Here is a 57,671-nt window from a genome sequence, read left to right on the forward strand (position 1 = left end):
GTCCAGGGCCTCGTACGGATACGGGTGCCCGTGCCGCACGGCGGCGGTCGCCGCCCACAACTCGGCCTCCCGCAGCAGGTGTTCGCTGCGCCGGTTGCCCTGCTTGGTGGCGAGCTGACTGGTCAGGGTGCCACGGTGGAACTCCAGGTACAGCTCGCCGGACCACACCGGCGCGCCGCCGTTCGCCTCGTACTCGGCGTGCGCGCGGGCGAAGAACGTGGCGGGTCCCTCCACGGCGACCCGGGCCGAGCCCTCCAGGTCGGCCAGCCGGGCGGCGCGGGCCAGCATCTCGCGGGTGGGGCCGCCGCCGCCGTCGCCGTAGCCGAAGGGGATCAGTGAGCGGTCGGCGGCGCCCTTGTCCTGGAAGTTGCGCTCGCTGTGGGCGACGTCGGCGCCGGACAACTCCCCGTTGTAGCTGTCGACGGGCGGGAAGTGGCAGAAGATGCGGGTGCCGTCGATGCCCTCCCACCAGAAGGTGTGGTGCGGGAACTTGTTGGTGGTGTTCCAGGACATCTTCTGGGTGAGGAACCAGCGCACCCCGGCCAGCTTCATCAGCTGCGGCAGGGCCGCGTTGTAGCCGAAGGTGTCCGGGAGCCACATCTCCTCAGTCTCGACGCCGAACTCGTCCAGGTAGAACCGCTTGCCGTGGACGAACTGGCGGACCAGCGACTCGCCGCCGGTGAGATTGGTGTCGGGCTCCACCCACAGACTCCCCGTGGGCAGGAACTGGCCGGTCCTCGCCTTCTCCTGGGCGCGGGCGTAGACCTCGGGACGGTGCTCCTTGAGCCAGGCGAGCTGCTGGGCCTGGGACATCACGAACCGGAACTCGGGGTGGTCGTCCATGAGTTGGGTGACGTTGGAGACGGTGCGGGCCACCTTGCGCACCGTCTCGCGCAGCGGCCACAGCCAGGCCGTGTCGATGTGCGCGTGGCCGACCGCGGAGATCCGGTGCGCGCCGGCACTCGCCGGCGCGGCCAGTGCCGGAGCCAGCACCTCGCGCGCCGCCTCGGCGGTGCCGCCGACGTCCTGCAGGTCGACGGCGTCCAGGGCGCGGTCGACCGTCCGCAGGATCTGCCAGCGGCGGGTGGAGTCCACCGGCAGTTCGAGCATCAGCTGCCCCAGTACGTCCAGGTCCTGGACGAGTTCGTGGACCGTCCGGTCGACGACCGCCAGGTCCAACCGCCGCAGCCGGTAGAGAGGTTCGCCCGGGTCGGCGTTCGCCTCCCGCAACCAGGGCGCCCGCCCGCCGACCGCGGTGGGACCGAAGGTGACGTGGCCGGGGGCGACGTGCATGACGACCGGGTTGGCGGCGGCCTCGACGTACCGGACGAACTCCTCGCCGCCGACGGCCGATTCGGTGACCGGCAGCCAGGTGTTGAGCGGGTTGAGCGCCTTCACCGCGGTGCCGTCGGCCCGGTAGACCAGGCCCTCGGCGGAGAAGCCGGGGGAGTGGGTCGAGAAACCCAGGTCGAGCACGGCCTCGACGGGCAGCCCGGCCCAGTCGTCCGGGATCACGCCGCCGACCCGGAACCAGCTCGTGGACCAGGCGGGGCCCCACCGGTCGCCGACCTGCGCCGGACGGTAGGGAGCCGTCAGGCCGTCACTGACCGGCGCGGGCTCGCCGGGGACGTCCCAGACCTCGACCCGAAGCGGGATCGACCGGGCGTGGACGGCGGGCCGTATGCGTTCGTTCAGCACTCGGGTGAGCCGCTGCTCGGTGACGTCACGGTCGTTGTGCATGGACTGTCTTCTCCAGCGGGGCCTAGACGGGCGGGGGTGGCATGCGGGTGAGGGCGATCAGCCCTTGACCGCGCCGCCGAGGGCGAAGCCGCCGCCCAGCCTGCGGGCCAGCAGCAGGTAGAGCATGACGACGGGGAGGGAGTACAGGATGGAGAAGGCGGACAGTTGCCCGTACTGCGTCTGGTCGTGGGCGCTGAGGAAGGTGAACACGCTGACGGACGCGGGGAGTTTCTCCGGGGACAGCAGCAGGATGAACGGGACGAAGAAGTTCCCCCACATGCCGATGAAGGTGAAGATGGTGACCACGACGACGCCGGGCCGCATCAGCGGCAGGACGACCCGCCACAGCACCTGCGGGGTGTTGGCGCCGTCGATCCGGGCGGCCTCCTCCAGCACGAGGGGCACGCCGTCCATGAAGTTCTTCATCAGCCAGATCCCGAACGGCAGCGCGGAAGCGGCCAGGAACAGCGTCGTGCCGGGCACCGAGTCGATGAGGTTCACCTGCACGAACATGCTGTAGACCGGGATCATCACGGCGGTGATGGGCAGACCGGTGGAGAACAGGATCGTGTACAGGAACGGCCGGCGCAGACGGGAGCGGTACCGGGACAACGGATAGGCGGCCAGGAAGGACGCCGTCACCGTCGTCAGGGTCGCGAATCCGCACAGCAGCAGGCTGTTGAGCAGGGGCCGGAAGGTGGTGTCGGCGTTGAGCACCGCGTCGAAGTTGCCGAGGGTGAGCGACGACGGCCAGTCCAGCCGGAAGCTGTTGGTGTCCGAGACCGAGGCGAGCAGCATCCACAGCAGCGGCAGGACGTACGTCACCGACACCGCCAACAGGACGGCGTTGACCGCGATGCGGCCGGTGAGGGAGCGCCGTCGGCGTGAGGCCCGCGGGGCCGCGACGGCGGTCCGCCGACCGGACGCGGCACGTGAGGGCGTGAGAACGGTCATCAGTCGCCCTCCAGTTTGAGCAGCCGGATGTAGACGAGGGAGAACAGGGCACCGACCACCAACAGCACCAGGGCGATGGCGGTGCCATAGCCGATGAGGCTGTTCTGGAAGGCCTGTTGGTACATGAAGATGGGCAGGGTCTCGCTCTTGTTGCCGGGCCCGCCGCGGGTCATGGTGTAGATGAGGCCGAAGACGGAGAGCGTCTGCAGCGTGATCAGCATCAGGTTGGTCAGGATCGACGGCCGGATGACCGGCAGGACCACCCGCCACAGCCGCTGCCAGGGGCTCGCGCCGTCCATTTCGGCCGCCTCCACGAGCTCCTGGGGAACGTCGTTGAGGGCGGCGGAGAAGACCATCATCGAAAAGGCCGTGCCGCGCCAGACGTTGGCCAGGCAGACGGCCAGGATCGGCATCGTGTAGAGCCAGTTCTGCTGCGGCAGGTGCAGGGCGGCGAGAATCGAGTTGAGCGAGCCCTGGTTGTAGAAGAACGCGTACATCAGGTAGCCGGCGACCACCTCGGGCAGGACCCACGCGGCGATGACGACACCGTTGGTGAGCGCCCGTACCCGCTTGTCCGCCCGTTCCATCAGGACGGCCAGCGCGAGCCCCAGGGTGTTCTGGCCGATGACGGCGGAGCCCACCACGAACACCAGGGTCAGCCAGACCGCGTTGAGGAAGTCGGAGTCACCGAAGGCCCGAGTGAAGTTGTCCAGGCCCACCAGGTGTGTGCCGGTGGCGCCGGTGAGCTGCATGTCGGTGAAGGCGTAGTACACGCAGTACGCGATGGGGCCCGCCAGGAAGACTGCCAGCAGGACCACGGACGGGAGCATCGGCAGGCCGCGCAGCAGGGAGCGGACGGCAGCGGGGGGCGCCCCGCCGGGCCGGTGGTGGTCACCGGCCTTGCGGGGCGCTGACGTCAGTGCGGTCACGAGGCGCCCTTGACCGTCTTGTCGTCGCCGACGGCGGCCTTCACATCGCTGTCGAAGCCGGCCGCTGCCTTGTCGGGCGACGCCTGGCCGGTGGTCACGGACTCCATGGCCTTCTGGATCGCGGTCGAGACCTGGTTGTAGGCCGGCAGTCCGGGCCGGAAGTGGGTGTAGCGCACCAAGTCCGTGAAGAACTTGTTGGTCGGAACGGAGTTGACGTACGTCGGGTCGCTCGAGGCGTCCGTACGGACGGCGATGCTGGCGTTCTGGGCGTTCCACTGCGCGTGGTTGGCCTTCGTCTCCAGCGTGGTGAGGAACTTGAACGCCAGATCCGGGTTCTTGGCCTTCGCCGGGACCGACCAGGCCCAGCCGCCGGACATGCTGGTCTTGCCGGGTGCCTGGCCGTTCTGGGTGGGCATCGCGGCGGTGCCTATCACCGTCTGCCAGTCACTCCACGGCTTGGCGCTGCTCGCACCCCAGTTGTTGGGCATCCAGGAGCCGTCGATGTCGATCGCGAGCTTGCCCTCGGGGATCAGCTCGGTGCCGACGGCGGTGCCGAAGTTGGCGCCGAGTGCCTGGTCCACCGGAGGGCCGAGTTTGTCGCCGTACACCGTGTGGACGAAGGACAGCGCGTCCTTGAAGGCCTTGCTGCCCACCACCCACTTCTTCTGGCTCGCGTCGTACAGCGACTTGTCGCCCGCCGGGGTGCCGTACAGCAGCATCTCGAAGCCCTGCATCGAGGACGCCTCGCCGCCGGCCGTGCCGGTGTAGAGGTTCATCGGGATGGCGTCGGGCAGCTTGGCCTTGAGCTTCCTGGCGGTGCCGAGGATGTCGTCCCAGGTCTTCGGCTGCCAGGGCACGGAGATCCCGGCCTTGGCGAACAGCTGCTTGTTGTACCAGATCCCGCGGGTGTCGGTGCCGTCCGGGACGCCGTACGTCTTGCCGTCCGAGGCACCGCGCGCCGCGACCTTGGCGGCGGAGGCGAACTGCGACCAGTCGCTCCAGCCGGCGAGGTAGGAGTCGAGGGGCTTGAGGTAGCCGCTCGCGATGTCGGAGTTGATCAGCGCGGTGTCCTCGTAGACGAGGTCGGGGGCGGTCGCGGGGGACCGCATCATGAGCTGGACCTTGGTGTAGTAGTCGTTCTCGGAGGCGGTGACCGGGACGAGGGTCACCTTGGTGCCGGGGTTGGCCTTGGTGAACTGCTTCACCATCGAGGCGAGGTGGTTGGCCTGGAGCTTGTTCTTGCTGTCCAGGTTCTGCCAGTAGACGACCTTGATCGATTTTGCGGTGCTCTCGGCGGAGCCGGAACCGCAGCCCGAGGCGGTCAGAGCAGTGGCGGTGGTGAGGACTGCGGCAACGATGAGTCTCGAACGCACGGTGGTTCCTCCGGAACGCGAAACCTGAGGGGAAAACCTTGGGAAAGCCGCGACTGAGGCGTGGGCTGCGGGCAGTTCGAACGAGGGGTCCGCTTGGTTCCACCCCGCGCGACCTGGCTCGGTGTGCCCGGCCTGGTGGCGTCAGCTAAATCCAATTGATTGATTAAGTCAACGCATCAGCCGTGTAAACTTTCGCCATGAATCGCCGTTCTTCGCATACAGGGCATAGGTCATGAGGCAGCGCAAAGGGTGCATCTCGACTCGCGTCGATGCCCGTCGTGGAGGAACGAAAAGCGTGAGGAGCGGCAGGTGACGATGCTCGGCGGCACGAATCTGCCCCGGGTCGGGGGGTACAACCAGGCCGTCGTCCTGGACGCGATCCGGACCCGAGGGCCGGTGAGCCGTGTCGAACTGGCCGAGCTGACCGGCCTGACCAATCAGACCGTCTCGAACGTCGTCCGTAAGCTGCTCGACGCCGGCCTGGTCACGGAGACCGGCCACGCCCCTTCCAGCGGAGGCAAACGCCGCACTCTGCTGGCTGCCCGTCCCGAGGGGGCCTACGCGCTCGGTGTCCATCTCGACCCCGACGCGGCCGTCATCGTCCTGGTCGACCTGGCAGGTGAGGCGATCACCACCCGTCGCATCAGGCTCACCGTCCCCAGCGAGCCGACCGACGTCGTGCGACGGGTGGCCCGTGCGGCTCTCCGGCTCGTCGACCGGTCCTCCGTGGACCCCGCCCGACTGCTCGGTCTGGGCATCGCCGCTCCCGGACCGATCGACAGCTCCACCGGTACGGTGATCTCCCCGCCGAACCTACCCGGCTGGGACCGCGTCCGGCTGATCGAGATGTTCGCCGAGGCCACCGGCATGCCCGTGGCCCTGGACAACGACGCCACCGCCGCCGCCATCGGCGAACGCTGGATCGGCGGCGAGGCCAGGGCGGGCAGCTTCCTGTTCCTCTACCTGGGCACCGGCATCGGCGCCGGCATCGTCCTCAACAACACCGTCCTGCACGGCGATTCGGGCAACGCGGGGGAGTTCGGCCACATGGCCGTCGAACCGGGGGACCGCGTCTGCCACTGCGGCGGCACCGGCTGCCTCGGCCCCTACTGCAGCCCGGCCGCGATCATCGACGACCTGGTACGCCGCCACGGACAGGCCGCCGCCGACCGTATCGGCTTGGCCGTGGACCCCCAAACCCTGCACGGCGACTGGAAGTTGCTCCGCCGGGCCGCCCGCACGGGTGATGCGGCGGCCTGTGACGTCGTACGCCACGCCGCCCGCCGCATCGGACAGGCTGCCCGGGGCGCCGTCAGCGTGCTCGATGTCAGCCGCGTCGTCCTCGGAGGCGAGGGGCTGCGCGGCATCGAGCACATCGTGCGAGAGGAGATCGACACGGCCGTCAACAGCACCTCCGTCGCCCGCGCCATCCGCCCCATCGCTGTCGAGCAGAGCGTGATGGGCGACACCGTCGGCGCGGTCGGTGCCGCGTCCCTCGTGCTGCACGGCAACTACACGCCCGGCTGGCGCATGCTCACCGAGTCCTCCGGCTGACCGCGGAAGGGGTGTCGGGAACTCACCTCCGGTAACCGCGGAGCTTTCGTCGACCTCCAAGCGTTCCCGTCACGGTCACACCTCCCGGTGGTCGATGCCGAGCAGGCTCGCGGCGGCGCGGAAGTCGGCGGTGTGGTGGCCGACCGCGAGGGACCAGTGGTGGCCTACGCCCGTGGCGCTCCACGCGTCGACCCACTCGCCCGGGTCACGGCCGAAGTCGACGCGGCTGGTGGTGTTGCCGATCTCCAGCAGCGGTCCCGGTACGACCGTGCCCTCGGACGTGATGAAGGAGAGGCTGCCGTCGGCGTCCTGGCCGAGGCCGAGGAGGGTGACGGGCCCGTGCTGGACGTCGAACTCCACGCTGACGCCCCAGCCGCGCTTGCCGTGGTAGACACCCAGCCCCCGCAGCAGCGGGTCACGGGCGCTGACGGCGAGGTGGGCTGGTCCGTCATGGCCCATCTCCACGACACCGTCCTCGAAGTCGAGGGCCTGGATCTCGGTGAAGGAGCCCCCGGCGCCGATGCTCTGGGTGGCCAACTGGGCGACGCTGGTGCGCAGTTCGTACTCACCGGCCGCGGGCACGCCCCGGGCGGTGAGCAGCGAGGCCCCGAGGATCAGGCCGGCGCCGAGCCGCTCGTGCAGTTCGCCGTCGAGGCCGCGGTGGTAGTACGCGAGCGTGTCGAGGCCGAAGTCCTCGACGAGCCGATCCAGTGCGACCGACACGGTCGCCCCCCACGCGAAGTCCTCGTCCGCCACACTGTCGTCGACGGCGAAGACCCGACGGGCCAGAGCCATGCGCTCACGGCTCTCCTCCTCGGTCACCTTCTCCACGCGATGCCGCAGGTCGTCGAACTCCAGCACCTCGACATGGGAGCCGAACGTCGCCGGAAGCAGCGTCAGGTCCGTCGACACGTCGAGCATGCCGGGATACAGATGCCCCATCAGACCGTGCCGGCCGTGCCGGAGCGCGGCGCGGACGTGCGCGGCCCGGATCCACTGCTCGATGCGCCGCCAGGCCGACTCCTGCCGCAGCCAGCCCGACACCGACCGGAAGGGGATGCCGGCGCGGCGGAAGACGTTGCCGACCTCGGGCACGGGGCACTGTCCGCAGTAGGCCAGCCAGGCGCCCGTGTCGAAGGAGGCGTGGTCCATCCGTTCGGACGGCTGGAGATCGATGACCAGGACGGGGGTGTGCGAGCGCCGGGCGATCGGCAGCACCATCGACGAGGTCAGGTAGGTCGTCAGAAACAGCACGATCAGGTCGCAGTCCGCCCGGCGGAGCTCCTCGGCGGCGACCGCCCCTTCCTCGGCGTCGGAGATGAAGCCGACGTCGGTCACCTCCGCGTCCAGTCGCCGCAACCGCTCGGTGACGTACTGGGCCGACTCCCTCAACTGCGGCAGCAGCCCCGGGAACTGGGGCCAGTAGGTGCCGAGCCCGCCGGCGACCAGTCCGATCCTGGTACGGCGGCGGGGTACCGGGGGGAGCAGATCGCGCAGGGCGGCGGCGCGGTCTGCGGCCAGGGTGGTGGGTTCGGTCGTTGCCATGGGCGGTGCTCCTTCGGAGGTCCGGTTCGGATTCAGGCCCGGGTCGCTCCCAGATCCGCCGGGGCGGCAGCGGCATCAGGGGAACGCCGGATGAGGACACGGACGACGTAGACCCCGGCGACACCCGACGCCGCCATGCAGAGGGTGATCGACCACAGCAGCAGGGACACGCTGTACTCCATCAGGGCGGGCGTCACGAACGCGACGCCCGCGAAGACCCCTCGCGACAGGGCGTAGGTCAGGCCCTGGGTGGTGCCGCGGGTGTCCGGGGGCAGCGTGAGCTGCGACCACACCTTGTAACTGGCCTCCCCCGCGAAGGGGTTGGAGATCTGGTAGAGCACGAAGAAGACGAGCATGCCGACGAGGGCGCCCGCCGTGAGGGAGGCGATGCAGAAGGCGACGACCTGCACGACCGTGAACACGTAGAACAGCCGGTCGCGCCACGGGGTGTCGGCGAGCCGGACGAAGACGAAGGTCAGCACCAGCGCGATCGGGAGGAAGGCCAGGTTGATCCCGGTGGCCAGGCTCTGCGAGGCACCGCTGACCGTGACCAGCAGATAGGTGCCGAACTGGCCGAAGGTGTTGGCGCCGATGCCCCAGGTGACGTAGTAGAGGAAGGTCGCGGCCATCGGCAGCAACGCGGCACGGTTCCACACGTTCCTGAGCGCGGTTCCGCGCGGGGCGTCCAGCGCGGCCGCCTCGGCCTCCACCGCATCGTCGGGCGGCTCGTCGGCCAGCTCCAGACGGGCGCGGAGCTGCCAGGTGAACAGCGCGGCGACGGCCAGATGGCCGGTGATGATCCGCGCCCCGGTCATGCCCGCGTCCGACAGGACGTAGCCGAGGAAGATGACGACGACGATGCCCAGCACCCACATGACCTGGGTGAAGGACACGAGCCGGGCCCGGCCGTCGGCGGGCGCGGCGTCCGAGACCACGGCCAGGGACGTCGGCAGGTCGGCGCCTGCCGCCAGCCCCGCCACGAGCACGCCGACCAGGAGCACGATGTCGTTGGGCGCCAGGGTGATGACGACCGCGCCCAACGCGAAGCAGAGGATGTCCAGGTTGTAGACACGGCGGCGCCCGAACATGTCGGCGAGCCGTCCGCCGACGAGGGAGCCGACGGCGATGCAGCCGGTGACGATCGCACTGATCGCGCCGGCCATCCACACGCCCATGTCGTAGTGGTCCCGGTAGATGGCCAGGTTGACAGCGATGCTGACGATGAGAGCGGCGTCCAGGTACGAGGCCATGCCCGACAGGGCCGCGACCTTCCACAGGCGCTTGGGGATGGGCTGTTCCGGGTGATCCGGGGCAGTCGAAGTTCGGGCCATGATGCGACTCCGTCGTCGTCCGGGGATTGGCCTTGGTGATCTTCGATCGACGAGACCCGGCGGAGGAACACGCGGAAGGAGCTGCGGAGGGGGACGTCGCGGCTCCGGGCCGGGTAGGTCGCAGTGACTATAGGATCCAAAAAACGTTACAACAAGCCCCCGCGCCCACTTCCGCGGAGAGAAGGCGCGGATCCTTCGTGGAGTCTCGTATCTGGTGAGGACGCCGCAGGTCCCCTACGGTGGAAGCGATGTAAAACGTTTTCAGATCCGCGAGGTTGCCCGGGCCGCACTCGGAAGGACCGCATTCGTGATCTCTCCTGAACTGCGACAGCTGTTCGACGACCCGCCCCGGGGCTTCGGCCCCACTCCGCTGTGGTGGTGGTCGGGCGCGAAGGTCACCAGGGAGCGCCTCGCATGGCAGCTGCGCAGGTTCGCGGACGGCGGCGTCCACAACCTGGTGGTGATCAACCTGGCCCCCGCCGGGCCGACCTTCGGCGCCCGGACCGACGATCCGGTGTGGTTCGGCGAGGAATGGTGGGCCCGTTTCACCGACGCCTGCCGGATCGCCGGGGAACTCGGCACCCGCCTGTGGTTCTACGACCAGATCGGGTTCTCCGGCGCCAACGTCCAGGGCGGTGTCACCCGCCGGCACCCGCGGGCCGCCGGCCGGGCCCTGCGCTCCCGCACGACGACCGTCTCCGGGGGCACGCTCGGGCTGCGGGGCGCCGAAACCCCGGTCGCCGTCTACGACCTGACGGGGCGTCGTCTGCCCATGGACCTGGACGCCGGTTTTGGCACCGCCCGGGTCGAGGCCGGGGACGGGACAGAGGTGCGGTTGGTCGCCGCCGTCCCCTCGGCGTTCGACTATCTGGACCCGCACGCCGTGGGTCTGCTGCTTGACGCCGTGCACCACGAGTTCGACCGGCGGGTCCCGGAGTACCTGGGCAACGTCGTCGCGGGGAGCTTCCAGGACGAGCTGCCCGGCACCAACTCCTGGAGCCACCGTTTCCCCGAGGAGTTCCGCGCCCGGCGCGGCTACGACCTGCTCGACCATCTGCCGGCCCTGTTCACGGCCACCCCGGCGGAGAAGGCCCGGGCCGACCACCGCGCGGTCCGCGCCGACTACTACGCGGTCCGCGCCGAACTCACCGAAGAGGCCCTGTTCAGGCCGCTCGCCGCCTGGCACGAAGAACGCGGCATGCTCATCGGAGCCGACCAGAGCAACCCCGCGCGAGCGGGCTTCCCGGCCCAGTCCACGCAGATCTACACGGACTACTTCCGCACCCATCGCTGGTACGGAGCCGCCGGCAGCGACCACCACGGCGACGCCAAGGTCCACTCCTCCATGGCCCACCTCCACGGCCACGAGCGCGTGTGGATCGAGGCTTTCCACTCCTCCGGCTGGGGCGGCACCCTGGAGGACACCTACGACTGGCTCCTGCCGTTCCTGCGCAGTGGCGCCAACCTGTACAACCCGCACGCCAGTTACTTCGGCACCGCGGGCGGCTGGTTCGAGTGGGCGCCGCCGTCCACCGACTGGCGCCAGCCCTACTGGCAGCAGTACCCGGCGTTCTCCCGGGCCGTGGCCCGGATCTGCTCGATCATGTCCTGGGGCACCTACAGCGCCGACGTCGCGGTCCTGCACCCCACCGCGACCATGCAGTCACTCATCCCGCTGGACGCGCCCGTCCAGCACTTCGGCGACGGCCGCCTCGGCGGGGCTCACACCGACGTCGACGAGACCCAGCGCCACTACCTGGACCTGTGCGGCACGAACAACTGGCTCCGACCCCGGATCGGCGAACTGGACCGGCGGGGCATCTCCTTCGACGTCATCGACGACGCCTCGGTGCTGGGCGCCAAAGCCGCGGACGGCGCCCTGCGCGTCAGGGACCAGGCGTACACCGCGGTCCTGCTGCCCTCGGCGAGCGTCCTGGAGGAGGAGACGGCACGCCGGCTGACCCGGCTGCTCGATGCCGGCGGCCGGGTGGTGGTCGTGGGCCGGCCGCCCGCGACGGCCGCCGGGGCGGACGGTGACGACGCCGTCGTCGTGGCACTGCTGGACCATCCACGACTGGAGCGGGCGAGTGACGCCGCGGCGGGCGCGGCCGCGGTGGCCGACGCCGCAGGTCACGCGACGGGCGACGTACCGCTGCTCGTCAGGAGGCGGGGCGACGCTGCGGTAGCCCTGGTGACGGGGGCCTTCCCGGACGCCCGCACGGACCCGCCGAACGGCCGCCACGAGGTCGACCCCGCACGCTACGCCCGCAGTACGGCCGTCACCGTGCGTGCCGCCGTCGCGGAGGCCGAGGTCTGGAATCCGGCGACCGGCGCCCGAAGTCCGGCACACGTCACCCTCGCCGACGGCCTCTCGACCATCGAGGTGCCGCTGGAAGGCGCCCCCGCCGCTCTCGTCGTATGGCGCGAAGGCACACCGACCGCCCGGACCACGGCACCGCACCCCGAGCCGACGGAGACGATCGACGTCTCGGGCGGTTGGGAGGGCCGACTGGTCCCCACCATGGACAACACCTGGGGCGACCTGGCGCTGCCCGCGGGCACGTCCGTCGACGAGCCGCAGATCTGGACCATGCGGTGGACCGAGACCGACGCGCCCGACGCGCACGGGGAGCAGTCGCGGGCAACGTACGGCAACCGGGTGTGCGTCCTGCCTCCGGTGCCCCGCGCCCAGGCCCCCGACCCGTTGGACGGCGCCGGTGTCGAGCGGATCCTGGCGGGGGCGGCTCCCCTGGTGCCCCCGGACGGCGGCTGGCGCGTCTCGCTGTACTCGTCGAGCCGGGGGATGCCGGATCAGGACGGTCTGCTCGGCAACAAGGGGATGGTGGCCGAGGAGTTCGTACGTGTGCCCGTGCCCGGGAGCGGAACCGTCGCCCGGATCCGGGCGATCGTCGCGACGGACCACCGGGGCCCCGCCGATCTGCACGTCGGCGCGGCGGCGGCCAAGCGGGTCTGGTGGAACGGCGAGCGGCTGGACACCTCGACGGGCTTTCTCGCCTCCGCCCTGGTGGAGGTCACGCGGTCCCACAACGTGCTCGAGTACGAACTGGGGGACGCCGAGGACCGGCCGCTGCTGATCTCGGGTGCCGCCGGCACCCCGCTGGGCAGCTACTTCTGCCTCTCCGGCCCGGACGGGTTCACCGCGCGTCCGCAGTTCATGTGTCTCCCCGACGACGTACGACCGGACGGCGGAGTGACCTACCGGGGTCGGCTGCGCCTTCCCTCGGGCGGCGCGGCGGTGCTGGTCGTGGGCGCCGCGGTGGGCGTCACCGTGCTGCTCGACGGATCGGTCGTGGCGCGGCAGGAGAAGGTGGAGTACTACGAGTCCGACTGGGGCGCGGTACCGATGTTCTTCCGTCACCGACTGACCCTCGGGGCGGGCGAGCACGTCCTCGATGTGGTGGCCGACAGCGTCCACGCACGAGAAGCGGTCTTCGTCGACTGCGTGGCCGACGCGGGGTCCATCGCGACCGCTCTGGTCAGCGGCGCCGGGTGGGAGGCCCGGACGGGGGAGTGGCGCGGACGTACGGTCGAACACGAGGGCCGGTGGGGCGAGTTGCAGCACTGTTATGCCGCGGTACGGCCGCACCCGCTGCCGGACACCGAGTGGCTCACCGGCGCACCGGACCTCGGCACCGCCGTACTGCCGCTGCGGTCCACCGACGACGTCCGCGAGAGGGCGCAGCGTTTCCGGTTCACCGTGCCCGCGGGCACCCTGTCGATGGATCTGCCGCTGGAGCTACCCGCCCGGGTACGGGTCGGGGACGGCGCCGAGAAGACCCTCGACGGCCGGGCGCTGTCACTGGATCAGCCCCTGTCGGCGCCCACGGAGATTGACGTTGTCACCGTCCCCACGGCGGTGCTGCGGGGCGGCTCCGCCTGGCGCGGCCCGGTGCGGGTGCGTACCGTGCCGGCGCCCCTGCCGCTGGGGGACTGGCGCACGCTGGGGCTGGGCGGTTGGAGCGGCGGTGTGACGTACGCGCGGACCCTGGAGGTACCGGCCGGGCCGGACCCGGTGCTGGACCTAGGGCGGGTGCGCGGCAGCGTCTCGGTCCTTGTCGACGGCGAACCCGTGGGTGAGGCGTTCTGCGCGCCGTACCGCTTCGAATTCCGCGGTGCCGCCGGGCGTACCGTCCGCGTCGAGGTGACCGTCCACAACACCCTGGCCCCGTATTTCGCCGAAGCCACGCCGACTGCCTGGGCCTTCGAGTCCCAGCTCGGGTCGGGACTGCTCGGGCCCGTGACGCTCCGGATCCCCGGGCCCGCCTGACAGGGACCGGGCTCAGGTGTCGGAAGGCGGCCGGGTCGAATCCCGGAGGACGAGGTCGGGCGCGAACACCCGTGTCCCGTGGGCGTGTTCCGCCCGGGCCTCCACCTCGTCGAGCAGCATCTCGACGGCCGCCCTGCCGAGTTCCTCGACCGGCTGCCGCACCGTCGTCAGGGTCGTCCCCACGAAGCTTGCGATGTCCAGGTCGCCGTAACCGACCACCTGCACCTCCTCGGGTATCCGCACGCCCCGCTCACCCAGTCCACGGCACAGCCCCGCGGCGAGGAAGTCGTTGGTGCAGAAGACCCCGTCGGGCAGCTCGTCCAGGCGGCGCGCGATCTCCCTGCCGTACGCCACCGTCATCTCCTCGGCGACGACCTGGCCCAGCCTCGCCGCACGCCGACTGCGCACGGCCTGCCGGGCACCTTGGTACCGGTCGGCGCACTGCCGGATCCCGCGCTCTCCGTTCACCACGAGGACGTCACGCGCACCGCGGTCCAGGAGATGCGATACGGCGATCCGGCCGCCGGCGATGTCGTCGACGGAGACGGAGCAGCCGTCCTGGGCCGGCATCGCACGGTCCGCCAGCACCAGCGGGATGCCCCGCTCACGCAGCCGCGTCAGCCGGGTCGGATCGGCGCTGAGCGGAACCACCACGGCCCCGACGGCCCGCTGCTCGATCAGCATCGTGAAGTAGCCCTGCTCCCGCTCGGGCGCGTCCCCGCTGTCGCAGAGCACGAGGCTGTAGCCGTGCTCGTACGCCGCGTCCGCGGCCCCTCGTGCGATGCGCGAGTAGAACGAGTTGGCCACGTCGGGCAGCACCAGACCGATGGAGGAGGAGTGCCCGGTCCGCAGGCCGGCGGCGCCCGGGTGGGGGACGTAGTCGAGCGCGGCGACCACGTCCCGGACCCGCTCGGCGGTGCGGGCGTTGACGCGCTCGGGCCGGTTGAGGACGTTCGACACCGTGGACACCGAGACCCCCGCGGCGGCGGCGACGTCCTGGATACGGGCGGGGCGAAGCGGAACGGCGTCCACCCCCCTCGCTGCGGCAGCCGTGCGACCAGGCACGACGCGGTCCTCATGGGCGGCGTCAGTCTACCCCGACCATCAGTAAATCGTTTTTCGGGAGGTGATGGTCGCCGAGGGGCGCCACGGATCAGGCCTTCGCTCGGTCACGTGTCATGAGCCGCTTCAGGAGGGGCCACGCCAGCAGCAACGCGATCACCGCGTACACGGTCACCGCGAAGGGCGTGTCGACCAGTCCCGAGACGCTGCCGTCGCTGATCTGCAGGGCCCGCCGCAGCTGTTGTTCGGCGTTCGGGCCGAGGATGACGCCGATGACGGCGGGCAGGATCGGCAGGCCGTAGCGCCGCATTCCGAAGCCGATCAGGCCGATGATCAGGAGGATCACCAGGTCGACCACCTCGCCGCCGACCGCGTACGCGCCGACCGCCGCGAAGAACATGATCCCGGCATACAGGTACGGCCGGGGGATGCGCAGCAGCTTGGCCCACACCGGAGCCAGCGGCAGGTTGAGCGCGAGCAACAGCACCATGCCCACGAAGAGCGACGCGATCAGTCCCCACACCAGATCCGGTTCGCGTTCGAAGAGGAGAGGGCCCGGCTGGATGCCGTACTGCTGGAAGGCGGCCAGCATGACCGCCGCGACCGCCGTGGTGGGCAGGCCGAGGGTCAGCATGGACACCAGCGTCCCCGCGGCCGAGGCCGACGCCGCCGACTCCGGTCCGGCGACGCCCTCGATCGCGCCCTTGCGGCCCCAGTCGTCCGGGTGCTTCGACAGGCGTTTCTCGGTGACGTACGACAGGAAGGTGGGGATCTCGGCGCCGCCCGCCGGAATCGCGCCGAACGGGAAGCCGATGAACGGGCCGCGCAGCCACGACTTCCAGGTCCGCCGCACATCGTCCCGGCCGAGCCACGGGCGGCCCACCGGGATCGGCTCGGACGGCAGGCGCCGTAGATGGGCGGCGACCCACAGGGCCTCGCCGATCGCGAAGAGGCCGACCGCGACGATCACCACGTCGATGCCGTCGGCGAGTTGGAGGGAACCGAAGGTCAGGCGTTGCTGGCCGGTCATCTGGTCCAGGCCCACCAGACCCAGCGTGAGACCGATGAGCAGGGACGCGAGCCCGCGGATGCGCGACGACCCCAGCACGGAGGTCACGGCGATGAACGCCAGCACCATGATGGCGAAGTAGTCCGGAGCGCCGATGTCCACCGCCAGGTCGGCGACCGTCGGGGCGAGCGCGACCAGCAGGAGCGTGCCGATCAGACCGCCCGCGAAGTGGCCGATGGCGGCGGCCGCGAGCGCCTGCGCGCCACGCCCCGACTTGGCCATCGGGTTGCCCTCCATGGCCGCGACCACGGCGGCACTCTCACCGGGGGTGTTGAGCAGGATCGAGGTGGTCGAGCCGCCGAACATCGCCCCGTAGTAGATACCGGCGAACATGATGAACGCGCCGGTCGGGTCGAGTCCGTACGTCACGGGCAGCAGGAGCGCGACCGCCATCGCGGGCCCGATGCCGGGCAGCACACCGATGGCGGTGCCCAGCAGCACACCGACGGCGGCCCACAGCAGGTTGATCGGGGTCAGGGCCGTACCGAAGCCGTCCATCAGGGAGTTGAAGGCGTTCATGTCACAGCACTCCCATCAGCGGGCCACCGGGCAGCGGTACTCCGAGCAGGTTGTTGAAGACGGCGTAGGTGGTCAGGGAGAGAACGGCCGCGATGAGCGGGTCCCGGTCGAGGCGGCGGCTGCCGAGCGCGAAGGCGGCTCCCCAGAAGAGCAGGGCGCCCGCGACGGGGAAGCCGACGGGTTCGATGAGGACGGCCGCGCCGAGGAACACGCCGGTGAGCAGCAGCACCGTGCGCCAGTCCGCGGGTTCGGAGAGATCGATGTCCTCGCCCCCCTCGGCCTGGCCCCGGCCGCCGCGCAGTACGTCGACGGCGAGCAGGGCGGCGATGACGAGCAGCCCGACGCCGACGACGACCGGTACCGTCTTCGGCCCGACGGGCCCGCGCTGGGTCACCTCGACGCCCATGGTGAGCGCGTCGGTCAGGACCAGCACGCCCAGCGCCAACAGCAGGACACAGACGCCGAGTTCGGAGTGCTCACGCAACCAGGAGCGGCGTTCAGCCGATTCGCTCCCGGGGATGTCCGTCCGTGTCGTCACAGCCCCAGCTCCTTCAGCACCGAAACCACGCGCTTGTCCTGGGCGCCCAGGAAGTCGCCGAACCTCTCGCCGGTCAGGAACGCGTCGTCCCAGCCGTTCTGCTGAAGGGACTTCTGCCACTCGGGCGAGTCGTGCAACTCCTCCACGAGGCGTACGAGCTTGTCGCGCTCGGCGGTGGAGAGGCCGGGCGGGGCCACGATGCCGCGCCAGTTGGTGAAGTCGACGTCGTAGCCTGACTCCTTGAGCGTGGGCGCGTCCTCGAGCTCGTCGACGCGTTCGGGGCCGGTGACCGCGAGCACCCGCAGCTCGCCCGCCTTGATCTGGTCGAGGTACTCGCCGACGCCGGACACCCCGAACGCGACCTTGTTGCCGAGGATCGAAGCGAGCAACTCGCCACCGCCGTCGAAGGGGATGTAGTTGACGTCCTTCGGCGCGACGCCGCCGGCCTTCGCCATCAGCATCGGCGCGAGATGGTCCGGCCCGCCGGGCGAGGAACCGCCGCCCACCGGGAGCTTGCCGGGATTCGCCCGCCACGCCTCGATCAGCTCGTCGATGCTCCGGTACGGGGAGTTCTTGGCGACCACCACGACGTCCTGCTCCTCGGTGAGCCGGGCGATGGGGGTGGTGTCGTCGAGTGTCCTCGGGGCGTGGTTGGAGCGGGCGGCGCCCACCACACCGAGCCCCATCGACATGGCGAGCTTGCCGTTGCCGTGCTCGCTCACCAGCCGGCTGAGCCCTACGGTGCCGCCGGCGCCGGGCAGGTTGAACACCTCGATGTTGTGCGTGAGTCCGGCGTCCTCGGCGTTCTTCGCGGCCGTCCGGGCCGTGATGTCGTAGCCGCCGCCGGGCGTGTTGGGGACCATGAGGCGCAGGCCCGGGATCTGGGTGCCCGTCGCGGAGTCGCTGCCGGTCGTGAGCAGCGGAGGCCCGACGAGTACGAGCACGGCGGCTCCGAGCAGGGCGAGGGGGGTGCGCAGGCGCACGAGTGCCACCACCTGTCGGTACGTCTCTGCGGAACGGGGGAAGCCCTGTGGGGAGGGTGACGTGCGCCACATGTTGCCCGTGCGTCGAGGTCCTGTCTCTCTTCCGGAACCAACGGAGCTTGTGGTCTTTGCGGTCACCGGCGTCACGTGGGTGTGTACAGCTGCCTGGGCCGGTCTCTTTCCTTGGCTGCAGGTGAGCGCCATGATGGGCGCCCCGGCCCATGAGCCGCAGCCTGTCGCATCGGCACGAGAGATTGAGTCCGTCGTGGTCGCCTCCTTCCGTCGCCAGACCCTCGCGGGGGAGATGCTGGTCCTCCAGCTCGCCATCGTCGTGGTGGTGCTGCTGGCGGTCGCCGCCGTCTCGCTGGCCCAGTCGGAGGCCACGTTCAACCGTGTCGAGGGCCGCCGGGTCGGTGCGCTGGCCGAGCAGCTCGCCGCCACCCCCCTCGTGCGCAGCCAGCTGGTGGGGCCCGAGCCGCAGGAGGCCCTGGCCCCGCTGGTGAACTCCACGCAGACCCAGTCCGGGGTCACCTCCGTGACGGTGGCGGACGCCGACGGCCGGATCGTCAGCTCCACGAACCCCACGGCGATCGGCGGCCGCATGCCGCTGGGCGAGGGCGCCGCCGAGGGCCGGGGCTGGTCCGGATCGCTGACCCTGGACGACAGCCGCGAACTCGTCGCCCAGGTACCGGTACTCGGTGCGACCAGGGAGAACCTCGGGCAGCACCTGGGCACCGTGATGATCGGCGAAGCCGACCCGACGGTGTGGCAGCGCCTCAGCGGAGCGTCCTCCTACCTGCTCGCCTATCTCGGCATCGCCAGCGGCCTCGGCCTGGTCGGCTCCTGGCTGCTGGCCCGGCGCGTCAAACGGCAGACCCTCGGCCTGGAGCCGCGAGAGATCGCCGGCCTCGCCGAGCATCGCGAGGCGATGCTGTATGGACTCGCCGAGGGTGTGATCGCCCTGGATCCGCAGCACCGGCTCACCCTCGTCAACGACATGGGCCGGCGCCTGCTCGACCTGCCCGAGGACTGCGAGGGCCACAGCCTGGCCGACCTCGGCGTCGAGGGACGACTGCGGGACGTCCTGGTGGGTGACCGGGAGGACGCGACCGGCCGGCGCGACGAGGTCGTCGTCCGCCACGGCCGGGTGCTGGTGATGAACCGGATGACCGTCACCAAGGACGGCCGCCCGCTCGGCTCGGTCACCACTCTGCGGGACCGCACCGAACTCGCCCGGCTGGAGCGGGAGATCGGATCCTTCCGCAGCTCCTCCGAACTGCTGCGCGCCCAGGCCCACGAGTTCGCCAACCAGCTGCACACCATCTCCGGACTGATCCAGATCGGCGAACAGGACGAGGTCGTGCGCTACATCCGCGCGTTGAACCAGCGTCGGCAGTCCCTGGACGTGACCCTCAGCCGCCGGGTCCGCGACACCGCCGTCGCCGCCCTCCTCATGGCGAAGTCCTCCCTGGCCGCCGAACGGAAGGTCAGCCTGCGCATCTCGGACAGCACCGCCCTCGACCGGCTGGCCCCGAAGGACGCCGCCGACGTGGCGACCGTGGTGGGAAACCTCGTCGACAACGCCGTGGACGCCGCGACCGTCGCCGCCGCCGTGGGTGAACCCGACGACCGCGAGGCCTGGGTCGAGGTCGAACTGCGGCAGGACGCCTCCAGCGTGGAGATCGTGGTCCGCGACTCCGGGCCGGGCGTGGCACCGGAACTCGCCAGGGAGGTGTTCTCGCACGGCTTCACGACCAAGGCCGCCCAGGAGGGCGAACGCGGCATCGGTCTGGCGCTCACCCGTCTGGTCTGCGAGCGTCACGCGGGTGAGATCACGGTGACCAACACCCCGGACGGGGCCATGTTCACCGCACGCATGACCGTCGACCACCTCACCGACGCGGTGGCGGAAGGAGCGAGGGGATGAACGGGGCGCCCGATGGGTCCGAGACGTCGGACACGTCCGCCACATCGGACACGTCTGTCACGTCAGCTACTCCGGATACGACGTTCACGTCAGCGATGTCCGGCACGTCCGGCATGTCCCCCGGCACGATCGACGTGCTCGTGGTCGACGACGACTTCATGGTGGCCAGGGTCCACCGCACCTTCGTGGAACGCGTCGAGCGGTTCCGGGTCGTGGGCGTCGCCCACACCGGCGAACAGGCCACCCGGGCCATCGACGAACTGCGCCCCGACCTCGTCCTGCTCGACCTGTACCTGCCGGACGTCTTCGGCCTGGACCTGATTCCCCGGCTGCGCGCCGCCGGGCACGACTGCGACGTCATGGTCATCAGCGCCGCACGGGAAGCCGACACGGTCCGCGGCGCCGTCCGCAACGGCGTCGTCGACTACCTCCTCAAGCCGTTCGAGTTCGAGGACCTGCGTGCCAGGCTGGAGCGCTACGCCCAGCAGCGCGGCCGTCTGCTCGCGGCCGTCGTGCGCGGCCAGGCCGACGTGGACAGGGTGCTGGCCGGAGCGATCGGGCCGGCATCCACCGCGGGCGCGCTGCCCAAGGGCATGAGTGTGGAGACCGCCGAGCTGGTCGAACGCGCGCTGCGCGGCACGGAGGGCACCCTGTCCGCCGCCGAGTGCGCGACCTCGGTCGGTGTCTCCCGCGTCAGTGCCCGCCGCTACCTGGAGTACTTCCACACCATCGGCAGCGCCGAGGTGTCCCTGCGCTACGGGGTCACGGGCAGGCCGGAACGCCGCTACCGGTTCCGGGGCCAGCCCGCGCGCCTGCGCCCGGCCCAGCCGTGACCTGCGGACGCTGCTCGGGTGGGCCGGCCATCAGGAACCGGGGCGGCCTGAGTGACATGGGCGACCTCTGGGACGACGACGGCGAACACCTCGCCGTGCCCGGCCTCCGCATGCCACCTGCGCGAGACGCTGTGCCGACCGCTCCCGGGGGCGTAGCGTCCTCCTAGGGGCGAATCACCCCGGTGACGCTGGAGGTGCCTCGTGACCAGCGCGGGTGATCCGGCCGCCGGCAGCGGTGAGCTGGATGCCGAATTCGCGGAGACGGTGCGCCGGACCGGCGCGTCCGTCGGCGCGCTCTACCTGCTCGCCTCGGACGAGCAGTCGTTGCGTCTGGACGCGCTGTGCGGGGCGCCGGCCGAGTTCGCCGCACCGTGGTCGACCGTACCGATGGCCGCTCCGGCACCGGTGGCCGTCGCGGTCCGGGAGGACCGTCTGGTCTGGGTGGGAAGCCAGGAGGAGATGGCCCGCTCCTATCCGCGCACCGCGATGGTGCTGCCCTACCCGTTGGCGTTGGTCGCCGCGCCGGTCACCGGCGCCCGGCGGTGGGGTGTGCTGCTGCTGATGTGGCCGGCCGCCCGCCCCCCGCACATGACCGCACGGGAGCGGGGACACATCGCGTCCAGTTGCGGGCGCCTGGCCCGGCTGCTGGAGGAAGCCGCCGAGCACGGCTGGGCACCGGCCGCCGGCGACGGACCGCGCGTCGTCCCCACCGGATCCGGCCGCCGGTCCGTGAGCCTTGCGACGGCCGCCGCCGACTTCGTGGAGCGCCTGCCCGGCGGAAGCTGCGCCGTGGACCTGGAGGGGCGCTTCACCTACCTCAGCTCCGGTGCCTGCGACCTCCTGGGCGGCGAAGCCGACCGGCTGCTGGGCACCCTGCCGTGGCAGTCCCTGCGCTGGCTCGACGAACCCACCTACGAGGACCGCTACCGTGCCGCGGTGATCAGCCGTGAGCCCGTCTCGTTCACCGCGTGCCGCCCGCCGGACCGGTGGCTGGAGTTCCACCTCTACCCGGACGCCAGCGGCATCAGCGTCCGTATCGTGCCCAGCGGTGCGCGACCCCCGCCCGCACCGGCGTCCCGACGGTCCACGCACGCCGTCGCACCGGCCCGTGCGGGACAGCTCTACCAGCTCACCCACCTGGCCGCCGCACTGACCGAGGTCGTCGGCGTCCAGGACGTCATCGCCCTGGTCGCCGACCAGATCATGCCCGCCTTCGGCGCCCAGGGCCTGGTCCTGTCCACCGCCGAGGCCGGCCGGCTGCGGATCACCGGCTACCGCGGCTACTCCCCGCACACCATCGAGCGTCTCGACGGCCTGGCCCTCGACACCGACGTCACACCGGCCGGTCGCGCCCTGAGCAGCGGCATCCCCGCGTTCTTCGCCGACCCGGAGGAGATGTGCCGTGTCTATCCCGAGGCGTCGCAGGCCAGCGACAAGCAGGCCTGGGCGTTCCTGCCGCTGATCATCTCCGGCCGGCCCGTCGGCTGCTGCGTCCTGTCCTACGACGACCCCCACACGTTCCCGGCCGAGGAACGCGCCGTCCTGACGTCGCTCGCCGGGCTCATCGCCCAGGCCCTCGACCGCGCCCGCCTGTACGACACCAAACACGAGCTCGCCCACGACCTCCAACAGGCACTGCTTCCGCGCACCCTTCCCCAGGTCACCGGGTTGCGAGTCGCTGTCCGGTATCTGCCGGCGACGCGGGGCATGGACATCGGCGGGGACTTCTACGACCTGATCCGGCTCGACGACACCGCCGCCGCGGCCGTCATCGGCGACGTGCAGGGCCACAACGCGGCAGCGGCCGCGTTGATGGGTCAGGTCCGTACCGGTGTCCACGCCCACGCGACCCTCGGCACCGCTCCCGACCAGGTCCTCTGCGGAACCAACCGGCTACTGACCGATCTCGGCCACGACCTGTTCACCAGCTGCCTCTACGCCCACCTCGACTTCGCCCGCCGACGCGTGACCCTGGCCAGCGCCGGCCACCCGCCGCCCCTCCTGCGCCTCCCCGACGGCGACACCCGGCCCGTCGACGTCCCGCCCGGCCCGCTCCTGGGAATCGACCCCGACGCGGTCTTCCCCCTGACCGAGATCCCGCTCACCCCGGGGCTGATGCTCGCCTTCTACACCGACGGCCTCGTCGAGACACCGGGCGTCGACCTCGACGACTCCATCGCCCACCTCGCACAGCATCTCGCCCACGCCGACGACCGGGACCTGGACCTTGTCGTCGACGACCTGCTGAAAAAGGCCAGCGCGACCGGCCAGCGCAGGGACGACATCGCCCTCCTCCTGCTGCACCACGAGCCGGGCCGCTGAGAGCGGAAGCTACTCACGGTGCCGGGTGTCCGGGGCCGTCGACAGGCGGCTGAACATGATCGCCTCGACCGGCCGGCCCAAGGACCCGGACCATGCGAGATCGTCGGTTTCGGGGTACTCAGTGGTCCGGCGGATCGCCTGCTGGAGTGATCGTGGTGGACGGGGCTGATCGACCTGACCAGGGCGTCGGGTCCTGGGGGACGTGCACCGGGGCGCCGGTCAGGAGGACGTTTGCGGATCGCCGTTGTCGTCCTCGGCCGTGTCCCCGGTGTCGGTCTGCTGGAAGGTGTGCGTGATCTGTCGCAGGCGCAGCCGCTCCAGCGTGCCCCGCTGCCGTTGGGCGCGTTCGAGCAGGTTGTCCAGCCGCCCGGGATCGAGCCGTCGGTCGGCGTCGGCCAGTCGGCGCAGCGTGCGCCAGCCGGCGGCCTTCCCCTCCACGCCCAGACGCAGCAGCTCCAGCTCCAGCATGGGGGCGAGTGGTGATCGGCGGACGATCCGGCCGTTGGCCTTGAGCCGCCCCGCCCGCTCGGCCAGATGACCGGCGACGATCTTGTGTCGGCGTACGGGGACATCCAGCCCGCGCATGATCTCCAAAAGGCCCGCCCGGTCCTCGGCGATCTCGTCGGCGATCGGCCGCAGGGCGTCGGCGAGCGCCGGGTCCCGTTCGGACTCGGCCCTGGTCAGCGTCCGCGCCCGGTCCACGCCGAGCGCGGCTCCGGCGAGGTGATCATTGAGGTAGATACCGAGCAGGTCGGTGTCGGTCCGGTTCGGAGTGTCGTCCATCGGGCCTCTCCCTTCGCGATCGGCTGCGCGTCGGTGACGCCTCACGCGCTGCCGAGTACCCCGAGACGCGATGCCGAGTACCCCGAAAGGCCTGGTCACACTCCGTGGCGGTGTTGGCGTCCGCGAGCCAGGACGTTCGGTGTCGCCTAGGCCGGTGAACGTGGCAGCCAAGTGCTGAGCGCGTCGATGAGGCGATCGAGAGCGGGCTGGTCGGAGGAGCGGTCCGTGATGACCGTGCGGCCGTTGAACTGCAGCGCGTACTGGAACCTGTCGGCCGCCCCCATGTCGATCGTGAACGCGGGAACGTCGGCGAGCGCCGGGTCTCCGAGGAGCGTGCGCAGCCTCGCGAACTGGGCCGCGCTGGTGCGGCGCACCACAGGCCTGCCCTTGTCTTCGGCGCTGACCGTGCCGTCGCCGCGGAGGATCACCTCTTGGCGGACACCGGCGAAGCCACCGCTGACCGTCATGGTCACCAGCTTCTGCTCCGGCCCGGTGACGGGCACCGGCGACGGGCGGCTGCCCGAAGCAGAAGCAGAAGCAGAAGCAGAAGCGGAGGTCGAAGCCGTGGCGGAAGCCGACGTCGACGCGGATGCGGAGGCCGTGGGCGAGGTGGCCGTGGGCGAGGCGGCGGATGCCGTCGACGTGCCGCCCGCAGTGCCCGCCGGACCCGCCGCACGCCCGTCGCCTCCGGAGGAACAGCCGACCAGCCCCAGCACACACGCCGCGAACACCACGGCCGCCACCACACCGGTCATACCTGTGCCGCTGCCGCTGCCGCAACGGCTACCGATGTCGCAGCCACCGCGTATGCCTCTGCCGAGCACCCCATCGCCCCCGCCCGTCGATCGCCTCAACTGGACTGTCTGTACCACGAAACCGCGCGTTCAGTCCCCCTGGACGTCAAGACGCGCGGCGTCCACCGTTCGCGGCAGAACCGTCAGTTGCCGATCCTCGCCGCGATGATCGGCGCGAGCCGGTCGGCGATGACCCGGTGGCCCTGGTCGTTGGGGTGGACCGAGTCCGAGAGATCGCCGGAGCCCAGCCAACCGGTGGTGTCGACGAAGGAGACCCGGGAGTCCCCGCCGGCGACGGCGGACTTCACGGCCGCCTCCGTCTGCGGGACGTAGCGTCCGCGGAAGGTCTCCAGCGCGAAGATCCAGGCCTGCGGATACGCGGCACGCACCTTGCGCAGCAGACTGGTGTACGCCGACTGGAACTGGGTGGAACTCACCCCGTGGCCCACGTCGTTGGTGCCGAGGTTGATGACGACCGCGGTGGCCCGATACCGGGAGAAGTCCCAGTCGGGCGTGGCCGCGTTCGGGTTGAGTCGGCCGAACTGCTGCTCCAGCCCCACGCATCCGTCGGCTGTGGCGACCAGACAGGCGCCGCCCTGGGCGATCTGGGTGTGTTCGGTGCCGAGCCGTTCTCCGATCAACCAGCCGTACGCGGTACGGGCGTTGAGTGAGGTCGTCGTCCCCACCGTGATCGAGTCGCCGACGAACTCGACCAGTTGGGTCGGGCCGGTCGGTGCGAACGTCGTGGCGCCGCCGTCGAGGACCAGGCCTTGGAACACCGCGTCTCCATGGTAGGAGCCCGCGACCACCTGGTAGTTGACCTGGAGGGTGTGCCGGCCGGCGGGCAGCGCCGACGGTGTCAGGTTCACCGTGCCCTTGACGTCGTTGTAGAAGGTCAGGGGCCCGTCGTCGATCCGCGCCCAGAGGTCGACCGTGTTCCGTTGCTTGAGCTTCACGGTCCGGCCGGTGAAACCGACGCGGTAGTACGCACCGGCCCAGTACGGGGTGTACGCCGTGCCGGAACTCCTGGTGTCCCAGCGGCCGACGAACTTGATGTTCGGGTCACCGGGCTGTCCCGGAGCGGCCGCCGCGACGGATCCGGCGGCGGTGCCGGTGAGTCTGGCGCTGATCACCGGGGCGAGCCGGCTCGCGAACTTGGTGTGGCCGGCCTCGTTGGGATGGCCGTTGCCGTCCTCGTAGTCGGTGCCGTCGGTGAGCCAGCCCGTGGTGTCGACGTAGGACACCTTGCTGTCACCGGCGCCGGTGCGGGCGCTGACGGCGGCCCTGGTCTCGGTGACGTAGCGCTTCTTGAGGGTCTGCACCGCGAAGAGGTGGGCGTTCGGGTAGGTGGTGCGCAGATCACGCAGGAACGTGGTGTACGCCGACTGGAAGGCGGCCCCGGACACGCCGTGGCCGATGTCGTTGGTGCCGAGGTTGATGACGACCGCGTTCGCCTGGTAGCGGGAGAAGTCCCAGCCCTGGGTGCCCGTGCTGGCGGTCCTGAAGAACTGGGTGCTCAGGCCCGTACAGCCGGACTGGGCGACCAGACAGTAGCCGGAGCGGGCGATCTGGGTGTGCCTGAGCCCCAGGCGTTCGCCGGTCTTCCAGGCGTACGAGTCGAGCGCCAGCCGGTCGGTGAGGGCACCAGCGGTGATGGAGTCGCCGACGAACTCGACCAGCCCGGACGGTGTGTTCGCGGGCGTCGTGCGGGCCCCGGGGTCCAGCACCAGTCCCTGGAAGACCGTGTCGCCTGAGCGGTAGGAGATACGAAGGGTGTGGGTGCCGCCGGACAGCGGGCGGGGCGTGAGGTTCACCGTTCCCCGCACGCCCGCGTAGAAGGTGTCGGGTCCACCGTCGATGGCGGCGTAGAAGTTGACGGCGTCCCGGGCCTTGACCTTCACCGTGGTGCCGGTGAAACCGGCCTGCAGATACGCGCCGGTCCAGCCGGGTACAGCGGCCGTGTCCGAGCCGGTGTCCCAGCGACCGACATAGGCGATGTTGGGGTCGGAGACCGAGCCGTCGCCAAGAGCGGCCTGGGCCGGAGAACCACCCGCCCATGACAGCAGACAGGCGACGAGTACGGCGGTCAGGACGGCCGGTATCACGCGTCTGGCGCGGCGTAAGGGGGCGTCGTGGGGGGTGGTCTGCATGGGGATCCCTTTCGCATGAGGGGTGGGAGCGCTCCCATAGGCAGCCTTTCGAGAGAAGCAACGAAACGGGTGAGCGTCAAGGGATCTCGCGGGGGTGGCTGGACATGGTCCAGCCACCCGTCATGCCGCAAGCTGGCCGTCAGCTGTCAGTTGTCGGCGCCGTCAGTTGCCAGTTGCCTGTCGTCAGGACGACGCGGTCTTCGCGCGACGGCGTACCGCCACGACCAGAAGGCTTCCGAGCGCCGCGGCGGCGGCCGCGGCCCCGGCGATGAACGGGGTGCCGCCGGTGCCCGTGCTGGCCAGGTCGCCGCTGACTGCCTCGTCACCGGTACCGCCGGAACTGCCGGTACCGCCGGTGGAGTTGCCCGTGGAGCCGCCCGCCGAGGCACCGCCCGAGGTGGATCCCGTTGTGCCCGAGCCGCCCGCGGCCTGGCCCTGCGGGTCGTTGCCCTCCCCGCCCGAACCGGAGCCCCCCTCGGTCGCGCCGCCGGTGCCGGTGGCGGCGCCCCCGGAGGAGCCTTCGTCGGGGTCGCCGGGCAGGTCGACGCTGAGGTACGCCGTGTCGTTGGCGGGGTTCTTGTCGTACTCGGGGTGGATGTCGTAGACGGAGGTCGCTTTCACCTCGCCCTTGGTGTCCCGCGCGTCGTCGTCGACCTTCAGCACGAAGGTGTAGCTGAACGACTGGCCGACATCGAGGGTGCCGCCGTCGGACCAGCAGACATACCGGGGCTTGCCGGGTGCCGAGGGGCCGCTCGGGCCGTCGACACCGAACGGCGCGCATTCCTTGGGTACGTCGACGGCCACGGTGCCGGCCGGGATCTTCACCAGGAGAGCCGCGAGGTCGTCGCTCTCCTGGTTCTGGACCCAGCCGGGGCCGTCGTTGCGCAGAGTCGCCCTGACGGTCACCTCGCTGCCGGGGCGCGCCTTCGCCCGGTCGCCGGTGGCGGCCAGGTCGGCCGTGCTGTCCGCGGTCAGGGCCAGACGCCGGTAACTGTCGTCGTATCCCTCGCCCGGGGCCTCGCCGGTGGCGGAGGTGCCGTACTCCACGGACTCCATCAGGGCGTTGGGCAGCGCCTTGAACCGGACGGGCACGGTGACGGAGGCGCCGGGCGCGACGACCGTGTCGAGTTCGCAGAGTGCCTGCCTGACCTTGTTCTCCACGGTCGAGTAGACGCAGCCCGCGACGGGCTCGGGGAAGTCGAGCCCACGGGTCAGCCGGATCCGGAAGGTGACGCCGTCCGCGGCGGTCGTGCCGTTGTTGGTGACGGTGGCCGGCTCGTCGTACACCTCGCCGGGCTTGGGCGAGGTGCTCGGCAGAGTCGAGATCACCAGGGCGGGCCCGCCCTCCGTCGCGTGCGCTGTGGGGGCGGCGACTGCGGGAAGGGCGGCGGCGATCGCGGCGGTGGCGACGACTGCTGCCGAGGGGTGGAGGCGGCGGCGCACGGTGGTTCTCCTCGGTGGGGCGGGAAGGACGGGGCCGGGCGGTTCACCGTCCGGCCACGTCCTGGACACGCGAAAAGCCCCGAGGGTTGTAGTGATCACGCGAGCCGTGCCCCACTGGCCGGTGGCGCCGCTCACCGACCGGCAATCGTGTACGTGGCCGATCGGCAACCACGTACGTCACCGGCTGGCACCCGTGAACGTCACCGGCGGTCACGCGTGAACCTCACCGACCGCCGGCGCTTCGCGGTTCGCCGCGGACCCCGCTCGGTTGCGTGGCCGCGGTCCGCCGGAACGCCCACTCCGTCCCCGGCTCCACCACGAACCGGAAGACCCGCCGGACGGGCGGGGTGCACAGCACGGTCACCACGGTGACGGCCACCGCCGTGACGATGATCTCGCCGAGCGGCCGGTGGACCCAGGCGGGCCCGTACCAGCCCCAGAACTTGGCGCCCTGGGCGACGAAGCCGTGCAGCAGATAGCCGTAGAGGGTGCCCGCGCCCAGGGCGGTGAACCAGGTGCGCCGACCGGGTATCCAGGCGAGGAAGCAGGCGACCAGGAGAAGGGAGCATCCGAAGAGCGCCAGGGCCATCACCGGGCCGTACCAGCCGGGAGCGCCCAGTTCCACGGCGCTGTCGTCGTGGAAGAACCAGCCGGCGGTCATCCGCGGCACCGCCCAGTACGCCATGGCGAGCCCGCCCGCGAACACCGGGATCGCGAGCAGGCGTACCCGTCGGCGGCGGACCATCCGGAAGTGCTCCGGCTTCAGACACAGGCCCAGCACGAAGTACGGCAGGAACTGCAGCGTGCGCTGCAGGGCGAGGTCGTCGCCGATGGGTGCCAGGGTGGCCAGCGCGGCGACGAGGAGGGCGAGGGGCAGCGGCCACCGCACGGTCCGCCACAGGGGAGTGGTCAGGCGCCAGATGAACAGCGCCGCCAGGAACCAGGTCAGATACAGCGGGTCCAGCAGGCTGATCGGGCGGTCGGGCGACTGGTCGGTCCACCGGGTGTAGAGGGTGTACGCGGTCTCGAAGACGACGTACGGCACGACCAGTTGGGTCACCAGCCGCTTGATCCGCTCCGGACTCGCGTCGAAACTCCGGGAGAAGTAGCCGGAGATGATGATGAACGCCGGCATGTGGAAGGCGTACACGAGCATATAGAGGGCGCCGGCGGCTCTGCTGCCGTCCCTCAGCGGTTCCCACGTGTGACCGGCCGCGACCAGCACGATGGTCAGGTACTTGGCGTTGTCGAAGAACGCGTCGCGCTGCTTGACCGGCCCGGCCTCGACCCGGGCGGAAGCCGTCGACCTGTGCTGCGACAGCGGACTTCCCGGAGGGACGGTGCCGGCCTGAGTGACGGTCGTGGTGTCACGGTGAGACATCCCGAGCGCTTGACCGACTCGGGATGTCGTAAACCTCTCCGGGCGAAGGCATGGCACACGTCACAGTCGGGCGGCGTCACCGCTCAGTCGGGCGGCGTCGACGCTCAGCGGTCGGGGATCACGTCCGCTCGGAGTCCGTCCGGCTCGACGAACGCAACGTACCGACCGTCCGCAGCAGCCGGTCGGCCGGATCGCGCAGCGTGGGATGGGCCAGGACCGTGTTCCGCAGGCCCCGAACCGGCCTGCGCCACAGCCGGTGCGCCGCCGCCACCGGGTGGCGCCGGCTCGCGAAACCCTCGCCCACCCGCAGATCGCGGGTCTTGAGCCAGTCCTTGTACTCCTTCTCGCCGCGCCCCATGTCCATGAGCCGCACACCGTGCCGGGCCGCCCCCTCGGCCAGCCTCAGGTGCATGATCAGGCCGGGCGAGTAGTAGCGGAGATCGGGGTCGTACGCGGTGAACCAGGCCGCGAACACCGTGCTCGACGTCGGCCCGAAGTGGGCGGCCACCGGCCGGTCACCGGCGTACAGGACCGACAGCACGCCGGTGAAGTGCTCCTCGCGGACATGGAACAGATGGTTCGTCAGATCGACGATCCATGGCCGTGCGAAGCGGTCCATCCGTCCCGTCCTGCGGTACTGGGCGGACTTCCACCGCATCAGCGTCCGCAGTGCCTCCGGGTCGCGTTCGTCGTACACGAACCGCATCTCGCCCACGTCACGGCCCAGTCGGCGCTCCTTCTTCAACGTCGTCTTGGCCAGCCCGGGGTAGGTGCCCCGCAGCCACGCCGGGTAATCGGCGTCACCGGGTTTCAGGTCGATCACCGGTGACGCGAACGTCCCCGTGACATGCCGGCCGAACGGTTTCTGCTCCTCGACGAGATGGTCGAACTCGAAGATGGACAGCCCACAGGCGCGCAGGAGTTCGTCGGAGTCCCAGGTGACCCCCGGCCGGTGCACCAGTGCCTGGCAGTCGGAGAGGCCCAGCCCGATGGCCCGGCCCACCCCCAGGGCGTTGCGCTCGAACGGCAGGAAGCCCACGGGCTCGCCGCCCTCGCGCAGGACCGCCACCCGGGCCCCGCCCCGATGTCGGCCGACCCCGATCGCGAACTCCGGCGAGAGGAACGGGTTGGCGTACTCCGGTGACTCGTCCATCGCCCGGTGCCAGGCCCCCCGCAGCGAGGCGTCCAGTTCACCGGTTCTGTGGACGGTGATGTCCAGTCTGCTCATGGTCCGCATGCGAGACCGCTCCCCCCGGAAAGCCGAACTGTTCGGCGAGATCAAACGTCGCGAAACAGTACGCACGCTGTCAAGGTGTCTGCCGCAACGGGTGATTCGGGTCTGCTGTGAGCCTTGCCGATCACGCCACACGAGGACAGGGCCGTGGCTACACTCGCGCCCCATGCGCAACAACAGCCCGATCAGGCAGTGGAAGCAGACGTCACCCCTCCTCCCGCGCCACGGCGCCCCGGGAGGAAGAAGAAACGCCCTGCTGCTGCACGGCACCCGGGCCCTGCACGGGGCGTCTCCCGCGAAGGGGGCCGATATTCCGTGAGGGGCCGGCACAAGCAGTCCCGCGACCCGCGCGCACACTGGCTGTTACTGATCCTCGTCCTCCCCGCGATGTTCGCGGCCCTGCTCTTCGAGGGCTGGACGACCCACGAGGTCGACGCCGCGAAGACGCGCTCCCCCTGCACCTCACCCGCACCGGACGCGGTCACCAAGGGAAACGGCCCGGTGATCGGGATCAACCGTGACCGGATCCAGACCGCGTCCATGCCCGCCCGCACCGTCGCCCTCACCTTCGACGGCGGTCCCGACCCGGTGTGGACCCCACGCCTGCTCGACCTGCTGCGCCGCCATCGGGCGCACGCCACCTTCTTCCTCCACGGCGCCCAGGCCGCCCGCCACCCCGATCTGGTCCGGCGCATCCGTGCCGAGGGCCACGAGATCGGCTCGAACACCTACACCGGCGCCGTCCTCGGCGAGGCCTCACCCGCCCGCTTCGCCACCGAACTCGACCTGACCCAGGCCGCCTTGGCGGGCACCGCGAACCTGCACACCACGCTGCTGCGGATGCCGCGCACCACCTCCCCGGACACCCTGTGCGGCCGGGAGTGGCAGGCGGCCCGACAGGCCACCGCACGCGGCTATGTCCTGGTCACCGCCGACAAGGCCGCCCGCAAGCCGGCCCAGGGACTGGTCCGGCAGCTCAGCCAGACCGGGACCGCCTACCGGGAGGCCCGGAAACTCCTCACCGACCGGAGCGTCGACCGCTTCACCACCGTGACCGACGGACTCGACCTCACCCCGTACACCCCGGTGTCGGCCGTCGCCCGCTGGCAGGGCACCGCCCTGATCTGGGGCGCCGGCCTCGGGCGTGCCTTCTCGCACGCCATGACGTGGGTCCTCGGGATCGCGGGCGCGCTGGGCGTCCTGCGTCTGGCCCTGCTCGTCCTCTTCGCCCGCGCCCACGTCCGCCGACTGGAGCGCTTCCGGCCCGGCGCACCCTGGCTGCGGGAGGTGATCGAGCCGGTGACGGTGCTCGTCCCCGCGTACAACGAGGAGGCCGGCATCGCCTCCACGGTGCACTCTCTCCTCGGATCCACCCATCGCGACCTGCAGATCCTCGTGATCGACGACGGCTCGACGGACCGTACGGCCGAGATCGCCGCGGGGATCGACGACCCGCGGGTGGAGGTGATCCGCACGCCCAACGGAGGCAAGGCCGCGGCTCTCAACACCGGTCTGGCGCACTCGCGGCACGACATCGTGGTCATGGTCGACGCCGACACCGTCTTCGAGCCCGACGCCGTGCACCGGCTCGTGCAGCCGCTGGCCCATCCCGCCGTCGGCGCGGTCAGCGGCAACACCAAGGTCGGCAACCGGCGGGGGCTGCTCGCGAAGTGGCAGCACCTGGAGTACTGCTTCGGCTTCAACCTCGACCGGCGAATGTTCGAGGTGCTGGAGTGCATGACGACCGTTCCCGGTGCCATCGGGGCCTTCCGCCGGGACGCGCTCCTGGGCGTCGGAGGGATCAGCGAGGACACCCTCGCCGAGGACACCGACCTCACGATGGCCCTGTGGCGGGCGGGCTGGCGGGTGCTCTACGAGGAGTCCGCCGTCGCCTGGACCGAAGTACCCACCTCACTGGGGCAGTTGTGGCGCCAGCGCTACCGCTGGTGCTACGGAACCATCCAGGCCATGGGTAAGCACCGGGGCGCCGTGCTGGGCGTGGGCACGGCCGGCCGCTTCGGCCGCCGCGGCCTGACCTACCTCGCGCTCTTCCAGGTCGTCCTGCCGCTGCTCGCCCCGGTCATCGACGTCTACGCCCTGTACGGCGTGCTGTTCCTCGACCCGCTGCAGTCGGCCGGGGTCTGGTTCGCCTTCCTCGGCGTCCAACTGGTCTGTGCCGCTTACGCGTTGAGACTGGACGGCGAGCGCAGGCGGACGCTGTGGTCGATGCCGCTCCAGATCTTCGTCTACCGCCAGCTGATGTATCTGGTCGTCATCCAGTCCGTGGTCGCCCTGCTCCTCGGCAGTCGGCTGAAGTGGCAGCGGATGAAGCGTTCCGGCACGGCGGCTGAACAGATCGGCGGCCCCGCGCCGTACAAGAGCGTGCCGACCAGGTGATCCCGACGCTCCGAGGGAGACGAGGTGATCCGACGCTCCGAACGACTGGACAGGCCGATGGACGACTGGACCGACCACTGGGCGGGTGACGACGGCCGCCCGCCCGACGGCACGACCGCGCCCGTGCACGTCAGCACGGGCCGGGTGGTGCCGTACGCGCCCCCGCCCTCGACGCGTACGGCACCGCTGCCCGGCATGCCCTCGCCCGCCCCGCCGGGCCGTACCGGCGGGGCGAGCACCCGCGGGCACCCTGAGCAGGGGAGCAGAGCGCCCAGGGCCCGCCGCTCCGGGCGCCGCCGGGTGGTCCGGGCGGCGGTGGTCCTGCTCTGCGGTCTGCTCGCCGTCTGCGCCGGAACGTACGTGTGGGCCGACACCCGGCTCGACCAGGAGGTGGACCTCGGCACGCTCACCGACCGCGCGGCTCCCGGCAAGGGGACCAACTACCTCGTCGTGGGCTCGGACAGTCGTGAGGGCCTGTCCGAGCAGGACCGCAAGGACCTGAACACCGGCTCCGCGGAGGGCCGCCGCACCGACTCCATGATCCTTCTGCACACCGGCGCGAGCGGCACCACGATGATGAGCCTGCCGCGCGACTCGTGGGTGACCCTTCCGCCGTACGTCGATCCCGGCACCGGCAGAAGCTACCGCGCCGCGCCGAACAAGCTGAACGCGGCGTTCTCGCTGGGCGGGCCCGAGTTGCTCGTCCGGACCGTGGAGCGCAACACCGGACTGCATGTCGACCACTACGCCGAGATCGGTTTCGCGGGGTTCGTCGGGGTGGTGGACGCGGTCGGCGGAGTGGACATGTGTCTCGACCGGCCGATCAAGGACAAGTCCTCGGGGGCGAACCTGCCCCGGGGCTGCCAGACCCTCGACGGCTCCGAGGCGCTGGCGTTCGTCCGGCAGCGCAAGCAGGAGGCGCAGGGCGATCTGGGCCGTACCCAGAACCAGCAGAAGTTCCTGACCGCGCTCGCCGCCAAGGCGACCACCACGGGCACGCTCCTCGACCCGGCCAGGTCGGTCCCGGCCGTCACCGCGGGCCTCGACACGCTCGTCGTGGACAGGGGCACCGACCTGCCGAAACTCATGTCGCTGTTCCAGGCCATGCGGGGCGTCGCCGGCGGCGGTGGGCGCCAACTCAACGTGCCCGTCTCCGATCCCAGCGTCACCACCTCCAAGGGCAGCGCCGTGCAGTGGGACACGGCCCGTGCCCAAAAGCTCTTCGGCGAGTTGAAGCAGGACCTGCCGGTGACCGCCCCGCGCCAGAAGTGACCGTGGGGATGGATCGCCCGCGGTGTCAACGGCTGCTTTCGCAGCGGGAGTTGTCAGGCCAGCAGCCGCTTCTCCTTGGCGACCGCCACCGCTCCGGCCCGGGTCTCCACGCCCAACTTGCCGTAGATCCGGCCGAGATGGGTCTTCACCGTCGCCTCGCTGATGAACAGGGCCCGGGCGATCTCCCGGTTGCCCAGTCCGCGGGCGAGTTGTTCGAGGATCTCCCGCTCGCGCGCGGACAGGGCCGGGCGTGGGCTGCGCAGACGGGTCAGCAGCCGGTCGGCGACGGGGGAGGAGAGCGTGGTGCGGCCGGAGGCGGCGTCGCGGATCGCCGTGAACAGTTCCTCTGGTTGTTCGGCCTTGAGCAGATAGCCGGTGGCGCCCGCCTCGATGGCGCGGGTGACGTCCGCGTCGGTGTCGAACATGGTGAGCACCAGAACCCGCGGACCTGTCGTGCCGTTGTCGGTCAGACGCCGGGTGGCCGTCACGCCGTCCATGCCGCCCTCGAGCTGAAGGTCCATCAGAACGACGTCGGGGCGCAGTCGGGCGGCCATGGCGAGCGCCTCCTCACCGGTGGCCGCCTCACCGACCACGTCGATGCTCTCGGCGCTGGACAGCAGGGCGCGCAGTCCGGCGCGAACGACGGCGTGGTCGTCGCACAGCAGCAGCCGGACGGACGGTGCGGGCACCGGCGTACTCACAGGACGGGCTCCTTGCGTGGGTCGGAGGGATACGCGGAGGCCAAGGGTGCCAGGGGGACGGCCACCGACACGACCGTGCCCTCGCCGGGAGCGGACTCCACGGTGAGCGTGCCGCCCGCCTGCCCGGCCCGGATGCGCATGGCGGGCAGCCCGTGCCCCCGCTCCCGGTCCGCCTCCGGGGCGGAGGGGATGTGCGGGGCGGAAGGGCCTTGCGGGGCGGACTCGGAACCCTGCCCGGCCACGTCGAAACCGCGGCCGTTGTCCGCGATGTCGAGGGAGACCTGGTCGTCCAGGCAGGTCAGGGTCACCGCGGCCCGAGTCGCGGCCGCATGCTCGCGTACGTTCGCGAGCGCCCCCTGGGCGATGCGCAGGAGCGCCGCCTCGACCCGTTCCGGCAGTCGGCCCGGGTCGCCGTCGAGTCGGAACTCCACAGCCAGGCCCGGGGTGCTGTCACGTTCCGCGAGCACCGCGAGCGCGCCCGGGAGCGCGTGTTCGGCGAGGTCGGCCGGTGCCAGGTCGTGCACGAACCGGCGGGCCTCCGCGAGGCTGCGGGAGGTGATCTCGGCCGCGTCGCGAAGGTGCGCGTGGGCGGTGTCCGGGTCCGTCCGCCAGACCCGCTCGGCTGCCTGGAGCAGCATCCGCTGGCTGGACAGGCCCTGCGCGACCGTGTCGTGGATCTCCGCGGCCAGCCGCTGGCGTTCCGCCAGCACGCCGGCCCGCCGCTCGGTGGCCGCGAGGTCGTGGCGGGTGCGGACCAGGTCCTCGATCAGGACGCGCTGCCGGGTTCCCTGGCGCTGCAGGTGGACGAGGACGGCGGTGGCGACCGCGGCGACGGCCGGGGGCGCCACCACCATGTTCGGGTTGAGCGCGCCGTCCGCCACCCGCACCTCGGAGACGACGACCAACGCGGTGAGCACGCCGGCGAGCGGCAGCGCCAGCCGTGGGGGCAGCGCGTGCAGACCGGCGAACAGCAACGGCATCGCGCACCAGGTGGCGCTCGGCGCGAGGACCAGCAGGGCGACCCAGACGGCGGACACCGAGCCCAGCCACACCAGATGGCGGGTCGTGGGCGCGAAGCCGGGGCGGGGTGCCGGGGCCCGCATGCGCCCGAGGACGTACAGCAGACCGAAGCCCGCGAACAGCGTCACCACCCACCCGGTGCCCGCCCCGCCCTGGTCGCGGCTCAGGAAGCGGACGAACGAGGAGCCGAGCAGCACGAGGAACGCGACATCGACGGTCGTGGCCAGCCAGCGCTCGTCCGGATCGGTCGGATCGTCCCGACCGGTTGGATCGGTCAGGTCGTCCCGGTCGGTGGGATCGCTCGGATCGGAGTGGTTCATGACTCCGTGTCTAACGCGCCCGGCGCGGCACCGCATCAACCGATCGGCTGACATGGGTGGCGTCCGAACCGCGCCCGGACCGAAGCCTGTTGACCGAGCCGGACACCCCGTTCACGCACCGAGGCTGGTGACACGGCCCGCACCACCCAGGAACTCGGAAGCAGGGGATCCCATATGTCCGGCAAGAACCTCACCGTCAACCGCGCCGCCCTCGGCCACCGCATCGGTTACGCGCTGCGTCATCCCGACCGTGTCCCCGGCCATCTGGCCCGTGCCACCCGGGACATGTGGCTGCGCCGCCGCCACACCGACCACGTCTCCTACTACCGGGCCGTGATGCGCTCCGACACCCGGACCGACCCCGACGCGGCCGTCGGCAGCCGCAACCGGGAACGGTGGCTCGCACTCGGCGCGATGCAGTTCGACTACCTGGTCGGCCACGGTCTGCGCCCCGAGCACCGCATGCTGGAGATCGGGTGCGGCAACCTGCGGGGAGGCTGGCGGTTCATCCGGCACCTGGAGGCCGGGCACTACCACGGCATCGACATCTCGCCCGACATCCTGGTCTCCGCGCAGGACACCATCGTGGAGATGGGCCTGCAACAGCGACTCCCCACCCTTACCCCGGTACGCGACCTGACGCTGCGCTTCCTGCCCGACGCCCACTTCGACGTCGTGCACGCGCACAGCGTCTTCTCGCACTCGCCGCTCCCGGTGATCGAGGAGTGCCTGGCCCACGTCGGCCGGGTGCTCGCGCCGGGCGGCTGGTTCGACTTCACCTTCGACCGCACGGAGGGCGAGGAACACCACGTCCTGCGTGAGGACTTCTACTACCGAACGGAGACGCTCCTCGCCCTGGCCGAACGGCACGGCCTGCGGGCCCGTTTCATGGACGACTGGGAGGACCTCCCGCACGGCCAGTCCAAGATCCGCGTCACCCACGCCGGCCCGGAATGACCGACGCCCGCACCTGCCGGGCCGTAGGGCTTCCGAAAGACGGCGATCCGTGCGCTCGGGGTGGTGTGGTGGTGAAAGCCGTTCCCACATCAGCGCAGGGGGTTGTCCGGACATTCCCCGGCCCCTAGGCTCCCTCGGAGCAAGCGCTTTCTGCGTCTGCCTCGCAAGCTGTCCGAGGAGTACCGCATGTCCCCGCTCCCAGCCCGTCGCCGCGTAGCCGTGGTCGGTACTGGTGCCATCGTCAGCGGCAGCCACCTGCCCGCGCTCAGAGCCCACTCGGACCGGACGGAACTGGTCGCCGCCGTCGACGTGGACCAGGACCGCCTCGACCTGTTCCGGGAACTCGCGGGCGGCGAGGTCGCCGGGTACACCTCGATGGACGCGATGCTGGAGGCCGTACGCCCCGACCTGGTCCTCATCGGCACGCCGCCGTCCCTGCACCGGGAGCAGACGGTGGCAGCGCTGAAGGCGGGCGCCTGGGTGCTGTGCGAGAAGCCGCTGACCCTGTCGCTCGCGGAGTACGACGAGATCGCCGCGGCCGAGGAGGCGTCGGGCGCGTTCGCGTCCGTGGTCTTCCAGCACCGCTACGGCTCCGGCGCCGTGCACGCCCGCGAACTGATCGCGAGCGGCGAACTGGGCGCCCCCCGGGTCGCGCACTGCCAGACCACCTGGCACCGGGACGCCGCCTACTACGCGGTGCCGTGGCGCGGAAAGTGGTCCACCGAGGGCGGCGGCCCCACGATGGGGCACGGCATCCACCAGTACGACCTGCTGCTGCACCTGCTCGGACCCTGGACGGAGATCCGGGCCATGGCCGCACGCCTGGTGCACGACACCGAGAGCGAGGACGTCTCCACGGCCCTGGTCCGGTTCGAGAACGGCGCCCTCGCCACCGTGGTCAACAGCGTGCTCTCCCCGGACGAGGTCAGCCGCATCCGTATCGACTGCGCGGACGCGACGGTCGAGCTCACGCATCTCTACGGGCACCGCAACGAGGACTGGGTCTACACCCCGGCCCCGCACGTCGCCTCCGAGCGTGCCGAGGCCTGGCGCGCTCCCGCCGCGGACGTGCCCAGCTCCCACACCGCGCAGCTCGGTGCGCTCCTCGACGCGTACGACAACGGTGTCAGGCCGCCGACCAGCGGCACCGAGGCCCGTGCCACCCTCGAGTTCGCCGCCGCCCTCTACAAGGCGGCGTTCACCGGCAACCCGGTGCGCGCGGGGGAGATCGGACCCGGCGACCCGTTCTACCCGGCCATGCACGGAGACCACCCCCACTGGGCCCCCAAGGAGCGCGCATGAGCATCCGCGTCAGCCACGTCCACGGCGAGCACATCGCGGTCGAGGCCGCGGACGGCACCGAGATCCTCCGCTACGTCTACCGCCCCGACCCCGAGGCCTTCGAGGCCCGCAAGCCCTACGCCCACCCGGTGCGCACCCTCGCCGGGCGCACGGTCACCGGGTACCGCCCGAACGACCACCGCTGGCACAAGGGCCTGCAGATGACCGCGAGCCATCTGTCCGGGCAGAACTTCTGGGGCGGCAACTGCTACGTCCACGGACAGGGCTATCTGCCGCTGCCCGAGCGGGTCGGCTCGATGCGGCACGACGGTTTCCCGGCGTTCACGGTCGACGACGACCGGCTGGCCTTCACCGAGGCGCTCACCTGGGTGGAGAACGGCGGCGCCGAGTGGGCGCGCGAGGAGCGCGGTCTGGCGGTCCACTCGGTCGACGAGGAGACCGGCGCCTGGGCGCTTGACTGGTCGATCCGGCTGACCAACCTCCGCGACGAACCGCTGGTCTTCGGCTCCCCGACCACCGCGGGCCGCGAGATGGCCGGCTACACCGGTCTGCAGTGGCGCGGACCGCGCGACTTCACCGGCGGCACGGTCTTCGCCCCGGACACCGACGCGGACGCGGACAAGGTGATGGGCTCCCAGGGCCCCTGGATCGCCTTCACCACCGAGCACGACGAGTTCGACGGGCACTCCACCCTGGTCTTCGCACACGCCCCCGAGAACCTCGACCAGAACTCCGCCGTCCACGAGTCCCACTGGTTCGTGCGCTCCGAGCCGTTCCCGACGGTCGCGTTCTCCTGGGCGTTCTTCGAGGAGTTCGAGCTGCCGCCCGGCGAGTCCTTCGCCTACCGCTACCGGGTGATCGTCGCGGACGGCGCCTGGGACGGCGACCGCGTCGGCACGTACCTGGAGGGGCTGCCGTGGTGAACGACCCCACACCCGTGAAGCCGGCCCTCCCGCACCCCCTGCCCGGCGCCGTCGGCCTGTCCCACCTGAGCGCCTACGACTGGGAGGCCGCCGACGGCGTCTGCGGCGGCAGCCCGCACCTGCATCTGGTGTGCACGGAGGCCTACGTCGTCACCGGCGGCCGGGGCGCGGTGCAGACCCTGAGCCCCGACGGCTACCGGGACATCCCCCTGGAAGCGGGCTCGGTCGCCTGGTTCACCCCGGGCACCGTGCACCGCATGGTGCAGGGCGGCGATCTGCGGATCACCGTACTGATGCAGAACAGCGGCCTGCCGGAGGCGGGGGACGCCGTCTTCACCTTTCCGCCCGAGGTGCTCGCCGACCCCGCGAAGTACGCGGCGGCGGCCACACTCCCGCCCGGCACCGGCCCGGAGACCGCCGCGGCGGCCCGGCGCCGCCGGGACCTCGCCGTCGAGGGCTACCTGGGCCTGCGGGAGTCCCTCGTCGCCGGCGACAACGGCCCCTACACCGAGTTCCAGCGCGCCGCCGCCCGGCTGGTGCGCGCCAAGGTGCCGGCCTGGCGCGAGCTGTGGCGGGCCGGTGCGCTGGCCACCGCCGAACGCACCGGCGCCCAGCTCGACGCGCTGGCGGACGACGCGCCGGCCTATCTCGGCGAGGCGACCGCCTACGAGGCCGCGCCCACCCGCCTCGGGGGCTTCGGGATGTGCGGCCGACGGGACGAGTACGCACTGCCGGGGACCACGCTGCCGTACCAGGGCGAGTAGCAAGGAGGGCAGCAAGGGGGCTCAGGGGGGCCGTAGGAGAAGGTCCGAGGAAGGAAAGAGGTGACCTCGGCATGCCCGGACACAGGACAAAGGGGTTCTGCGCATCGGCCGCCGCACTCGCGCTCTGCGCGGTGCTGGCCGGATGTGGAGGCTCCGGGGAGTCGGTCGGCGGCGGCAAGGTCGCGCTGCGGTACACGTGGTGGGGCAACCCCGACCGCGCGGAACGCACCGAGCAGGCCATCGCCCTGTTCGAGAAACGCCATCCCAACGTGCAGGTGCAGACGTCGTTCTCGGGGTACGACGCCTACAAGCAGAAGCTCGCCGTCCAGGCCACGGGGGGTGACGCGCCCGACGTGATGCAGCTCGACTACCGCCAGATCGACCAGTACGCGTCCGGCGGCGTCCTGCTCGACCTGGCCAAACAGAAGGCCGTCCTGCACACCTCCGAGATCGACCCGGGCCTTCTCGCCACGGGGCTGGTGGACGGGACGCAGTACGCGATCCCGCAGGGCCGCGGCACCGAGACCCTCGTCTACGACGTCAAGACCTGGAAGGCGTCGGGGGTCCCGCTCCCGCGCCAGGGCTGGACGTGGAGCGACTGGGCGGCGGCCGTACGCGAGTTGGCGAAGAAGACCGGCAAACCCGGCGCCACCGACCCGGGCCAGAGCGAGGACGCCTTCGAGGTCTGGCTGCGCGGCCGGGGCAAGGCCCTCTACACGAAGGACGGCTCACTTGGCTTCACCGCCGACGACCTGACCGAGTGGTGGACCTTCGCCGACAAGCTCCGCCGCGAGGGCGCGGTCTCCCCGGCCGAGCAGACCACGCAGCTCGACGGATCCGTCGAGAACACCCCGCTCGGCCGCGGCAAGGCCGTCAGCGACTTCAACTGGGACGCCCCTGCCAGCGGTTACCTCGCCCTCATCCCGGACGGGGTCGCCCTGGCCCCGATGCCGGCCGGCGAGAACGGCACCCCCGGCCAGTACTTCAAGCCGTCGATGTTCCTCGGCGTCTCCGCGAACACCGGCCACGCGAAGGAGTCGGCGCAGCTCGTCGACTTCCTCCTCAACGACCAGGACGCCGCCAAGATTCTCGGCGCCGCCCGTGGCATCCCCGTCAACGAGACCATCCGCGAGAAGACCGCGCCCCAGCTTAAGGACTTCGACAAGACCGTCGCCGACTTCCAGTCGTCCCTCGAAGGCACCCTCAAGGATCCGCCGCAGGCCCCGCCCTCAGGCGACAACGCCCTGCAGAGCACCTTCCAGCGCGACTACGACCAGGTGTCGTACGAGCGCATGTCACCCCGCGAGGCGGCCGAGAACTACGTCACCGAGGCGAAGGCGGAGCTGAGGTCATGACCACCACCGACATACCCGCGCCCACCGCACGACCGAAGCGGCCCGCCACCGCCCCGAAGCGCCGGCCCAAACGCGAACGCGAGGGCGCCGCCTGGGTGTTCCTGTCCCCGTGGGTCCTCGGCGCGATCGTCCTCACACTGCTGCCGATGGCCGTGTCGCTGTACCTGTCGTTCACCGACTACAACCTCTTCGACCCCCCGCGATGGGTGGGCCTGCGCAACTACACGCAGATGTTCACCGAGGACCCGCGCTACTGGCGGTCGGTCATCACGACCCTGACGTACGTCGTCATCGCCGTGCCCCTCCAACTCGCGCTCGCCCTGGCCGTCGCGCTCGCCCTGAAGCCCATGAAACGCGGCAAGGGCTTCTACCGGTCAGCGTTCTACGCCCCCTCGCTGCTCGGCGCCTCCATGTCCATCGCCCTGGTCTGGCGGGCCGTCTTCAACGACGGCGGCACCGTGGACAACCTCCTCGGTACCGGCGGCTGGGTGAACAAGCCGGGCTGGGCGCTGCTGTCCGTCGCGCTGCTGACGGTGTGGCAGTTCGGCGCGCCGATGGTCATCTTCCTCGCGGGCCTCCAGCAGATACCCGCCGAGTTGTACGAGGCGGCGGCCGTCGACGGGGCAGGAAAGTGGCGTCAGTTCGTGTCCGTCACCGTCCCGATGCTGTCCCCGGTGCTCTTCTTCAACCTGGTGCTGCAGACCATCCAGGCCTTCCAGGTGTTCACGCCCGCCTTCGCGGTCAGCGCCGGCAAGGGCGGCCCCGCCGACTCGACCCTCGTCTACACCATGTACCTCTACGACCGCGGCTTCGTCGCCTCCCACATGGGCTACGCCTCCGCCATGGCCTGGGTGCTGCTGCTCGTCATCGGCGCCGTCACGGCGGTCCTGTTCCGCACCTCGCGCTCCTGGGTCTTCTACGCGTCCGAGGGGGACCGATGACCGTCGTCTCAACCACCGCTGACCGCAAGCCCGTTCGCTGGGGCCGGATCGCCCTGCACCTCGGCTGCCTGGCCGCCCTACTGGTCATGCTCTACCCCCTGGCCTGGCTGCTCGCCACGTCGCTCAAGCCGGCCGACGAGGTCATCGCCAGCCTCGACCTGCTGCCCAGCCATCTGGAGTGGTCGAACTACAAGACGGCCATGGACGGCGTGAACGACGTGTCCATCTGGCGGCTGCTGTCCAACTCGCTGCTGATCGCGGGCGGTGCGGTCCTCGGCAACGTGATCAGCTGCTCGCTCGCCGCCTATGCCTTCGCCCGGCTGCGCTTCCGCTTCCGCGGCCCGCTGTTCGCCTTCATGATCGCGACGATCATGCTGCCGCATCACGCGGTGCTGATCCCGCAGTACATCATCTTCAACCAGCTCGGCCTGGTGAACACCTACTGGCCGCTGATCCTGCCGAAGTTCCTCGCCACCGAGGCGTTCTTCGTCTTCCTCATCGTGCAGTTCATGCGTGGTCTGCCGCGCGAACTGGAGGAGGCGGCCCGTATCGACGGGTGCGGCCCGTTCCGCAGCTTCTTCCAGGTCGTGCTGCCGCTCACCCGGCCCGCGTTGATCACCACGGCGATCTTCACGTTCATCTGGACCTGGAACGACTTCTTCACCCAGCTGATCTATCTCTTCGACCCGGACAAGTTCACGCTCACGCTCGCCCTCAGGTCGTTCGTGGACGCCTCCAGCCAGTCGTCGTTCGGCCCGATGTTCGCGATGTCGGTGATCGCGCTGCTGCCGATCGTGCTCTTCTTCCTGGCCTTCCAGCGGTTCCTGGTGGAGGGCATGGCCAGCTCCGGAGTCAAGGGATGAGCTCGTTGCCGACGCGTGAGCCGGGTGAGCTGTTCGGGCCCCGGATGACCCTGTTCGCCGACGTGCTGAGCGTCGGTCTGGCCACGGCGGTGGCCTGTCTACCGTTGGTGACCGCGCCGGCCGCCCTGTCGAGCGCGTGCGCGGTGCTGCGGGGCGCGGGGCAGGGACAACCCGCCACCGCGGGGCGGTACTTCGCGGTTCTGCGGCGGCGGCTGCGGGTGGGTGACCTGGCGGCGGGTGCCGTGGCTGTGGCGGGTGCGCTGCTGTGTGTCGCGGACCTGGCGCTGGCCGGGGCCGGGCTGCCGGGGGCGCCGCTGTTCGCGGTGGTGGCCGCCGCGATCGGTACCGGCGCCCTGGTGGTGGGCCTCCGGGCATGCGCCCGCCCCGAGTCGCTCACCGACTGGCCGGCCGCCGTGCGCGCGGCGGCGAGGGACGCCGTACGGGATCCGGGCGGCTGTGGTCTGGTGCTGCTCGCGGTGGCGACCGCCGCCCTGTGCGCGTGGATGATGGTCCCGCTCGCGTTCCTCACCCCGGGGCCGATGGCGTTGGCGCTCACCGCCGTTGATGTCCGATCGGCCGGTATGTCCGGGAGCTGACGGGCCATCAGAGCACTGGGGTGTGAAAGCCGTCCGGTGTGTGAATCCTCTTGTCATGTACCTGCGATCCAACGGACGGGTCGCAGACTCATGGAGGTGTGGGATGCACCGCAGACTCACCACCGGACTGGCCGCCTCGACTCTGGCCCTGATCACCGTCGTCGGCACCGCCGCAGCCGCCGACGCCGCTCCCGCCGACAAGCCCCAGGTCCTCACGAGCTGGACCCAGACCACCGCGTCGAGCTACAACTCCTGGGCCGCCGCCCGCGCGAACCAGTCCACCTGGAGCGCCTACGCGTTCGACTGGACCACGGACTACTGCTCCTCCTCGCCGGACAACCCGTTCGGCTTCCCCTTCCAGAACTCCTGCGCCCGGCACGACTTCGGCTACCGCAACTACAAGGCGGCGGGCGCCTTCAGCGCCAACAAGACCCGCCTGGACAGCGCCTTCTACGAGGATCTCAAGCGAGTGTGCGCGGCCTACAGCGGCGGGACGAAGACCGCCTGCACCAGCACGGCGTGGACGTACTACCAGGCCGTGAAAGCCTTCGGCTGAGGTGCCTGTCTGGTCGGGGGCGCCCCCGACCAGACGGCTCGGTCCACCGCCCGGAACGAGCGCGGCCGCGGCGAGTTCCCCCGGCGGGTCAGCCGAGCGCGCGATCCAGGTTGAAGGCCGCGCTGATCAGGGCGAGATGGGTGAACGCCTGTGGGAAGTTGCCCTGTTGCTCGCCGGTGTGGCTGATCTCCTCGGCGTACAGCCCGAGATGGTTGGCGTAGGTGAGCATCTTCTCGAAGGCCAGCCGCGCCTCGTCGATCCGCCCGGCGTGCACCATGGCCTCGACGTACCAGAACGAACAGATGGAGAACGTGCCCTCGTCTCCTCGCAGCCCGTCGGGGCTCGCCTGTGGGTCGTATCGGTAGACCAGCGAGTCGGACACGAGTTCCTGGGTGAGGGCGTCCAGCGTGGACAGCCACTTGGGATCGGTGGGCGCGATGAACTTCGTCAGCGGCATCATCAGCACCGCCGCGTCGAGCACGTCGCCGTCCTCGTGCTGCACGAACGCCTGCCGGACCTCGGACCAGCCCTTGCTGTGGATGCGCCGGTAGATCGCGTCCCGGCACGTCTGCCAGCGGAGCAGATCGGCGGGCAGGCCGCGCCGGTTGGCCATGCGGATCCCGCGCTCGATCGCCACCCAGCACATCAGCCGCGAGTACAGGAAGTTCTTGCGGCCGCCGCGGGTCTCCCAGATGCCCTCGTCCGGCTGGTCCCAGTTCTCGCAGACCCAGTCCACCAGCGCGCTCACGTCGTCCCACTGACCGCTGGAGATCGGCTTGGCCCACTTGTCGTAGAGGTAGATCGAGTCGATCAGCGCGCCGTAGATGTCCAGTTGGAGCTGCTCGGCGGCGGCGTTGCCGACCCGCACCGGGGCGGAGGACAGATGCCCCTCCAGATGGTCGAGTTCACGCTCCGTCAGATCCGTACGGCCGTCGATGCCGTACATGATCTGGAGTGGGCCCGAGGGTTTGCCGTCACCCGGACTGATGTGGCGGGTCACGAAGTTCATGAACGCCTCGGCCTCGCCGGTGAAGCCCAGCCGCAGCAGCGCGTACACACAGAACGCGGCGTCCCGCACCCACACGTACCGGTAGTCCCAGTTGCGCTCCCCGCCGATCTGCTCCGGCAGACTCGTCGTCGGCGCCGCCACGATCGCGCCCGTCGGCGCGTACGTCAGCAACTTCAGGGTGAGGGCCGAGCGGTGCACCATCTCCCGCCAGCGGCCACGGTACTTGGAGGCGGACAGCCACGTGCGCCAGTACGCCACCGTGGTGGTGAACTGTTCCTCGGCCTCCGTCCGCGCGCACCGGCGCGGCGTCACCTCGCCGCCCACCTGGTCCAGCGCGAACACCGCCGACTCCCCCTGCGACAGCTTGAAGTCGGCGCGCGCGTCCAGACCGTCGACCTCCAGCGCCACGGTCGCGGTCAGTCCGAGGGAGAGCTTCGCGGACTCGAACACCGCGACGTCGCCGGCCATCCGCACGGTGTGCGGCTCGGCGCCGTAGTCAAAGCGTGGTGCCACCCGGGTACGGAACGGGATGGACCCGCGTACGCACAGCACCCGCCGGATCAGCCGGTGGCGTTCGGTCTCCACCGAGCTGCCGTCGACCGGCATGAAGTCCTGTACCTCGCCGACGCCGTCCTCGGTGAAGAACCGGGTGATCAGCACGTTGGTGTCGGGGAAGTAGAACTGCTTCGTCGTGGCCGGCACGGTCGCCGCCAGCTCGAAGCGGCCGCCCTTGTCAGCGTCCAGGATCGACGCGAAGACGCTCGGGGCGTCGAAGGAGGGGCAGCAGTACCAGTCGATCGTCCCGTCGGTGCCCACCAGGGCCACACTGCGCAGATCGCCGATCAGACCGTGCTCGGCGATCGGCAGATACCGTCCGCCCCCGGACGCGTGCTGTGCGGTCGCTTGTCCATCCATCGCAGCCTCCATGCCCGGCACGCCCCTCGGCCTCAGAATCAGCTTAGGCGGCCGGGAACAGCGCCGGGCCGGAACATCGCTGGACCGCGACCCCCGTGTTCCCGACTCTCCGGCGCCCCTGACGCACCCCATCCGTCGAATGCTTGATTATGCTTGAAACATCGCTATATCTTGCAAGAAAAAACAAAGTGGAGATCGAAACGGTGGAGAGGTACGGCATGACCCAGGTCGAGGACGAGTTGACGAGCCAGCCCGAGTGCTGGACACGGGCCGCGGAGGAGGCACCTGAGTACGGCGAAGCGCTCCCGGCGCCCGGAGAGCGGGTCGCGCTCGTCGGGTGCGGCACCTCGTACTTCATGGCGCAGTCCGCCGCCGCGCTGCGCGAGGCATCCGGGCAGGGCGAGACGGACGCCTTCGCCGCGTCCGAGTTCCCGCACGGCCGCTCCTACGACCGGGTGGTCGCCCTCACCCGCTCCGGCACCACCACCGAAGTACTCGAACTGCTGGGGGAGCTGAAGGGGCGCTCGCGAACGACCGCGATCACCGCGGACCCGCACACCCCCGTCATGACGGCCGCCGACGACCTCGTCGTCCTCGACTTCGCCGACGAACGCTCCGTCGTCCAGACCCGGTTCGCCACCACCGCCCTGACCCTGCTCCGCGCCCACCTCGGCCTGCACACCGACGCCGTCGTCACCGACGCCCGCACCGCACTCACGACCCCGCTTCCCGAAGGGCTCGTCGACCGCACGCAGTTCACCTTCCTGGGGCGCGGCTGGACCGTGGGTCTCGCGAACGAGGCGGGACTGAAGATGCGCGAGGCCTGCCTTGCCTGGACCGAGGCCTACCCGGCGATGGAGTACCGGCACGGCCCCATCAGCGTCACCACCCACGGCACCGCCACCTGGATGCTCGGCGAGGCGCCGCACGGGCTGGCCGAACAGGTCCGGGCGACCGGCGGATCATGGGTGGCGGGCGGCCTGGACCCGCTCGCCGAACTGGTCCGCGTGCAACGTCTCGCCGTGGCCGTAGCAGCGGCCCGCGGCCTGGACCCCGACCGGCCACGCCACCTCAGCCGTTCGGTGATCCTCGCCCACTGAGGTTTCCGGAAGTCCGCTGAGGCTCCGGACCCCCGACGCCCCCCGAAGCCACGGAACAGAACGGAAGGACCAGCCGTGCCCCTCGCGACCACCGGCGAGCTCGTCACCCGCGCCGCCGCGGCCCGCTCCGCCGTCGCCGCCTTCAACATCATCACGCTCGAACACGTCGAGGCGGTCATCGCCGGCGCCGAGTCGGTACGCAGCCCGGTCGTCCTCCAGGTCAGCGAGAACGCGGTCAAGTTCCGTTACGGACGCGTGCTTCCGCTCGCCCGAGCCGCCGTCGCCGCGGCCGAACGCGCCGCCGTGCCCGTCGCGTTGCACCTCGACCACGTACAGAGCGACGACCTGCTGCGCCAGGCCCCCGGCGCCGGATTCAGCTCCGTCATGTACGACGCCTCCCGGCTGCCCTACGCCGAGAACCTCGCCGCGACCAGGGCAGCCGCCGACTGGGCGCACACTCAAGGGCTCTGGATCGAGGCCGAGTTGGGGCGGGTGGGCGGCAAGGCCGGGCCGGACGGCACGGCGAACCCCGCCGAGGCCCCGCTGGACGCCCACGCACCCGGCGCCCGCACCGACCCCGCCGAGGCCCGAGCCTTCGTCGCGGACTCCGGCGTGGACGCGCTCGCCGTCGCCGTCGGCAGCTCGCACGCCATGACCACCCGCACCGCCGCCCTCGACCACACCCTCCTCGAGCGGCTGGCCGGCACACTGGACGTGCCCCTCGTACTGCACGGCTCGTCCGGGCTGCCGGACGGCGAACTCGCCGCGGCCGTCGCGGGCGGCATCGCCAAGGTGAACGTCGGCACCGCCCTCAACATCGCCATGACCGGAGCGATCCGGACCTTCCTCGCCGCCCACCCCGAGGCGGTGGACTCACGCTCCTACCTCACCGTGGGACGGGAGGCGATGGTGCGGACGGTCGCGGAGATCATCCGGGCACTCGGCTGACGTCCGGCTCCGCACCACCGTCGCGCTGCCGCTCGGCCTCGATGGGCCCGACCGTCTCGTGACGACGCCGGACCTGTCTTCCGCTCTCCTGCGACGGCTCGGCTACCGCTTGACGGCCCTCAGCAGCACGAACTTCGGGTCACTGGCGACAAGTCGACTGTTGCCGAACAGGCGCCGCAGCTTCACGTGATACCCGAGATGCCGGTTGCCGATCACCCACAGTTCGCCGCCGGAACGCAACGCCCGCTCGGCATCGGTGAACATCCGCCACGCCGTCGCGTCCGTCGTCGCCTGGTGCGAGTGGAACGGGGGATTGTTGAGCACGAGGTCGACGCTCCCGCTCGGTACCCCCGCCAGCCCGTCCCCGACCCGGAACTCCGCCTGCCCGGACACGTCGTTCACCTGGTACGTCGCCTCCGCCGAGGCCACGGCCTGGTAGGACTCGTCCACGAACAACACCTCGGCCTCGGGATCGGCCAGCGCCACCGCCGTACCGACGACGCCGTTCCCGCATCCCAGGTCCACGACCCGCCGCAGGCCCTTCGTATCCGGCAGGTGCCGGAGCAGGAACCGGGTGCCGACGTCGAGCCGGTCGGCGCAGAAGACACCGGCGTGATTGACGACGGTGCGTCCCGACACCGGCCCGATGCCGTCGGGAAGGAGGTAGCTGTACGGCCAGGGGGATCCGGCCCTTTCCCGCGCCGGTTCCGGCGTGCAGAAGATGAGCCGCGCCTTCTTCTCGGCGAGCGAGGTCCGGGTCGGTCCGAGGATCCGCTCGAACAGCCGGAGCGTCGAGGTGTGGATCTCCTTCACCATGCCGGTGCCGACGACGACCGTGCCTTCGTGCACGGCGGGCGCCAGCCGCAGCAGCTGGTCCTCCAGGAGCGCCAGGCTCTTCGGCACGCGCACCAGCAGGACGTCGACCCGGGCGGGCGGAGTGTCCCGCGTGGTCAGCAGCCCCACCGAGCCGGCCTCGACGCCGCGCCGCGCGACGTTGGCCCGGGTCGCCTCCCGGGTGAGGAACGAGTCGGTGATCTGCGCAGGGCGGTGCTCCGCGAGCGCCGTGACCAGCGCGCCCCAGCGGTCACCGACCACCACGACCGTGCCGGACAGCGGGACCTGCTCGTCCACGAGATGTCGGAGCAGGTACTCGTCGGAGGAGTCCCAGGCCCGCAGCCGGTCACGCGGGTCCTCGGGGAAGCGGGACAGCTCGAACTCGCCCCAGTGCGTCTTCATACGGTCGTTCATCGGGGCCAAGGCTAGCCGAGCCGCAGCTCATGGCTTGTCAGGCAGGATGGAGAGCATGGACGCCGGACTGTTCCCCAGGCCCCGTACGCAGATCGCACCCGGAGCGGTGCACGTGCCGGACTGGCTGGACCCGGCCCGGCAGCGGGAGCTGGTGGCGGCCTGCCGGGAGTGGGCCCGCCCACCGGCCGGACTGCGCACGGTCCGCACCCCCGGCGGCGGCACGATGACCGCCCGCCAGGTCTGTCTGGGCTGGCACTGGCATCCGTACGCCTACGCCCGCACCGTCGTCGACGGCGACCAAGCCCCGGTCAAGCCGTTCCCCGACTGGCTGGGAGAGCTCGGCCGCCGTGCGGTGACCGACGCGCTCGGCAGTGAGGAGGCCACGAGCGCCGCCTACGACATCGCGCTGATCAACTTCTACGACGGGGACGCCCGCATGGGCATGCACCGCGACAGCGACGAGAAGTCGCCCGCCCCCGTGGTGTCCCTGAGTCTCGGCGACACCTGCGTCTTCCGCTTCGGCAACACCGAGACCCGCACCCGCCCGTACACCGACGTCGAACTGCGCAGCGGCGACCTGTTCGTCTTCGGCGGCCCCTCCCGGCTCGCCCATCACGGAGTGCCCCGGGTGCACCCGGGCAGCGCGCCGCCCGAGCTGGGACTGACCGGACGGCTGAACATCACGCTCCGGGTCAGCGGTCTGTAGGTGGCCGCACTTGCGGATCATGGGAGACTCGCCTTCATGAGCGGGAAGGCGGACCCCCGGGCGACGGGGGAAGGAACCACCTCGAGGACGCGATTGGACCGGGGGCGCGGTGCGCTCGGGCCCGCCCTGGAACTGGTGCACACCGGACGAGCGCCGACCCGCGCCGTGCTCACCGCCGAACTCGGGGTGACCCGGGCCACGGCCGGTGCGGTCGCCGCCGAACTGGAGGCGCTCGGGCTGATCCGGGTGGACGCCAGGCCCGGCGCCGCGGCCGGTTCGCAGGGGCGGCCCTCCCACCGGCTCGCCGTCGCCGAGGACGGGCCCGTGGTCCTCGCCGCGCAGGTGCACGCCGACGGGTTCCGGGCGGCCCTGGTCGGTCTGGGCGGCCGTATCGTCGCCACCGCCCCCGGCTGCGAGACCGTGGACGCCGACCCCGCGAAGGTACTCGGCTCCGTCGTCGAGGCAGGGGCCGACCTGCTGCACACCACCGGACGCAGTTGCGTCGGCGCCGGCCTCGCCGTGCCGTCCGCCGTCGCCGAGCCGGAGGGCCTCGCACTCAACCCCCTGCACCTGGCCTGGCCGGTCGGCGCGCCCGTGCGCCGGATCTTCGAGGAGTGCGTGCGCGCGGCCGGCATCACCGGACCGGCGTTCGCGGGCAACGACGTCAACCTCGCCGCGCTCGCCGAGCACCGGCACGGCGCGGGCCGCGGCGCCCGGGACCTGCTGTGCGTGGCCACCGGACACCGGGGCGTGGGCGGCGCGCTGGTGCTCGACGGGCGTCTGCACACCGGGAGTTCGGGCCTGGCACTGGAGGTCGGCCACCTCACCGTCCACCCCGAGGGCCGCCCCTGCCACTGCGGCAGCCGGGGCTGCCTCGACGTCGAGGCCGACCCGCTGGCCTTCCTCACCGCCGCCGGGCGCGATCCGGGACCCGAGGTCTCCCTGCTGCAGCAGGCCCATGACCTGATCCGCGACCACTACGACGACCCGTCCGTCCGCACCGCCGCCGAGGCCCTCATCGACCGGCTCGGCCTCGGTCTCGCGGGACTGGTGAACATCCTCAACCCGGACCGCATCATCCTCGGCGGTCTCCACCGCACCCTTCTGGACGCCGACCCGGACCGACTGCGGGCGGTCGTCGCCGACCGCAGCCTGTGGGGGCAGAGCGGCGGCGTCCCCATCCTGGCCTGCACCCTCGACCACAACAGCCTGGTCGGCGCGGCGGAGCTGGCCTGGCAGCCGGTCCTGGACGATCCGCTGGGCGCCCTGACCTGACCACCCGCTCAGGTCTCCTCGGCGGTCACCGGAATCCGGGCCCGCGGCGATCGGGTCGGCGTCGGCGCGCTCAAGTCGGTGTTCGCCAGGGCGGTCACACACAACCGCCGGGGCCCCTTCTCACCCGCGCACCGGGGACGTGCGCCGTCCCGAGTACGCTCGGGGCATGCGGATCTCCGTCTCCTCGGACATGGACGAACCTGTCGCGCGCAGCCTCGTGGCACAGCTGCGTACCCGCGGCCACGACGTGGTCACCTACGGCGCGCTGGACCCCGGCGACGATCCCCGGTGGGCGGTCTGTTCGGCGACCGCGGCCGGCGAGGTCGCCGCCGGGCGGGCCGACCAGGCGATCGTGTGCTGCTGGACCGGCACCGGTGCCTCGATCGCCGCGAACAAGGTGCCCGGCGTGCGCGCAGCCCTGTGCACGGACGCCTACACGGCCGGCGGCGCCCGCCGCTGGAACGACGCCAACGTCCTCGCCCTCAGCCTCCGGCTCACCTCCGAGCCCCTCCTCAAGGAGATCCTCGACGCCTGGTTCGCCGCCGAGGCGGGCCAGGACGCGGACGACCGGGAGAACGTGGCGCACATCGAGGGCCTCGACCTCGGCGGGGCCGGTCCCGGCGGCGATCACTGACGGCCGGACCGTCCGTGCGCGGGTGCGCGTCTGCCGTGACCTGTCGTAGCCCTTCCTGGTCAGCGCCACGCCACGGCGAAGGCTCGGCCGGGGTTCTCCATGAGGATCTGCCGCACCAGTTCCTCGCCCAGCGCGAGGGCGAGGCGTGGCCGTACCCGGCGCAGCAGGTACGGCATGCCCGGGCCGCCGTTCGCCGCGCGGGCCGCCGCGGTCGTGGTGTCGCCGCCGAGGAGCAGCCGGTCCCCGTGGCCCGCGTCGGCGAGCGCCCGCACTGCGTCCGGCATGCGCCAGTCCGTGGCGTGGTTCGCGCGTGACGGCCCGTCGAACGCGAGATAGCAGCCCGACTCGGCGGCCTGCCGGTGCACCTCGACATCGGGGGAGCGGTTGAGGTGACCCAGGATCACTCGATCCGGTGGCACCCCCAACTCGCCGCACAGCAGGTCCAGTACGTCCAGGGCGCCGGTGCCGAGCTCCAGATGGACGGCGATGGGCGCCCCGGTCGCGTGGTGGGCCTCGGCCGCCGCGCCCATGGTCCAGCGGGCGTGCGCGTCGAGGGCGTGGAATTCGCCCGCCACCTTGATCAGCCCCGCGCGGACCCCCGAGGTGCCGATGCCCTTGGTCAGTTCGGAGACGAACACCTCGGCGAGCCGGCCGCGCAGTGCCCCGAGCATCCCGTCGTCGTAGTGCACGGCCTGGTGCAGTCCCGTCGCGGCCACCACGTGCACCCCGGTCTCCCGGGACAGCTGCGGCAGATCGGCGGCTCGCCGGCCCAGTCCGTACGGCGTCCACTGCACCACGCTGCCGCCGCCCAGCTCACGGAACGCGGTGAGCTCGGCGCGCGCCGCGGGCACGCTGCGCAGTTCCTGGCCGGGCAGTCGGGGGCTGCCGAAGAACAGGTGGTCGTGCGCGTCGCACACGCCCAGGTGGTCGGGAGGGACGTCACCCAGCACCGTACGGACCGCGCTCACCACTGGCGCCCGCGCGGCAGCCGGTCACGTCCCGGCGCCGACATGTGGAGCACCCGGAACACGTCTCCCTCGGCCTTGGGCGTGTCGTGCTCCCAGAGCGAGAAACGGACCAGCTCCCAGCGTCCGGTGTCCACGGCGGTCGCCGCGAGCACCGCGCCGTCCTCCCCGGCCAGCCGCCCGGTCTCCCGTACGGCGTCGTCCATCAGGGCCGCCAAGTCCACGCCGTCGGGAACGGGTTGGCGCTGTCGCACCGCCACCCGCGCCGGGGCACGGGCGGCGCCGCCCTCCTCGTACGCCACACCGGTCCACTGACGCACCGAGGGGCGCCCGAAGTCGTTGCTGAGCCCCTGGAAGGCGCCTCCCCACAGGAAGGAGTTCATGCCCTCCACGCTGTTCCAGAGGTAGAAGGGCGCGTACTGGTTGACGGGTGAGCCGTCCACGCCGCGCTCGCGCAGCAGATAGGTCTTGAAGCCGAGGCCCTCCCAGTCGTCGAGTAAGTGCCCGATGCGGGAGACCCGGTCGCGGATGACGTCCGTGTCGTAGTCGGCGGGCAGGGTGAGCTCGTACTGCATGGCGTGCATCAAACGCCTCCTCAGGCGGGATACCCGGCGGGACTGACGAGGCAGGCGGGCCTTGCCGGGTGGTGTGGGAATTGCATGAACTCCCTTACGTGATCGGGTCGTTCGGAGGGGTGAGCAGGGACAGCAGACCTCGCACGCCCGTGTCGAAGGCCGCGGGTGAACCGGACGCGCGGGCGAGGACATAGCCGCCCTGGACGGTGGCGAGGACGGTTGCGGCGATCTCCTCGCCGTCCAGCGAGGACGCGAACTGGCCCAGCTCCTTGCCCTCCTCGACGATCCCGGCGATCAGCTCGCGGATCCGGTCGAGCGTCTCGTCGACCGGCGCCCGCAACTCGTCGCTCGCGACGATGTCCGGATCCATCGTCAGCCGCCCGATCGGACACCCCCGCAGCACATCGCGCTCGCGCAGCAGATAGGCCTCGATCCGCTCGTACGGCGTGCCCGGCCCGCCGAGTACTCGCTCCGCGGTAGCCCCCAGATCCTCCGCCGTGCGCCGGATCGCGGCCAGGGCGAGATCCGGCTTGCCCTTGAAGTGGTGGTACATGCTGCCCTGTCCGGCACCCGCGCGCTCCAGGATGGCCTTGGGGCTGGTGCCCACATAACCCCGCTCCCACAGCAGCTCACGGGTGGATTCGATCAGGCGCTCCGAGGTGCTCATGCAGCGACTGTACATACTAGTAGTTACAGAAGTCGAGCCCCAGGAACAGCCTGCCGAACAGCCTGAGAAGCAGCGGATACCTCCTCACGTACTCCCCGCGAGGTACGCCCACTGCCGCTGGCCGTAGGACGACCTACCCCCCTCCCCGGCGGGAGTCTCAAGACATCAGCCGAAAACGCACCAAAGACCCACCGAGGAGATGACCTCAGATGCAGACCCTGGCGAACTGGGACGGCGGACCCGGCCCATGGATTCTGTTCTTCCCGCTGATCTGGGCGGCCGTCGTGATCGGCGTCGTCACCGTCCTGCGCCGCACGGTGTGGCGGGGCCGCCGCGGGCCGTGGCGCGCGATGACCGACACCGGCCCCACCGGCCCGTCCGGCGACTCCCCGATCGCGATGCTCGGCCGCCGATTCGCCTCCGGCGAGATCGACGAGGACGAGTACTGGCGCCGGCTGTCCGTCCTGGACGAGCAGTTCGGCCGTACCGGCAAGGGCGGTGCGGCATGACCGCCACGACGATCACCACCGGCACGCGGCCGGCCGCCCGGGTCGTCGACGCCGTGAAGGTGTACGGCGGCGGTGACACCAGCGTGAGGGCCCTGGACGGGGTGAGCGTCGGCTTCCCGGCCGGCCGCTTCACCGCGATCATGGGGCCCTCGGGCTCCGGCAAGTCCACCCTGTTGCACTGCGCGGCCGGGCTCGACACCCTCACCTCGGGCGCCGCCCACATCGGCGACACCGAGCTGGGCACCCTCGACGACCGCCGCCTCACCCTCCTGCGGCGCGACCGCGTCGGCTTCGTGTTCCAGGCGTTCAACCTGGTGCCGACGCTGACCGTCGCCGAGAACATCACTCTGCCCCTGGACCTCGCGGGCGGCAAGGGCGACCCGGAGTGGATCGACGCGCTCGTCGACGTCGTCGGCCTGCGCGACCGGCTCCACCACCGGCCCTCCGAACTCTCCGGCGGCCAGCAGCAACGCGTCGCCGTGGCCCGCGCGTTCGCCGGCCGGCCGGACATCGTCTTCGCCGACGAACCGACCGGCAACCTCGACTCCCGCTCCGGCCAGGAGGTTCTCGGCCTCCTCGGTCGCGCCGCGCGCCAGACGGCCCGCACGGTCGTCATGGTCACCCATGACCCGGTCGCCGCCGCCCACGCCGACGAGGTCGTCTTCCTCGCCGACGGACGCCTGGTCGACCGCATGGAATCCCCGACCGCCGACAAGGTCCTGGACCGCATGAAAGCCTTCGAGGTGCCCTCATGAACGCCTCCGTACGTCTGAGCGTGTCCTCCCTGCGCAGCCACAAGCGGCGCTTCGCGGGGACGTTCCTCGCGGTGTTCCTCGGCGTGGCCTTCCTCGCCGGAACGCTCGTCATGGGTGACACGCTGCGCGCCAATTTCGACACCATGTTCGGCAACGCGACCAGCGGCACCGACGCCGTCGTCCGCAGCGCCGACGCCATCACCACACCCGGGGAGAGCCAGGGCGTACGACAGCCCGTCGCCACGAACCTCGCCGACACCGTCGAGAAGGTCCAGGGCGTCGCGGCCGCCGCGCCCGACATCCAGGGCGCCGGCCAGCTCGTGGGAGCGAACGGCAAGCCCATCGGCGGTCAGGGCCCGCCCACTCTCGCCGGCAACTGGATCACCGACCCGGAACTCAACCCGTACCGGCTCGCCGAGGGCCGCGCTCCGGAGAAGTCCGGCGAGGTCGTCGTCAACCGCGGCACCGCGAACAAGGGCGACCTGAAGATCGGCGACACGACGACCCTGCGCACTCCCGATCCCGTCAAGGTGACGATCGTCGGACTCGCGACCTTCGGCGGCGAGGACGGCATGGCCCAGGTGACCTTCACCGGTATGACCCGGGCCGACGCGGAGAAGTACCTCACGGTCAGGCCCGGGCAGGCGGCGAGCATCCAGGTGCGCGCCGGGCCCGGCGTCAGCCAGCAGGAACTCGTCGACCGGCTGACCCCCGTGCTGCCCGAGGGAGTCGAGGCCATCACCGGTCAGGAGTCGGCCGAGGAGAACACCGACATGATCTCCAGCCAGTTCCTGACCGTGTTCACCGCCTTCCTGCTCGTGTTCTCCGGCGTCGCCCTGCTGGTCGCGACCTTCTCCATCCACAACACCTTCGCGATCGTCGTCGCCCAACGCACCCGGGAGAACGCCCTGCTGCGTGCCCTCGGCGCCTCACGCCGTCAGGTCACCGCGGTCACCCTGGTCGAGGCGAGCGCCGTGGCCGTGATCGCGTCGGCCGTGGGTCTGGCGGGCGGCGTCGGTATCGCGGCCGGGCTGCAGGCACTGTTCCCGGCCATCGGATTCCCCTTCCCCGAGGGGGACTTGGTGATCAGCTCCCTGTCGATGCTCCTGCCGCTCGCGGTCGGCATCGTGGTCTGCCTGGGCTCCGCCCTGCTGCCCGCCGTACGAGCGGGCCGCACCGCTCCGCTGGCCGCCCTGCGTGAGACCGCGGTCGACACCTCCGGCGCCTCCCGCGTCCGTGCCGTGACCGGCATGGGCCTGGCCGCCCTCGCGGTCGCCGTGACCCTCACCGGCGTTCTGGTCTCGCCGTCCCTCTGGCTGGCGGGAACCGGCGCCGTGCTGGCCCTGGCCTCCTTCGTGGTCCTCGGCCCGGTCGCCTCCACGACGGCCGTACGCGTCCTCGGCGTCCCCCTCGACAAGCTGCGCGACGTCACCGGCGGGCTCGCCCGGCGCAACGCCCTCCGCAGCCCCAGGCGGACGGCGGCCACCGCCGGCGCGCTGATGATCGGCGTGGCCGTGGTGTCGCTGTTCACGGTGTTCGGCGCCTCGCTGAAGGCGACCATGGACCAGACCGTGTCCCGGTCCTTCGCCGGCGACGTCGCCGTCAGCACGCCGTCGTTCGGCGCGGGCGGCAGCGGTCTCAGTCCC

48 protein-coding genes (2 of these 48 only partly in view) are annotated in these 57,671 nt (G+C 71.2%); 25 read left to right on the forward strand and 23 right to left on the reverse strand.

The genetic code is table 11. The features are described from left to right. The 4 genes from OHA64_RS43030 to OHA64_RS43045 all read right to left on the reverse strand — a co-directional run. A protein-coding gene (locus tag OHA64_RS43030; protein WP_405622637.1) for an alpha-mannosidase crosses the window boundary here: on the reverse strand, positions 1-1,740 show its 5' portion. It extends 1,338 nt beyond the left edge of the window; only the first 1,740 of its 3,078 coding nucleotides appear in the window; its start codon is at positions 1,738-1,740; the stop codon falls past the left edge of the window. Between the two features lie 57 nt (positions 1,741-1,797). Next, positions 1,798-2,694, reverse strand: a complete 897-nt coding sequence (locus OHA64_RS43035; RefSeq protein WP_405622638.1) for a carbohydrate ABC transporter permease — start codon at positions 2,692-2,694, stop codon at positions 1,798-1,800. Then, positions 2,694-3,524, reverse strand: coding sequence for a carbohydrate ABC transporter permease (locus tag OHA64_RS43040; RefSeq protein ID WP_405624350.1), 831 nt, complete (start codon positions 3,522-3,524; stop codon positions 2,694-2,696). Before OHA64_RS43040 ends, OHA64_RS43035 begins: the two co-directional genes overlap by 1 nt. Positions 3,525-3,619: 95 nt before the next feature. After that, positions 3,620-4,996 carry an extracellular solute-binding protein gene (locus OHA64_RS43045; RefSeq protein WP_405622639.1) on the reverse strand — a complete coding sequence of 459 codons (1,377 nt, stop codon included), beginning with the start codon at positions 4,994-4,996 and terminating at the stop codon, positions 3,620-3,622. 315 nt (positions 4,997-5,311) lie between these two features. On the opposite strand from OHA64_RS43045, the gene OHA64_RS43050 reads away from it, so the two are divergent. Beyond that, positions 5,312-6,550, forward strand: coding sequence for an ROK family protein (locus OHA64_RS43050; protein ID WP_405624351.1), 1,239 nt, complete (start codon positions 5,312-5,314; stop codon positions 6,548-6,550). A 75-nt stretch (positions 6,551-6,625) separates the two neighbouring features. Here OHA64_RS43050 and OHA64_RS43055 read toward each other — a convergent pair whose 3' ends face one another. Next, the gene (locus OHA64_RS43055; protein ID WP_405622640.1) at positions 6,626-8,095 is read right to left on the reverse strand and encodes an arabinose isomerase; all 1,470 of its coding nucleotides are present in this window, start codon (positions 8,093-8,095) and stop codon (positions 6,626-6,628) included. Positions 8,096-8,127: 32 nt separating this feature from the next. Beyond that, on the reverse strand, positions 8,128-9,426 hold the full coding sequence (locus tag OHA64_RS43060) for an MFS transporter (RefSeq protein WP_405622641.1): 1,299 nt from the start codon (positions 9,424-9,426) through the stop codon (positions 8,128-8,130). Positions 9,427-9,733: 307 nt separating this feature from the next. Here OHA64_RS43060 and OHA64_RS43065 point away from each other — a divergent pair, with 307 nt between their 5' ends. Beyond that, positions 9,734-13,714 carry a glycosyl hydrolase gene (locus OHA64_RS43065; protein WP_405622642.1) on the forward strand — a complete coding sequence of 1,327 codons (3,981 nt, stop codon included), beginning with the start codon at positions 9,734-9,736 and terminating at the stop codon, positions 13,712-13,714. A gap of 12 nt (positions 13,715-13,726) precedes the next feature. Here OHA64_RS43065 and OHA64_RS43070 read toward each other — a convergent pair whose 3' ends face one another. From OHA64_RS43070 to OHA64_RS43085, 4 genes are all read right to left on the reverse strand, one after another. Beyond that, positions 13,727-14,746, reverse strand: a complete 1,020-nt coding sequence (locus tag OHA64_RS43070; protein WP_405624353.1) for a LacI family DNA-binding transcriptional regulator — start codon at positions 14,744-14,746, stop codon at positions 13,727-13,729. Between the two features lie 121 nt (positions 14,747-14,867). After that, the gene (locus OHA64_RS43075; protein ID WP_405622643.1) at positions 14,868-16,364 is read right to left on the reverse strand and encodes a tripartite tricarboxylate transporter permease; all 1,497 of its coding nucleotides are present in this window, start codon (positions 16,362-16,364) and stop codon (positions 14,868-14,870) included. A 1-nt stretch (position 16,365) separates the two neighbouring features. Then, positions 16,366-16,902: a tripartite tricarboxylate transporter TctB family protein gene (locus tag OHA64_RS43080; protein ID WP_405622644.1), complete on the reverse strand. Its 537-nt coding sequence runs from the start codon at positions 16,900-16,902 to the stop codon at positions 16,366-16,368. Continuing rightward, complete coding sequence (locus OHA64_RS43085; RefSeq protein ID WP_405624355.1) at positions 16,899-17,885, reverse strand: Bug family tripartite tricarboxylate transporter substrate binding protein; 987 nt, start codon at positions 17,883-17,885, stop codon at positions 16,899-16,901. The genes OHA64_RS43080 and OHA64_RS43085 overlap by 4 nt, the downstream gene beginning before the upstream one ends. A gap of 265 nt (positions 17,886-18,150) precedes the next feature. Between OHA64_RS43085 and OHA64_RS43090 the strand changes: the two genes are divergently transcribed. The 3 genes from OHA64_RS43090 to OHA64_RS43100 all read left to right on the forward strand — a co-directional run bounded on the left by OHA64_RS43090 (position 18,151) and on the right by OHA64_RS43100 (position 22,967). Beyond that, complete coding sequence (locus OHA64_RS43090; protein WP_405622645.1) at positions 18,151-19,812, forward strand: ATP-binding protein; 1,662 nt, start codon at positions 18,151-18,153, stop codon at positions 19,810-19,812. A 95-nt stretch (positions 19,813-19,907) separates the two neighbouring features. Next, positions 19,908-20,645 carry a response regulator gene (locus OHA64_RS43095; protein ID WP_405622646.1) on the forward strand — a complete coding sequence of 246 codons (738 nt, stop codon included), beginning with the start codon at positions 19,908-19,910 and terminating at the stop codon, positions 20,643-20,645. Between the two features lie 201 nt (positions 20,646-20,846). After that, positions 20,847-22,967, forward strand: coding sequence for a SpoIIE family protein phosphatase (locus tag OHA64_RS43100; RefSeq protein ID WP_405622647.1), 2,121 nt, complete (start codon positions 20,847-20,849; stop codon positions 22,965-22,967). Between the two features lie 219 nt (positions 22,968-23,186). Here OHA64_RS43100 and OHA64_RS43105 read toward each other — a convergent pair whose 3' ends face one another. The 6 genes from OHA64_RS43105 to OHA64_RS43130 all read right to left on the reverse strand — a co-directional run bounded on the left by OHA64_RS43105 (position 23,187) and on the right by OHA64_RS43130 (position 30,755). Beyond that, positions 23,187-23,750, reverse strand: a complete 564-nt coding sequence (locus tag OHA64_RS43105) for a hypothetical protein (protein WP_405622648.1) — start codon at positions 23,748-23,750, stop codon at positions 23,187-23,189. A 146-nt stretch (positions 23,751-23,896) separates the two neighbouring features. Continuing rightward, positions 23,897-24,505, reverse strand: a complete 609-nt coding sequence (locus OHA64_RS43110) for a hypothetical protein (protein ID WP_405622649.1) — start codon at positions 24,503-24,505, stop codon at positions 23,897-23,899. Between the two features lie 182 nt (positions 24,506-24,687). Next, positions 24,688-26,694 carry a GDSL-type esterase/lipase family protein gene (locus OHA64_RS43115; RefSeq protein ID WP_405622650.1) on the reverse strand — a complete coding sequence of 669 codons (2,007 nt, stop codon included), beginning with the start codon at positions 26,692-26,694 and terminating at the stop codon, positions 24,688-24,690. Positions 26,695-26,877: 183 nt separating this feature from the next. Next, positions 26,878-28,137, reverse strand: coding sequence for a hypothetical protein (locus OHA64_RS43120; RefSeq protein ID WP_405622651.1), 1,260 nt, complete (start codon positions 28,135-28,137; stop codon positions 26,878-26,880). Between the two features lie 223 nt (positions 28,138-28,360). Next, positions 28,361-29,518, reverse strand: a complete 1,158-nt coding sequence (locus tag OHA64_RS43125; protein ID WP_405622652.1) for an acyltransferase family protein — start codon at positions 29,516-29,518, stop codon at positions 28,361-28,363. Between the two features lie 118 nt (positions 29,519-29,636). After that, the gene (locus OHA64_RS43130; RefSeq protein ID WP_405622653.1) at positions 29,637-30,755 is read right to left on the reverse strand and encodes a GNAT family N-acetyltransferase; all 1,119 of its coding nucleotides are present in this window, start codon (positions 30,753-30,755) and stop codon (positions 29,637-29,639) included. 163 nt (positions 30,756-30,918) lie between these two features. Here OHA64_RS43130 and OHA64_RS43135 point away from each other — a divergent pair, with 163 nt between their 5' ends. From OHA64_RS43135 to OHA64_RS43145, 3 genes are all read left to right on the forward strand, one after another. Then, positions 30,919-31,071, forward strand: a complete 153-nt coding sequence (locus tag OHA64_RS43135; RefSeq protein WP_405622654.1) for a hypothetical protein — start codon at positions 30,919-30,921, stop codon at positions 31,069-31,071. Between the two features lie 68 nt (positions 31,072-31,139). Then, a complete protein-coding gene (locus OHA64_RS43140) occupies positions 31,140-33,149 on the forward strand; it encodes a bifunctional polysaccharide deacetylase/glycosyltransferase family 2 protein (RefSeq protein WP_405624356.1) in 2,010 nt (669 codons plus the stop codon). A gap of 57 nt (positions 33,150-33,206) precedes the next feature. Then, complete coding sequence (locus OHA64_RS43145) at positions 33,207-34,421, forward strand: LCP family protein (RefSeq protein WP_405624357.1); 1,215 nt, start codon at positions 33,207-33,209, stop codon at positions 34,419-34,421. Positions 34,422-34,474: 53 nt separating this feature from the next. On the opposite strand, the gene OHA64_RS43150 is transcribed toward OHA64_RS43145, so the two are convergent. Continuing rightward, positions 34,475-35,122 carry a response regulator gene (locus OHA64_RS43150; protein WP_405622655.1) on the reverse strand — a complete coding sequence of 216 codons (648 nt, stop codon included), beginning with the start codon at positions 35,120-35,122 and terminating at the stop codon, positions 34,475-34,477. Continuing rightward, on the reverse strand, positions 35,119-36,462 hold the full coding sequence (locus tag OHA64_RS43155; RefSeq protein ID WP_405622656.1) for a sensor histidine kinase: 1,344 nt from the start codon (positions 36,460-36,462) through the stop codon (positions 35,119-35,121). Before OHA64_RS43155 ends, OHA64_RS43150 begins: the two co-directional genes overlap by 4 nt. Before the next feature lie 174 nt (positions 36,463-36,636). On the opposite strand from OHA64_RS43155, the gene OHA64_RS43160 reads away from it, so the two are divergent. The 9 genes from OHA64_RS43160 to OHA64_RS43200 all read left to right on the forward strand — a co-directional run bounded on the left by OHA64_RS43160 (position 36,637) and on the right by OHA64_RS43200 (position 44,719). Continuing rightward, a complete protein-coding gene (locus OHA64_RS43160; protein ID WP_405622657.1) occupies positions 36,637-37,419 on the forward strand; it encodes a class I SAM-dependent methyltransferase in 783 nt (260 codons plus the stop codon). Between the two features lie 186 nt (positions 37,420-37,605). Then, positions 37,606-38,721 carry a Gfo/Idh/MocA family protein gene (locus OHA64_RS43165; RefSeq protein WP_405622658.1) on the forward strand — a complete coding sequence of 372 codons (1,116 nt, stop codon included), beginning with the start codon at positions 37,606-37,608 and terminating at the stop codon, positions 38,719-38,721. After that, entirely contained in the window at positions 38,718-39,644 is a 927-nt protein-coding gene (locus OHA64_RS43170) for a PmoA family protein (protein WP_405622659.1), read from the forward strand. The genes OHA64_RS43165 and OHA64_RS43170 overlap by 4 nt, the downstream gene beginning before the upstream one ends. Next, a complete protein-coding gene (locus OHA64_RS43175; RefSeq protein ID WP_405622660.1) occupies positions 39,638-40,408 on the forward strand; it encodes a cupin in 771 nt (256 codons plus the stop codon). The genes OHA64_RS43170 and OHA64_RS43175 overlap by 7 nt, the downstream gene beginning before the upstream one ends. A gap of 71 nt (positions 40,409-40,479) precedes the next feature. Then, positions 40,480-41,763, forward strand: a complete 1,284-nt coding sequence (locus OHA64_RS43180) for an ABC transporter substrate-binding protein (protein ID WP_405622661.1) — start codon at positions 40,480-40,482, stop codon at positions 41,761-41,763. Next, positions 41,760-42,704, forward strand: coding sequence for a carbohydrate ABC transporter permease (locus tag OHA64_RS43185; RefSeq protein ID WP_405622662.1), 945 nt, complete (start codon positions 41,760-41,762; stop codon positions 42,702-42,704). The genes OHA64_RS43180 and OHA64_RS43185 overlap by 4 nt, the downstream gene beginning before the upstream one ends. After that, positions 42,701-43,567 carry a carbohydrate ABC transporter permease gene (locus OHA64_RS43190; protein WP_405622663.1) on the forward strand — a complete coding sequence of 289 codons (867 nt, stop codon included), beginning with the start codon at positions 42,701-42,703 and terminating at the stop codon, positions 43,565-43,567. The genes OHA64_RS43185 and OHA64_RS43190 overlap by 4 nt, the downstream gene beginning before the upstream one ends. Continuing rightward, positions 43,564-44,163, forward strand: coding sequence for a hypothetical protein (locus tag OHA64_RS43195; RefSeq protein ID WP_405622664.1), 600 nt, complete (start codon positions 43,564-43,566; stop codon positions 44,161-44,163). The genes OHA64_RS43190 and OHA64_RS43195 overlap by 4 nt, the downstream gene beginning before the upstream one ends. A 103-nt stretch (positions 44,164-44,266) precedes the next feature. Further along, positions 44,267-44,719: a phospholipase gene (locus OHA64_RS43200; protein WP_405622665.1), complete on the forward strand. Its 453-nt coding sequence runs from the start codon at positions 44,267-44,269 to the stop codon at positions 44,717-44,719. A gap of 88 nt (positions 44,720-44,807) precedes the next feature. On the opposite strand, the gene OHA64_RS43205 is transcribed toward OHA64_RS43200, so the two are convergent. Further along, positions 44,808-46,643 carry a glycoside hydrolase family 15 protein gene (locus OHA64_RS43205; RefSeq protein ID WP_405622666.1) on the reverse strand — a complete coding sequence of 612 codons (1,836 nt, stop codon included), beginning with the start codon at positions 46,641-46,643 and terminating at the stop codon, positions 44,808-44,810. 218 nt (positions 46,644-46,861) lie between these two features. Between OHA64_RS43205 and OHA64_RS43210 the strand changes: the two genes are divergently transcribed. Together OHA64_RS43210 and OHA64_RS43215 are read left to right on the forward strand one after the other, a co-directional pair. Beyond that, on the forward strand, positions 46,862-47,743 hold the full coding sequence (locus OHA64_RS43210; protein WP_405624358.1) for an SIS domain-containing protein: 882 nt from the start codon (positions 46,862-46,864) through the stop codon (positions 47,741-47,743). A 75-nt stretch (positions 47,744-47,818) separates the two neighbouring features. Then, positions 47,819-48,691, forward strand: coding sequence for a ketose-bisphosphate aldolase (locus OHA64_RS43215; RefSeq protein ID WP_405622667.1), 873 nt, complete (start codon positions 47,819-47,821; stop codon positions 48,689-48,691). A gap of 102 nt (positions 48,692-48,793) precedes the next feature. On the opposite strand, the gene OHA64_RS43220 is transcribed toward OHA64_RS43215, so the two are convergent. Continuing rightward, a complete protein-coding gene (locus OHA64_RS43220; protein WP_405624359.1) occupies positions 48,794-49,927 on the reverse strand; it encodes a methyltransferase in 1,134 nt (377 codons plus the stop codon). A 67-nt stretch (positions 49,928-49,994) separates the two neighbouring features. Between OHA64_RS43220 and OHA64_RS43225 the strand changes: the two genes are divergently transcribed. The 3 genes from OHA64_RS43225 (at position 49,995) to OHA64_RS43235 (ending at position 52,554) form a co-directional block, all read left to right on the forward strand. Continuing rightward, the gene (locus OHA64_RS43225; protein ID WP_405622668.1) at positions 49,995-50,645 is read left to right on the forward strand and encodes an alpha-ketoglutarate-dependent dioxygenase AlkB family protein; all 651 of its coding nucleotides are present in this window, start codon (positions 49,995-49,997) and stop codon (positions 50,643-50,645) included. Positions 50,646-50,681: 36 nt separating this feature from the next. Further along, a complete protein-coding gene (locus OHA64_RS43230) occupies positions 50,682-51,920 on the forward strand; it encodes an ROK family protein (RefSeq protein ID WP_405622669.1) in 1,239 nt (412 codons plus the stop codon). 166 nt (positions 51,921-52,086) lie between these two features. Further along, positions 52,087-52,554 (forward strand): RpiB/LacA/LacB family sugar-phosphate isomerase, encoded by a 468-nt coding sequence (locus OHA64_RS43235; protein ID WP_405622670.1) that lies wholly within the window; start codon positions 52,087-52,089, stop codon positions 52,552-52,554. 59 nt (positions 52,555-52,613) lie between these two features. Here OHA64_RS43235 and OHA64_RS43240 read toward each other — a convergent pair whose 3' ends face one another. The 3 genes from OHA64_RS43240 to OHA64_RS43250 form a co-directional block, all read right to left on the reverse strand. Beyond that, positions 52,614-53,522, reverse strand: a complete 909-nt coding sequence (locus OHA64_RS43240) for a phosphotriesterase (RefSeq protein WP_405622671.1) — start codon at positions 53,520-53,522, stop codon at positions 52,614-52,616. After that, complete coding sequence (locus OHA64_RS43245; RefSeq protein WP_405622672.1) at positions 53,519-54,103, reverse strand: DUF4865 family protein; 585 nt, start codon at positions 54,101-54,103, stop codon at positions 53,519-53,521. The genes OHA64_RS43240 and OHA64_RS43245 overlap by 4 nt, the downstream gene beginning before the upstream one ends. Positions 54,104-54,188: 85 nt before the next feature. Then, the gene (locus OHA64_RS43250; protein ID WP_405622673.1) at positions 54,189-54,761 is read right to left on the reverse strand and encodes a TetR/AcrR family transcriptional regulator; all 573 of its coding nucleotides are present in this window, start codon (positions 54,759-54,761) and stop codon (positions 54,189-54,191) included. A 209-nt stretch (positions 54,762-54,970) separates the two neighbouring features. Between OHA64_RS43250 and OHA64_RS43255 the strand changes: the two genes are divergently transcribed. The 3 genes in view from OHA64_RS43255 to OHA64_RS43265 are tightly spaced (each overlapping or abutting the next) and all read left to right on the forward strand, a layout consistent with a single transcriptional unit that may run on beyond the window. Beyond that, entirely contained in the window at positions 54,971-55,270 is a 300-nt protein-coding gene (locus OHA64_RS43255) for an SHOCT domain-containing protein (protein WP_405622674.1), read from the forward strand. Further along, complete coding sequence (locus OHA64_RS43260) at positions 55,267-56,025, forward strand: ABC transporter ATP-binding protein (protein ID WP_405622675.1); 759 nt, start codon at positions 55,267-55,269, stop codon at positions 56,023-56,025. Before OHA64_RS43255 ends, OHA64_RS43260 begins: the two co-directional genes overlap by 4 nt. Further along, positions 56,022-57,671, forward strand: partial view of an ABC transporter permease gene (locus OHA64_RS43265; protein WP_405622676.1) — the 5' portion only. Its footprint extends 912 nt past the window's final position; 1,650 of the gene's 2,562 nt are visible here — the first part of the coding sequence; its start codon is at positions 56,022-56,024; its stop codon lies off the right edge, out of view. The genes OHA64_RS43260 and OHA64_RS43265 overlap by 4 nt, the downstream gene beginning before the upstream one ends.

Origin of the sequence: Streptomyces sp. NBC_00076, from assembly GCF_045041235.1 — a bacterium.
Lineage (GTDB): Bacteria > Actinomycetota > Actinomycetes > Streptomycetales > Streptomycetaceae > Streptomyces.

Coding starts and splice junctions, on each gene's coding strand:
- OHA64_RS43105 (WP_405622648.1), bottom strand. CDS start 23,750: ATGGACGACACTCCGAACCGGACCGACACCGACCTGCTCGGTATCTAC.
- OHA64_RS43185 (WP_405622662.1), top strand. CDS start 41,760: ATGACCACCACCGACATACCCGCGCCCACCGCACGACCGAAGCGGCCC.
- OHA64_RS43050 (WP_405624351.1), top strand. CDS start 5,312: ATGCTCGGCGGCACGAATCTGCCCCGGGTCGGGGGGTACAACCAGGCC.
- OHA64_RS43140 (WP_405624356.1), top strand. CDS start 31,140: ATGTTCGCGGCCCTGCTCTTCGAGGGCTGGACGACCCACGAGGTCGAC.
- OHA64_RS43135 (WP_405622654.1), top strand. CDS start 30,919: ATGCGCAACAACAGCCCGATCAGGCAGTGGAAGCAGACGTCACCCCTC.
- OHA64_RS43145 (WP_405624357.1), top strand. CDS start 33,207: ATGGACGACTGGACCGACCACTGGGCGGGTGACGACGGCCGCCCGCCC.
- OHA64_RS43205 (WP_405622666.1), bottom strand. CDS start 46,643: ATGGATGGACAAGCGACCGCACAGCACGCGTCCGGGGGCGGACGGTAT.
- OHA64_RS43170 (WP_405622659.1), top strand. CDS start 38,718: ATGAGCATCCGCGTCAGCCACGTCCACGGCGAGCACATCGCGGTCGAG.
- OHA64_RS43075 (WP_405622643.1), bottom strand. CDS start 16,364: ATGAACGCCTTCAACTCCCTGATGGACGGCTTCGGTACGGCCCTGACC.
- OHA64_RS43255 (WP_405622674.1), top strand. CDS start 54,971: ATGCAGACCCTGGCGAACTGGGACGGCGGACCCGGCCCATGGATTCTG.
- OHA64_RS43245 (WP_405622672.1), bottom strand. CDS start 54,103: ATGCACGCCATGCAGTACGAGCTCACCCTGCCCGCCGACTACGACACG.
- OHA64_RS43125 (WP_405622652.1), bottom strand. CDS start 29,518: ATGTCTCACCGTGACACCACGACCGTCACTCAGGCCGGCACCGTCCCT.
- OHA64_RS43200 (WP_405622665.1), top strand. CDS start 44,267: ATGCACCGCAGACTCACCACCGGACTGGCCGCCTCGACTCTGGCCCTG.
- OHA64_RS43195 (WP_405622664.1), top strand. CDS start 43,564: ATGAGCTCGTTGCCGACGCGTGAGCCGGGTGAGCTGTTCGGGCCCCGG.
- OHA64_RS43035 (WP_405622638.1), bottom strand. CDS start 2,694: ATGACCGTTCTCACGCCCTCACGTGCCGCGTCCGGTCGGCGGACCGCC.
- OHA64_RS43180 (WP_405622661.1), top strand. CDS start 40,480: ATGCCCGGACACAGGACAAAGGGGTTCTGCGCATCGGCCGCCGCACTC.
- OHA64_RS43235 (WP_405622670.1), top strand. CDS start 52,087: ATGCGGATCTCCGTCTCCTCGGACATGGACGAACCTGTCGCGCGCAGC.
- OHA64_RS43160 (WP_405622657.1), top strand. CDS start 36,637: ATGTCCGGCAAGAACCTCACCGTCAACCGCGCCGCCCTCGGCCACCGC.
- OHA64_RS43095 (WP_405622646.1), top strand. CDS start 19,908: ATGTCCGGCACGTCCGGCATGTCCCCCGGCACGATCGACGTGCTCGTG.
- OHA64_RS43250 (WP_405622673.1), bottom strand. CDS start 54,761: ATGAGCACCTCGGAGCGCCTGATCGAATCCACCCGTGAGCTGCTGTGG.
- OHA64_RS43040 (WP_405624350.1), bottom strand. CDS start 3,524: ATGCTCCCGTCCGTGGTCCTGCTGGCAGTCTTCCTGGCGGGCCCCATC.
- OHA64_RS43225 (WP_405622668.1), top strand. CDS start 49,995: ATGGACGCCGGACTGTTCCCCAGGCCCCGTACGCAGATCGCACCCGGA.
- OHA64_RS43155 (WP_405622656.1), bottom strand. CDS start 36,462: ATGAACCACTCCGATCCGAGCGATCCCACCGACCGGGACGACCTGACC.
- OHA64_RS43190 (WP_405622663.1), top strand. CDS start 42,701: ATGACCGTCGTCTCAACCACCGCTGACCGCAAGCCCGTTCGCTGGGGC.
- OHA64_RS43220 (WP_405624359.1), bottom strand. CDS start 49,927: ATGAAGACGCACTGGGGCGAGTTCGAGCTGTCCCGCTTCCCCGAGGAC.
- OHA64_RS43115 (WP_405622650.1), bottom strand. CDS start 26,694: ATGCAGACCACCCCCCACGACGCCCCCTTACGCCGCGCCAGACGCGTG.
- OHA64_RS43055 (WP_405622640.1), bottom strand. CDS start 8,095: ATGGCAACGACCGAACCCACCACCCTGGCCGCAGACCGCGCCGCCGCC.
- OHA64_RS43165 (WP_405622658.1), top strand. CDS start 37,606: ATGTCCCCGCTCCCAGCCCGTCGCCGCGTAGCCGTGGTCGGTACTGGT.
- OHA64_RS43130 (WP_405622653.1), bottom strand. CDS start 30,755: ATGCGGACCATGAGCAGACTGGACATCACCGTCCACAGAACCGGTGAA.
- OHA64_RS43210 (WP_405624358.1), top strand. CDS start 46,862: ATGACCCAGGTCGAGGACGAGTTGACGAGCCAGCCCGAGTGCTGGACA.
- OHA64_RS43060 (WP_405622641.1), bottom strand. CDS start 9,426: ATGGCCCGAACTTCGACTGCCCCGGATCACCCGGAACAGCCCATCCCC.
- OHA64_RS43260 (WP_405622675.1), top strand. CDS start 55,267: ATGACCGCCACGACGATCACCACCGGCACGCGGCCGGCCGCCCGGGTC.
- OHA64_RS43230 (WP_405622669.1), top strand. CDS start 50,682: ATGAGCGGGAAGGCGGACCCCCGGGCGACGGGGGAAGGAACCACCTCG.
- OHA64_RS43110 (WP_405622649.1), bottom strand. CDS start 24,505: ATGACCGGTGTGGTGGCGGCCGTGGTGTTCGCGGCGTGTGTGCTGGGG.